The sequence below is a fragment of the Burkholderia sp. NFPP32 genome (genome assembly GCF_900119325.1).
GTDB lineage: Bacteria > Pseudomonadota > Gammaproteobacteria > Burkholderiales > Burkholderiaceae > Burkholderia > Burkholderia pyrrocinia_C.
Window position 1 is genome coordinate 1 of sequence record NZ_FPJP01000029.1, and the last position, 56627, is coordinate 56627.

53 protein-coding genes and 2 pseudogenes (1 of these 55 running past the window's edge) are annotated in these 56627 nt (G+C 67.2%); 25 read left to right on the plus strand and 30 right to left on the minus strand.

Annotated elements, in window-relative coordinates:
• The coding region (locus tag BT264_RS32655; protein WP_143155793.1) for an integrase catalytic domain-containing protein at positions 1–893 on the plus strand (893 nt) is incomplete at its 5' end.
• 228 nt (positions 894–1121) lie between these two features.
• Complete coding sequence (locus tag BT264_RS32660) at positions 1122–2333, plus strand: winged helix-turn-helix domain-containing protein (protein ID WP_072444172.1); 1212 nt, start codon at positions 1122–1124, stop codon at positions 2331–2333.
• A 20-nt stretch (positions 2334–2353) separates the two neighbouring features.
• Here BT264_RS32660 and fabI read toward each other — a convergent pair whose 3' ends face one another.
• The 4 genes from fabI to BT264_RS32680 are packed head-to-tail and all read right to left on the minus strand — an operon-like array spanning position 2354 to position 6510.
• Entirely contained in the window at positions 2354–3115 is a 762-nt protein-coding gene (fabI, locus tag BT264_RS32665) for an enoyl-ACP reductase FabI (RefSeq protein ID WP_072444174.1), read from the minus strand.
• Positions 3116–3141: 26 nt separating this feature from the next.
• Positions 3142–4263, minus strand: a complete 1122-nt coding sequence (locus tag BT264_RS32670; protein WP_072444176.1) for an alpha/beta fold hydrolase — start codon at positions 4261–4263, stop codon at positions 3142–3144.
• Positions 4264–4271: 8 nt separating this feature from the next.
• Positions 4272–5480, minus strand: a complete 1209-nt coding sequence (locus BT264_RS32675; RefSeq protein ID WP_072444179.1) for an acetate/propionate family kinase — start codon at positions 5478–5480, stop codon at positions 4272–4274.
• 10 nt (positions 5481–5490) lie between these two features.
• The gene (locus BT264_RS32680; RefSeq protein WP_256260752.1) at positions 5491–6510 is read right to left on the minus strand and encodes a phosphate acetyltransferase; all 1020 of its coding nucleotides are present in this window, start codon (positions 6508–6510) and stop codon (positions 5491–5493) included.
• 87 nt (positions 6511–6597) lie between these two features.
• Between BT264_RS32680 and atpG the strand changes: the two genes are divergently transcribed.
• Entirely contained in the window at positions 6598–7467 is an 870-nt protein-coding gene (atpG, locus tag BT264_RS32685) for an ATP synthase F1 subunit gamma (protein ID WP_072444186.1), read from the plus strand.
• A gap of 11 nt (positions 7468–7478) precedes the next feature.
• A complete protein-coding gene (atpC, locus tag BT264_RS32690) occupies positions 7479–7937 on the plus strand; it encodes an ATP synthase F1 subunit epsilon (protein ID WP_072444191.1) in 459 nt (152 codons plus the stop codon).
• Positions 7938–7960: 23 nt separating this feature from the next.
• On the opposite strand, the gene BT264_RS32695 is transcribed toward atpC, so the two are convergent.
• Both BT264_RS32695 and BT264_RS32700 read right to left on the minus strand, forming a co-directional pair.
• Positions 7961–8179, minus strand: a complete 219-nt coding sequence (locus BT264_RS32695; protein ID WP_006480837.1) for a DUF1653 domain-containing protein — start codon at positions 8177–8179, stop codon at positions 7961–7963.
• Positions 8180–8236: 57 nt separating this feature from the next.
• On the minus strand, positions 8237–8680 hold the full coding sequence (locus BT264_RS32700; RefSeq protein WP_072444193.1) for a GNAT family N-acetyltransferase: 444 nt from the start codon (positions 8678–8680) through the stop codon (positions 8237–8239).
• A gap of 261 nt (positions 8681–8941) precedes the next feature.
• On the opposite strand from BT264_RS32700, the gene BT264_RS32705 reads away from it, so the two are divergent.
• Complete coding sequence (locus tag BT264_RS32705; RefSeq protein ID WP_072444195.1) at positions 8942–9565, plus strand: HAD hydrolase-like protein; 624 nt, start codon at positions 8942–8944, stop codon at positions 9563–9565.
• Positions 9566–9955: 390 nt separating this feature from the next.
• Positions 9956–10534 carry a DUF4142 domain-containing protein gene (locus BT264_RS32710; RefSeq protein ID WP_072444196.1) on the plus strand — a complete coding sequence of 193 codons (579 nt, stop codon included), beginning with the start codon at positions 9956–9958 and terminating at the stop codon, positions 10532–10534.
• A gap of 141 nt (positions 10535–10675) precedes the next feature.
• Here the strand turns inward: BT264_RS32710 and BT264_RS32715 are convergent, their stop codons facing one another.
• Entirely contained in the window at positions 10676–11275 is a 600-nt protein-coding gene (locus BT264_RS32715) for a GNAT family N-acetyltransferase (protein WP_072444198.1), read from the minus strand.
• 57 nt (positions 11276–11332) lie between these two features.
• Entirely contained in the window at positions 11333–12247 is a 915-nt protein-coding gene (locus BT264_RS32720; protein WP_072444200.1) for a LysR family transcriptional regulator, read from the minus strand.
• Between the two features lie 109 nt (positions 12248–12356).
• On the opposite strand from BT264_RS32720, the gene lysA reads away from it, so the two are divergent.
• Positions 12357–13595, plus strand: a complete 1239-nt coding sequence (gene lysA, locus BT264_RS32725; protein ID WP_072444202.1) for a diaminopimelate decarboxylase — start codon at positions 12357–12359, stop codon at positions 13593–13595.
• A 132-nt stretch (positions 13596–13727) separates the two neighbouring features.
• On the opposite strand, the gene BT264_RS32730 is transcribed toward lysA, so the two are convergent.
• Complete coding sequence (locus tag BT264_RS32730) at positions 13728–14615, minus strand: DMT family transporter (RefSeq protein WP_072444204.1); 888 nt, start codon at positions 14613–14615, stop codon at positions 13728–13730.
• A gap of 127 nt (positions 14616–14742) precedes the next feature.
• Between BT264_RS32730 and BT264_RS32735 the strand changes: the two genes are divergently transcribed.
• From BT264_RS32735 to BT264_RS32745, 3 genes are all read left to right on the plus strand, one after another.
• Complete coding sequence (locus BT264_RS32735) at positions 14743–16221, plus strand: aminotransferase-like domain-containing protein (protein WP_072444206.1); 1479 nt, start codon at positions 14743–14745, stop codon at positions 16219–16221.
• Between the two features lie 178 nt (positions 16222–16399).
• Positions 16400–17095, plus strand: a complete 696-nt coding sequence (locus tag BT264_RS32740; RefSeq protein ID WP_072444208.1) for a M35 family metalloendopeptidase — start codon at positions 16400–16402, stop codon at positions 17093–17095.
• Entirely contained in the window at positions 17089–17568 is a 480-nt protein-coding gene (locus BT264_RS32745) for an OmpA family protein (protein ID WP_110281436.1), read from the plus strand. The genes BT264_RS32740 and BT264_RS32745 overlap by 7 nt, the downstream gene beginning before the upstream one ends.
• Before the next feature lie 85 nt (positions 17569–17653).
• Here BT264_RS32745 and BT264_RS32750 read toward each other — a convergent pair whose 3' ends face one another.
• Positions 17654–19087, minus strand: coding sequence for a nicotinate phosphoribosyltransferase (locus tag BT264_RS32750; protein WP_072444212.1), 1434 nt, complete (start codon positions 19085–19087; stop codon positions 17654–17656).
• 74 nt (positions 19088–19161) lie between these two features.
• The gene (locus BT264_RS32755) at positions 19162–20202 is read right to left on the minus strand and encodes a bifunctional nicotinamide-nucleotide adenylyltransferase/Nudix hydroxylase (RefSeq protein ID WP_072444214.1); all 1041 of its coding nucleotides are present in this window, start codon (positions 20200–20202) and stop codon (positions 19162–19164) included.
• A 181-nt stretch (positions 20203–20383) separates the two neighbouring features.
• Here BT264_RS32755 and BT264_RS32760 point away from each other — a divergent pair, with 181 nt between their 5' ends.
• From BT264_RS32760 to BT264_RS32775, 4 genes are all read left to right on the plus strand, one after another.
• A complete protein-coding gene (locus BT264_RS32760; protein ID WP_072444216.1) occupies positions 20384–20836 on the plus strand; it encodes a type II toxin-antitoxin system RatA family toxin in 453 nt (150 codons plus the stop codon).
• A 266-nt stretch (positions 20837–21102) separates the two neighbouring features.
• Positions 21103–21858 (plus strand): N-acetylmuramoyl-L-alanine amidase family protein, encoded by a 756-nt coding sequence (locus BT264_RS32765; protein WP_072444218.1) that lies wholly within the window; start codon positions 21103–21105, stop codon positions 21856–21858.
• A gap of 50 nt (positions 21859–21908) precedes the next feature.
• Positions 21909–22298 (plus strand): lysozyme inhibitor LprI family protein, encoded by a 390-nt coding sequence (locus BT264_RS32770; RefSeq protein ID WP_072444220.1) that lies wholly within the window; start codon positions 21909–21911, stop codon positions 22296–22298.
• Between the two features lie 85 nt (positions 22299–22383).
• The gene (locus BT264_RS32775; RefSeq protein ID WP_072444222.1) at positions 22384–22911 is read left to right on the plus strand and encodes a GNAT family N-acetyltransferase; all 528 of its coding nucleotides are present in this window, start codon (positions 22384–22386) and stop codon (positions 22909–22911) included.
• A gap of 25 nt (positions 22912–22936) precedes the next feature.
• On the opposite strand, the gene BT264_RS32780 is transcribed toward BT264_RS32775, so the two are convergent.
• The 5 genes from BT264_RS32780 to BT264_RS32800 all read right to left on the minus strand — a co-directional run bounded on the left by BT264_RS32780 (position 22937) and on the right by BT264_RS32800 (position 31212).
• Positions 22937–24283 (minus strand): glutamine synthetase family protein, encoded by a 1347-nt coding sequence (locus BT264_RS32780; protein ID WP_072444224.1) that lies wholly within the window; start codon positions 24281–24283, stop codon positions 22937–22939.
• A gap of 152 nt (positions 24284–24435) precedes the next feature.
• Positions 24436–24993 carry a helix-turn-helix domain-containing protein gene (locus BT264_RS32785; protein WP_072444226.1) on the minus strand — a complete coding sequence of 186 codons (558 nt, stop codon included), beginning with the start codon at positions 24991–24993 and terminating at the stop codon, positions 24436–24438.
• 17 nt (positions 24994–25010) lie between these two features.
• The gene (locus BT264_RS32790; RefSeq protein ID WP_072444228.1) at positions 25011–26300 is read right to left on the minus strand and encodes an NAD(P)/FAD-dependent oxidoreductase; all 1290 of its coding nucleotides are present in this window, start codon (positions 26298–26300) and stop codon (positions 25011–25013) included.
• Between the two features lie 275 nt (positions 26301–26575).
• Positions 26576–28807, minus strand: a complete 2232-nt coding sequence (locus tag BT264_RS32795; protein WP_256260751.1) for a WD40/YVTN/BNR-like repeat-containing protein — start codon at positions 28805–28807, stop codon at positions 26576–26578.
• A gap of 182 nt (positions 28808–28989) precedes the next feature.
• Positions 28990–31212: a LamG-like jellyroll fold domain-containing protein gene (locus BT264_RS32800; RefSeq protein WP_177318434.1), complete on the minus strand. Its 2223-nt coding sequence runs from the start codon at positions 31210–31212 to the stop codon at positions 28990–28992.
• Between the two features lie 501 nt (positions 31213–31713).
• On the opposite strand from BT264_RS32800, the pseudogene BT264_RS40225 reads away from it, so the two are divergent.
• A pseudogene (locus BT264_RS40225) lies at positions 31714–31962 on the plus strand (hypothetical protein); the annotation flags it as partial.
• 220 nt (positions 31963–32182) lie between these two features.
• Here BT264_RS40225 and BT264_RS32815 read toward each other — a convergent pair.
• Positions 32183–33529 carry an MFS transporter gene (locus tag BT264_RS32815; RefSeq protein WP_072444234.1) on the minus strand — a complete coding sequence of 449 codons (1347 nt, stop codon included), beginning with the start codon at positions 33527–33529 and terminating at the stop codon, positions 32183–32185.
• Between the two features lie 273 nt (positions 33530–33802).
• Between BT264_RS32815 and BT264_RS32820 the strand changes: the two genes are divergently transcribed.
• The 7 genes and pseudogenes from BT264_RS32820 to BT264_RS32850 all read left to right on the plus strand — a co-directional run bounded on the left by BT264_RS32820 (position 33803) and on the right by BT264_RS32850 (position 42018).
• Positions 33803–34840, plus strand: coding sequence for a LacI family DNA-binding transcriptional regulator (locus tag BT264_RS32820; RefSeq protein ID WP_177318433.1), 1038 nt, complete (start codon positions 33803–33805; stop codon positions 34838–34840).
• 217 nt (positions 34841–35057) lie between these two features.
• A complete protein-coding gene (locus BT264_RS32825) occupies positions 35058–36839 on the plus strand; it encodes an IlvD/Edd family dehydratase (RefSeq protein ID WP_072444237.1) in 1782 nt (593 codons plus the stop codon).
• Between the two features lie 32 nt (positions 36840–36871).
• Positions 36872–38053 (plus strand): fumarylacetoacetate hydrolase family protein, encoded by a 1182-nt coding sequence (locus tag BT264_RS32830; protein ID WP_072444239.1) that lies wholly within the window; start codon positions 36872–36874, stop codon positions 38051–38053.
• A gap of 64 nt (positions 38054–38117) precedes the next feature.
• A pseudogene (locus BT264_RS40230) lies at positions 38118–38311 on the plus strand (LysR family transcriptional regulator); the annotation flags it as partial.
• Positions 38312–38703: 392 nt separating this feature from the next.
• Positions 38704–39999: a cytosine permease gene (gene codB, locus BT264_RS32840; RefSeq protein ID WP_072444241.1), complete on the plus strand. Its 1296-nt coding sequence runs from the start codon at positions 38704–38706 to the stop codon at positions 39997–39999.
• A gap of 44 nt (positions 40000–40043) precedes the next feature.
• The gene (codA, locus tag BT264_RS32845; RefSeq protein WP_072444243.1) at positions 40044–41297 is read left to right on the plus strand and encodes a cytosine deaminase; all 1254 of its coding nucleotides are present in this window, start codon (positions 40044–40046) and stop codon (positions 41295–41297) included.
• A gap of 46 nt (positions 41298–41343) precedes the next feature.
• Positions 41344–42018: a TetR/AcrR family transcriptional regulator gene (locus BT264_RS32850; RefSeq protein ID WP_072444245.1), complete on the plus strand. Its 675-nt coding sequence runs from the start codon at positions 41344–41346 to the stop codon at positions 42016–42018.
• A 151-nt stretch (positions 42019–42169) separates the two neighbouring features.
• On the opposite strand, the gene BT264_RS32855 is transcribed toward BT264_RS32850, so the two are convergent.
• A complete protein-coding gene (locus BT264_RS32855; protein ID WP_072444247.1) occupies positions 42170–42607 on the minus strand; it encodes a hypothetical protein in 438 nt (145 codons plus the stop codon).
• A 291-nt stretch (positions 42608–42898) separates the two neighbouring features.
• Between BT264_RS32855 and BT264_RS32860 the strand changes: the two genes are divergently transcribed.
• Entirely contained in the window at positions 42899–43636 is a 738-nt protein-coding gene (locus tag BT264_RS32860; protein ID WP_072444249.1) for a sulfite exporter TauE/SafE family protein, read from the plus strand.
• A gap of 132 nt (positions 43637–43768) precedes the next feature.
• Here BT264_RS32860 and BT264_RS32865 read toward each other — a convergent pair whose 3' ends face one another.
• The 6 genes from BT264_RS32865 to ftrA form a co-directional block, all read right to left on the minus strand.
• Complete coding sequence (locus BT264_RS32865; protein WP_072444251.1) at positions 43769–44347, minus strand: NnrU family protein; 579 nt, start codon at positions 44345–44347, stop codon at positions 43769–43771.
• Positions 44348–44539: 192 nt separating this feature from the next.
• Positions 44540–45055: a TfoX/Sxy family protein gene (locus tag BT264_RS32870; RefSeq protein ID WP_072444253.1), complete on the minus strand. Its 516-nt coding sequence runs from the start codon at positions 45053–45055 to the stop codon at positions 44540–44542.
• A 16-nt stretch (positions 45056–45071) separates the two neighbouring features.
• A complete protein-coding gene (locus tag BT264_RS32875; protein ID WP_072444255.1) occupies positions 45072–46181 on the minus strand; it encodes a malate/lactate/ureidoglycolate dehydrogenase in 1110 nt (369 codons plus the stop codon).
• 61 nt (positions 46182–46242) lie between these two features.
• Complete coding sequence (locus tag BT264_RS32880) at positions 46243–47697, minus strand: M20 family metallopeptidase (protein WP_072444257.1); 1455 nt, start codon at positions 47695–47697, stop codon at positions 46243–46245.
• A 78-nt stretch (positions 47698–47775) separates the two neighbouring features.
• Complete coding sequence (locus BT264_RS32885; protein ID WP_072444259.1) at positions 47776–48846, minus strand: NAD(P)H-dependent flavin oxidoreductase; 1071 nt, start codon at positions 48844–48846, stop codon at positions 47776–47778.
• 200 nt (positions 48847–49046) lie between these two features.
• Positions 49047–50009, minus strand: coding sequence for a transcriptional regulator FtrA (gene ftrA / locus BT264_RS32890; RefSeq protein WP_072444261.1), 963 nt, complete (start codon positions 50007–50009; stop codon positions 49047–49049).
• Between the two features lie 114 nt (positions 50010–50123).
• On the opposite strand from ftrA, the gene BT264_RS32895 reads away from it, so the two are divergent.
• Positions 50124–50543, plus strand: a complete 420-nt coding sequence (locus tag BT264_RS32895; protein WP_072444263.1) for a rhodanese-like domain-containing protein — start codon at positions 50124–50126, stop codon at positions 50541–50543.
• A gap of 90 nt (positions 50544–50633) precedes the next feature.
• A complete protein-coding gene (locus tag BT264_RS32900; RefSeq protein WP_034180582.1) occupies positions 50634–50960 on the plus strand; it encodes a superinfection immunity protein in 327 nt (108 codons plus the stop codon).
• A gap of 15 nt (positions 50961–50975) precedes the next feature.
• On the opposite strand, the gene BT264_RS32905 is transcribed toward BT264_RS32900, so the two are convergent.
• The 6 genes from BT264_RS32905 to BT264_RS32930 all read right to left on the minus strand — a co-directional run.
• The gene (locus tag BT264_RS32905) at positions 50976–52151 is read right to left on the minus strand and encodes a cytochrome P450 (RefSeq protein WP_072444265.1); all 1176 of its coding nucleotides are present in this window, start codon (positions 52149–52151) and stop codon (positions 50976–50978) included.
• A 110-nt stretch (positions 52152–52261) separates the two neighbouring features.
• Positions 52262–52528 (minus strand): YodC family protein, encoded by a 267-nt coding sequence (locus BT264_RS32910; protein WP_072444266.1) that lies wholly within the window; start codon positions 52526–52528, stop codon positions 52262–52264.
• A 346-nt stretch (positions 52529–52874) separates the two neighbouring features.
• Positions 52875–53735 carry an isocitrate lyase/PEP mutase family protein gene (locus tag BT264_RS32915; protein WP_072444267.1) on the minus strand — a complete coding sequence of 287 codons (861 nt, stop codon included), beginning with the start codon at positions 53733–53735 and terminating at the stop codon, positions 52875–52877.
• Between the two features lie 156 nt (positions 53736–53891).
• Positions 53892–55559, minus strand: coding sequence for an ankyrin repeat domain-containing protein (locus BT264_RS32920; protein ID WP_072444268.1), 1668 nt, complete (start codon positions 55557–55559; stop codon positions 53892–53894).
• Positions 55560–55758: 199 nt separating this feature from the next.
• The gene (locus BT264_RS32925) at positions 55759–56184 is read right to left on the minus strand and encodes a GNAT family N-acetyltransferase (protein ID WP_072444269.1); all 426 of its coding nucleotides are present in this window, start codon (positions 56182–56184) and stop codon (positions 55759–55761) included.
• A gap of 66 nt (positions 56185–56250) precedes the next feature.
• A protein-coding gene (locus BT264_RS32930; protein ID WP_072444271.1) for a MurR/RpiR family transcriptional regulator crosses the window boundary here: on the minus strand, positions 56251–56627 show its final stretch. 484 nt of this gene lie beyond the right edge of the window; only the last 377 of its 861 coding nucleotides appear in the window; its start codon lies off the right edge, out of view; it ends in the stop codon at positions 56251–56253.

Sequence of the window (56627 nt, forward strand, 5' to 3'; positions counted from 1 at the left end):
ACGATGAGCGCTACGTGCGCCTGCAGCACCTTTCAGCCTCTCACCTGTACAACCTGCGACGTTCGCAGGCTTATCGTCTGCATCACACGGTCTACACGAAGACTCAGGCCAATCCCAGAGGCGCGGCAATCGCCGTGCGCCGGGCTCCCGCGCCAGAGAACCGCCCCGGCTTCATCCGCATCGACAGCGTTCATCAGGGCAACATCGACGAACAGCGCGGCGTGTATCACATCAACGCCGTCGACTGCGTAACCCAGTGGGAAGTCGTCGCGACCGTGCCATCGTTGGAGCGGGAACACATGCTGCCGGTACTGCGCGACATGATTGACCAGTTTCCATTCCGTATTCTTGGCTTTCACAGCGATGGCGGTTCGGAGTACATCAATCACGAGGTCGCGAAGATGCTCAAGGAACAACTCATCGAGTTCACCCGCTCACGTCCACGACGCTGTAACGACAACGCCCTGGCCGAATCCAAGAACGGCAATGTCGTGCGCAAGCAATTCGGCTACGCGCATATACCGGCCGAGTGGGCGAAGCAGTTCAACGCCTTTTGCGTAGATATGCTTAATCCGTTTTTGAACATGCACCGACCCTGCCTTTTCGGCACCGAAATCCCTGATCCCAGGAAGCCGGGCCGCATGCGACGCGTTCACCGAGCCGAAGATGTGATGACGCCGCTTGAGAAGCTAGCCAGCCTGCCGGACGTGGATGATTTCCTGCGCAAGGACATCACGATCGATCAACTGAAGCAGCACGCGCGCAGCCAGACAGATGTCGAAGTCGCCCGCCAGGTTCGCCAGGCGCGGGAACGTCTGATGGGCAAGGTTGCCGACCAAACCCGGCCTCGGTACCCCGATGTATGGAGCCTGGCTCGGGCACGCCGCGCATAGCCCGCAAGGATGCAAGCCGCTATGGGCTATGCCCGTCACAGCTTCCCCTCGCAACCGAGACTCCCCATATCCTAAAATGCAGTTCCCTTTAACACGACCATCCAACCCCAAGTACTCCGCTCCCTCCAGGCTCCTTTCGGTTTTGGAAAGTACTCATCGGCGCGTCGCACACGCGCGCCGCTTTCGCGCTAAAGTGATCGCCGACCGCCACCCTCATCCGCCATTCCGATGCTTACGCTCTCGCCCGCCGCCGCCCGCGCGCTGCATCTCGCCGCACAAGGTCTGCTGACGCCGCCCCGCCGCAAGGCGACCAAGGCCGACGTGCTCGACACGATCCGCCGGATGGCGCAGTTGCAGATCGACACCATTCACGTCGTCGCGCGCAGCCCGTATCTCGTGCTGTTCAGCCGTCTCGGCGATTTCTCGCCGCAGTGGCTCGACGAACATCTCGCCGAGGCGCGCCTGTTCGAATACTGGTCGCACGAAGCGTGTTTCCTTCCGATCGAGCAGTTCGGCCTGATGCGGTACAAGATGCTCGATCCGTCGGGGATGGGCTGGAAATACGCGGCCGAGTGGCACGCGCAGAATCGCGACGAGATCGAGCGGCTGCTCGCGCGGATTCGCGACGACGGCCCGGTGCGATCGGCCGATTTCGTCCGCGAAGATGGCGTGAAGGGCAACGGCTGGTGGGACCGCAAGCCCGAGAAGCGCCACCTGGAAGTGCTGTTCACGACGGGCGACCTGATGGTGTCGGAACGCCGCAATTTCCAGCGCGTGTACGACGTGCGCGAACGCGTGCTGCCCGGCTGGGACGACACGCGCGACCTGCCGCCGCGCGAAGCCGTGCTGCCCGCGCTGCTCGACTACACGTGCCGCGCGCTCGGCGTCGTGCGCGCGGACTGGGTGGCCGACTACTATCGGCTGCCGCGCCGTTCGTATCGCGAGGAGCTGGAACGGCTCGCGGATGCGGGCGACCTGATTCCGGTGCAGATCGACGACTGGAAGGAGCCGGCCTATGTGCATCGCTCGCTCGACGCATTGCTGCCGGCCGCCGCGGCCGATACGCTGCGCTCGACGGTCACGACGCTGCTGTCGCCATTCGACCCCGTCGTATGGGACCGGCGGCGAGCGTCGACGCTGTTCGGTTTCGACTACACGATCGAGTGCTATACGCCCGGGCACAAGCGGCGCTACGGCTATTTCTGCCTGCCCGTGCTGCATCGCGGCCGGCTGGTCGGCCGCGTCGACGCGAAAGCGCACCGCACGCTCGGCACGTTCGAACTGAAGGCCGTGCATGTCGAGCCGGGCGTGCGGTTCGGCACGGGGCTCGCGGCCGACGTCGCGAAGGCCGTGAAGAAGCTCGCGGCGTGGCACGGCACGCCGGAGGTCAAGGTCGCACACGGGCCGCAGGCCCTCGTGCAGGCATTCGCGCAAACCTGACGCCGCATGCCACCGGAGCGTCAGCCCAGCATGTGCATGCCGCCGTCGATATAGTGCGTGCCGCCCGTGATCGCCCGTGCGCCGTCGCTCGCCAGGAACGCGCAGAACGCGCCGACGTCGTCGATGTCCAGCGCGTGATGCAGCGGCGCCCGGCGCGCGGTGTCGTCGAGCAGCCGGTCGAAGTCCGGCAGGCCCGATGCCGCGCGCGTCGGCAGCGCGCCCGGTGAAATCGCGTTGACGCGAATGCCCGTGCCGCCGAGTTCGGCCGCCAGGTACCGCACGCTCGATTCGAGCGCGGCCTTGACCGGCCCCATCATCCCGTAGTTCGCGACGACCTGCTCCGCGCCGAGATAGCTCATCGCCATCAGGCTCCCGCCCTGCGTCATCAGCGGCTCGGCAAGCCTCGCGATCCGGATGAACGAATGGCACGAGGTATCCATCGCCACCGAGAAGCCTTCCGGCGAGCTGTCGACGACGCGGCCGTGCAGATCGGCCTTCGGTGCATACGCAACCGAATGCAGCACGAAATCGATCGCGCCCCATTGCACCGCGATCGCGTCGAACACCGCCGCCATCTGGTCGGGCCGCCCGACGTCGAGCGGCATCCGGATCGGCGCGTCGAGTTGCTCGAACAGCGGCTCGACGTGCGGCAAGGTCTTCTCCGACTGCCAGGTCACCGCGAGCGTGGCACCCGCCCGGCAAAACGCACGCGCGCATCCCCACGCGATGCTCTGCTCGTTCGCAATGCCGACGACGAGCCCCCGCTTGTGTCGCAACGTCATGCCGCCCCCTGTCGATCCGCGCCGGCCTAGCGCTGCGCCGCGATCCATCGCGCGATGTCCGGCCACACCGCCTTCAGCGTGCGCGACCCCATGAACAGGCCGATATGGCCGCCCGGCACGAGCCGGCTCTCGATCCGCGACGCGGGCGTCCCGAGACGGTCGCGCGCCCCGAACACCTGCTCCGGCGTCGTGATGTCGTCGGCCTCGCCCGCGAGCAGATAGGCCGGGCACGCGACATCCTTCAGGTCGAGCGTGCGCCCGAGCGCAACGAACGTGCCTTTCGCGAGCCGGTTCTCCTTGAAGATCTGCACGATCGCCTGCAGGTACCAGCGTCCCGGCAGGTCGATCGGGCTTTCGTACCAGTTCGCGAACACCTCGCGCTTGCGCAGGTATTCGGGATCGTCGAGATGCTCGTACAGGTCGACGTGCTCGGCAAGATAGTGCTGGTCGGGATGCATGTTCTTCCAGCCGCGCAGCATGAAGCGCCCGCGCATCAGCCCGCCGCCCATCGCCACGAGCTCCTCGTAGAACGACGTCGGATACGTGTGCACCATCCGCTTGATCGGGCCGTCGCCCGCGTCGGTGTCGATCGGCGAGCCCGCCAGCACGAGGCTCGCAACCTTGTGCGGGAAACGCGCCGCATACATCGCGGACATCCAGCCGCCCTGGCACAGCCCGACGAGATTCACGCGGCCGCCGAGCTCGTCGACGCACACGTTCAGCTCGGCCAGATACTGGTCGATTTCGAGGTCCTTCATGTCCTCGGTGGCCGAGCGCCAGTCGGTCAGGTACAGACGCGTCACGCCGTGCTCGCGCAGCGTCTGCATCAGGCTCTGCCCCGGCTGGTAGTCGGCGATCATCGCGCTGTGCCCCGCGTACGGCGCATCGACGATCGTCGGCAGCCCGTGCGCCGGCGCGACCGAATAATCGCGAAACGTCATCGTCCGCAGTTCCAGCAACGGCCGGTTCGTCGATGCCAGTGCAGGATGCACTTCGAAATGCAGCTTCTCCTCTTCCGCGAGGAAGCGGAGATTGCGCGCGGCGATCTCGGAACCGGCCGCGAACATCGCCGTGGCGGCGGCCATCGGCCAGAACATCGGCAGCGCGGGGGCGCTGACGGCAGGGGAAGAAGTGTCTCGTGCTGTCATCGAAGGTTTCACCGGGTCGGATACGGCGTGGAAGGGATCGCGTCGTCCAGCACGCGGCGCGTGTGCCGCGCGATCATCAGGTTCTCGTCGGTCGGGATCACGCGCACCGTCACGCGCGACGCGTCACTCGAAATCACCGGCAGGCCGGCGGCGTTCGCCGCGTCGTCGAGCGCGATGCCGAGCCACGCCGCGCGGCTGCAGATCCGTTCACGCACGCGCGGCGCGTGCTCGCCGATGCCGGCGGTGAACACGAGCGTGTCGAGACCGCCGAGCACGCCGGCCAGCGCGGCGAGCTCGCGAGCCGCGCGGTACGCGAACAGCTCGACCGCATGCGCGGCCGACGGCGCGTCGCTCGCGAGCAGCGTGCGCATGTCGCTCGACACGCCGGACACGCCGAGCAAGCCCGATTCCGTATAGATCAGATGCTCGACCTCGTCGAGCGACCGGCCCTCGTGACGCTGCAGGTACAGGATCACGCCCGGGTCCAGCGCGCCCGTGCGCGTGCCCATCGGCAGCCCGTCCACGGCCGTGAACCCCATCGTCGTCGCCACGCTGCGGCCGTTCGCGAGCGCGCACAGGCTCGCGCCGTTGCCGAGGTGCGCGACGACGGTCCGGCGCTGCGCCCACGACGGATCGAGCCCCGCGAGTGCCGTCGTAATGTATTCGTACGACAGCCCGTGGAAACCGTAGCGCACGATCCCCTGCTCGGTCAGCGCGCGCGGCAACGCGAACTCCCGTTCGAGCGCCGGCATCGTCGAATGGAACGCCGTGTCGAAACACGCGACCTGCGGCAGGCTCGGCGCGACCGCGGCGACCGCGCGGATCGCGTCGACGTGATGCGGCTGGTGCAGCGGCGCGAGCGGCGAAAGCGACGCTATTGCATCGAGCACGCGCGTGTCGATCCGCACCGGCGCGGTGAAATACGGGCCTCCGTGCACGACCCGGTGCCCGACGCCGTCGAACGCGGCCTCCCGCCCGACGTGAGCCGCGAACCACGCGTGCAGCGCTTCGATCGCGCCTTGGTGCCCTGGTCGCGCGACGGGGCTGTCGGCGAGCGTCGCGCCGTGCGCGTCGGCCACGCACAGACGCGGGGCGCCATGCAGGTTCTCGACCTGCCCGTGCAGGCCCGCATCGAGCGAGCGATCCTCGCGCGTGTCGTAGACCGAGAACTTGAGGCTCGACGAGCCGGCATTGAGTACCAGTACGGGATGTCGCATCGCGCCCCCGTCAGCGTGCGTCGGCCGCAGCGGCCGCGAGCGCCGCGGTCGTGCGCGCCGCCTCCGCGACGAGCGCCGCGATCGCGCAGCTCGCCAGGCGCGTGCGTTCGCTGTCGGCGCGACTCGTCAGGATCACCGGCACGCGCGCGCCGAGCACGATGCCGGCCGCATCGGCGTTCGCCAGGAACGTCAGCTCCTTCGCGAGCATGTTGCCCGCCTCGAGGTCGGGCGCGAGAAGGATGTCCGCATCGCCCGCGACCGCCGAACCGAGATGCTTGAGCCGCGCGGCTTCGGGGCTGATCGCGTTGTCGAGCGCGAGCGGCCCGTCGAGCAGCGCGCCGGTGATCTGGCCGCGCTCGGCCATCTTGCACAGCGCGGCCGCGTCGAGCGTCGACGGCAGCTTCGAGCTGACCGTCTCGATCGCCGACAGGATCGCGACCTTCGGCTGACCGATGCCGAGCGCGTGGGCGAGATCGATCGCGTTTTGCACGATGTCGGCCTTCTGCTCGAGCGTCGGACGGATGTTGACCGCCGCGTCGGTGATGAACAACGGCTTGTGGTAAGTCGGCACGTCCATGATGAACACGTGGCTCAAGCGCCGCCCGGTGCGCAGCCCCGTATCGACGCGCACCACTTCCTCCAGCAATTCGTCGGTATGCAGGCTGCCCTTCATCAGCGCCTGCGCGTCGCCCGAGCGCACCAGCTCGACGGCACGCGCGGCCGACGCGTGGCTGTGCTGCGCATCGACGAGCCGGTAGCCGGACAGGTCGACGCCGAGCGTCGCGGCAAGCGCCGTGATGCGCGCCGTCGGTCCAACCAGGATGGGCACGACGATACCGGCCCGCGCGGCGGCGACGGCCGCGCGCAGCGATACCTCGTCGCAAGGATGCGCGACCGCGACCGTCACCGGGCGTAGCGAGCGGCAACGCGCAATCAGCGCGTCGTACTTCTGGTGCTGGCGGAAATCGGTCATCGAATACCCCTTCGCGAGGATCACGTAAACGGATTCTGGTGCGAGACCGGGCGAAATCGTTTGACCCTCGTCAATCGTTTCAGGTGAAGTCCCGATAGCATGAAACCACACGATGACATCCGGATGGCCGCGGCGCCCCCTGACATGCACATACGCGAAATCCGCTCGAAGATAGCCAGTACGTCGTCCACGCGCACGATCACCAAGGCGATGGAAATGATGGCGCGCACCAAGATGGCGAACGCGCAGCGACGCGCCCGCGAGTTCCGCCCGTATGCGGCGCGCATCGGGGCGATGGCCGCACGCGTGCTGCGCGACCGGCCCGACCACGTGTCGGCACTGATGGCGCGACGCAACCCCGTACGCCGCGTCGGCCTGATCGTCGTCAGCACCGATCGCGGGCTGTGCGGCCCGCTCAATGCGCGGTTGCTCGTTGCATGCGTGGATGCGCTCGAACGCTGGGACCGGGCCGGCGTCGCGTGCGAACTGAGCGTGATCGGTGCGCGCGGCATCGCGCCGCTGATGCGCCACGGCGCGACCATCACGGCGCGCGCGAGCGGCCTGGCCGCCGAGCCGCACTTCGACCAGTTGCTCGGCGCGCTGCTCGTGCCGCTGACCGCGTTCGTCAACGGCGAGCTCGACGAAGTGCACGTCGCCTACAACCGGCTGACGAGCCCGCTCGCGTACGAGCCGCGTATCGACGCGATGCTGCCGATCGCCGGACTCGACACCGGCGCGCCGACCGACGGCGCGGCGGCATCCGACTATCTTTACGAGCCCGCGCCCAAACCGGTCGTGGACACGTTGCTGCTGCGCTACGTCGAGGCAACGCTCTATCAGGCGGTCGTCGAGAACTATGCGTGCGAACAATGCGCGCGGATGTTCAGCATGCAGACCGCGACGGACAACGCCGACCGCGTGCTGCGCGAACTGCGGCACCTGTACCAGAAGACGCGACAGGCGCAGATCACCACCGAGCTGTGCGAAATCGTCGCCGGCGCGGCGGCGGTCTGAAGGGGGTGCGCATGACGACGTCGATGAGGCTCGACATCCTGAGCGTGGAAGCGGTGCTGTATGCCGGCGACGCGCATTTCGTCGTCGTCCCGGGCGAAAGCGGGGAACTAGGGATCTATCCGCACCACGCGCCGCTGCTCACGCGGATCCGGCCCGGCGTCGTGACGCTCGTCGACGCGCCGACCGGCGAGCATCGCCGCCTCCTCGTCGCGGGCGGCGTGCTGGAGGTCGGCCGCGACGGCGTGACGCTGATCGCCGATCACGCGCTGCGTACGCCCGAACTCGACGATCTGCGCGCACGCGAAGCACGGCATGCGGCCGACGACTGGCGCCGGCGCTACGCGCACGAAAACCGGCGCGCGTTCGATTTCGCGTCGGCCCGCGCGGAACTGATGGATGAAATCCGGCGCTTCTTCACGATGGCGCTGCGGCAACAGGCGCCGCACGACAAGCCGGGCGGAGCCGGCTAGACGCCGGCTCCGGTGCCGCCCGCTCAGTCGCGCAGCTTGCGAAAACGCGGCGTGCCGTCTTCGAGGTTGCCGTTGAACATCGCTTCCGGCCGCACCCAAAGGCCGCGCGCGTGCGGCCAAAGATGCTCGTACACAACCACCGATTCCTCGGTTTCGGAATGGCGGGCGACGCCGATGTAGCGGTACAGCCCGCCCTTGTAGTGGCGATGCGTCGCGAGCTGTTCGGCTTCCTGTTCGGTCATGATGGGCTTCTCTTCGGCAAAAACGGAAAGCGCGTATTGTATGCGCTGCGCCGCGCGTCAGCGTTTCGTATAGATGTCGGGACGGCGGATCTCCATCAGCCGCTCGGGATTCGCGGACGGCCCGAAGCCGACCGGCCGGTACAGCTCGTGCGCGTCGGTCGTCACGAGCATGATGCGGCGCAGGCGCTGCACCATCTCCTGCGCGAATACGTGATCGATCAGCGCGCGGCCGTAGCCGTTGCCGCGTTCGGCCGGCAGCACGAACACGTCGCACAGGTACGCGAACGTCGCGTGATCGGTGACGAGCCGCGCGAACCCGACGAGCCGGTCGCCGACATACGCACCGAAACACAGCGAACCCTCGATCGCACGCTCGACCACGTCGCGCGGAATGCCCTGCGACCAGTACGCATCGCGATGCAGGAAGTCGAAGATCGCGTCGACGTCGAGTTCGCGCTTGTCGGTGGAAAATCTCAGCGTGGCGGGGGTGGCTGCGGGCACGTCTGTTCTCCGGTGGGGGGCGGAAGGCGGAGTATCGACGATACCGCGCTGTGCGGCGGGCTACAAGCGGGCACTACCACGCCGCTGCTGCACGACAGGTGAGTCCTCTTGCCGGACGGCAACGCGCGCGTATCAGGCGAAATGCCCGTGCTCGCCGCCGGATATCGGCCCACCGCGACAGCTCGCCGCATTCGCCCGCTTACCCGCGCACGCATTTCGGCGGATGATGTAGCCCGCTCGATCAATCCGCCACCTCGCCACATGCCCTACCGCCTCATCGCCTTCGACTTCGACGGCACGCTCGCCGATTCGCTCGACAGTTTTCTCGCCGCGCTGTCGGAAGCGTCGCGCCTGCACGGCTTTCGCGATGCCACCCCCGAGCTGCGCCCGGCACTGCGCGGCATGTCGGCGCGCGACATCATCCGTGCGCTCGACGTGCCGATGTGGAAAGTGCCGCGCGTGACGATCGACATGCGCCGCCTGATGAAGCCGCGCATCGCGCAAGTGATGCTGTTCCCCGGCGTCGACGACACGTTCGACGCGCTCGCCGCGCGCGGCATCCGCATTGCGATCGCCACGTCGAATACCGAGGACATCGTGCGTGACCGGCTCGGCCCGCGTGCCAGCGGCCGCGTCGACACCTTCGCGTGCGGCATTCCGCTGTTCGGCAAGGCACGTCGCCTGCGCGCGCTCGTTCGCGAGGCCGGCGTGCGCGCCGACGAAGTGCTGTACGTCGGCGACGAAATCCGCGATGCCGACGCGGCACGACGCGCGCACATCGCATTCCAGGGTGTCGCGTGGGGCTACACCGCACCCGACGCGTTGCAGGCGCATTGCGCGACGCCGTTGCTGCCGCGCCTCGATGCACTGCTCGATCGCGTGTGACGCATTCAAGCGCATCGCACGCGCAAGTCGTCACGTCGCTCGGCGCGCACGACACGGCAACCGCAGCACGACGATGAAATGCAGATGACACGCACGTGCATCCCGCACGCCGCACACGCGCAAAAATTGCCGCCGCCGCGCGTGCACCAGGTACGCAATACCGGCACGCACACCTGCTCATCGATGCGTCTTACCAACCGTTACACAAACCACAGCGCGGTTGCACCTGCTACCCGACCGCTCTCCTAGAATCATTCGGGCCGGGACACACTTCGACCGGCGCCGCGGCAGAGCGGCGGTCGAATCCGGCCCGGGCGCGCCCGGTCTCTCGCACAGCTACGGATCACGTCATCCGTTTTTTAACCAGAGCCCCGATCGAAAGGAGGTCCCATGAACCGCTTTCCCCACATCTCGCGCCTTGCCTTGTCTGCCGCTGGCCTGCTTCTCGTCGCCGTGACGGCGACCGCGCAAACCGCGCAACCGGCACCCGCAGCGCCCGCCGCGCCGGCCGCTGCCGCGACGCGCATTCACGAAGCCGACCAGGCCTTCATCACGGACGGCACGAAGACCGTGTCGACGCAGCACGACGCGGCACGCATCGCCGATGCGCGCACGTCGGACAGCCAGGTCAAGGCCTTCGCGCAACGCGTGTCGGCCGACGATGAAAAAATCATCCAGGCGATGCGCGCCGCAAGCCCGCGCGGCGTCGACGTGCCGGCCAACGACCCCGACACGACCGTGCTGAACAGCATCAAGAGCCTGCGCGGCGCCGAGTTCGACAAGGCGTATATCGAGCAGGTCGCGCTCGCCGGCCAGCAGAAGACGATCTCGGCTTTCCAGGCCGAAATCGCATCGGGCCGCGACACGAAGCTGAAGGAAGTCGCACGCCAGTCGCTGCCGATTCTGCAGAAGCACTACGCGGACGCGCAGAAACTCGCGGAGCGTCACCACCTCGCATCGGCGCAGTAACGATGCAGCGCCGCGCGTCGTGTGCGGCGCACCGCTTCCCCTGTCGTCGCGCAGCCGCGTCCCCTGCCGGCTGCGCGATGCACGTCTGACCAGCCGACCCGCGAATACGCGCGCCGCACGTCACGCGTTATGCGTTATGCGTTACGTCGCGAGCTTCGCCATCAACCGCCCACGCACGTCCGGCCATTCTTCGTCGATGATGCTGAAGCGCACCGAATTGCGCTTGCGGCCGTCCGGCATGATCCGTTCGTGACGCACGATCCCTTCCTGCTTCGCGCCGAGCCGCAGAATCGCCGCGCGTGATTTCTCGTTCAGCTCGTCGGTCGTGAACTGCACGCGCACGCAGTGCAGCGTGTCGAACGCATAGGTCAGCAGCAACCACTTCGCTTCGGTATTCGCACGCGTGCGCTGCGCCGACTCGCCCAGCCACGTATGACCGATCTCGAGCTTGCGATTCTTGCGATCGATCTTCCAGAAGCGCGTGCTGCCGATCACACGGCCCGATGCGCGATCGACGATCGCAAACGGCATCACGGTGCCGGCCGCGCGCCCCTGCAATGCCGTGTCGATATACGCGTCGATCGTCTCCGCGCCCGGCACGACCGTGACCTTCAGGTTCCACAACTGGCCGTCCGCGGCGGCATCGAGCAGCGCCTGCCGGTCGGATGCTTCGAGCGGCCGCAGTTCGACGCGCTCGCCGATGAGGATCGGTTGTTCGACGGAAGATGAAGCGTCGGTCATGACGGGTTTCCGGAAAGTGAGGCCGATGGCGGCGAAACGCCCATCATACGGCGCTGTTTAACCGAGGTGCGCGGCCAGCCGGCGACGGATCGCTTTCGCCTCGCCGCGCAACGCATCGGCAAACGCATCGACGAGCAGGTTCTTCGGCCGGTGCTCGGGCACGATCATGCTGACCCGATACGGGAACGACCGCGTGAGCGGCCGCACGTGCAGGTCGCGGCCGACGAAATCGAGCGCGGTCAGCGGATTGACGATCGCGGCGCCGAGCCCCTGCCGCACGAACGCGCACACCGACACGGCCGACGGCGTGTCGACCACCGAGCGCGGCGCGACGCCCAGCTGAGCAAACGCCTCGTCGATCAGAATGCGATACGGGTCGTTCAGCGACAGGCTCACGAACGGCCGATCGGCGAGATCCAGCAGATCGATCGCGTCCTGCGCGAGCAGCGGATGGCCATCGGGCAGCACGCATACTTCGTCGACTTCGAGCAGCGGCGTAAGCACGGTGCCGGCCGGCGCGACGTCGTGCTCGGTCAGCCCGAGGTCGTACCGCTGCGCGGTCAGCCACTCCTCGAGCACCGGCGATTCCTGCGTCGCGACCGACACGCTGACGCCCGCGTGGGCCGCGTGAAAGCGCCGGCACGCGCCGGGCAGGATCGCGTGCGAGAACGCCGGCAGCGCGATCACCGAAAGCTGCCCGTCGCGAAACTCGCGCAGGCGCGCAGCCGTCGCCGCGACGCGCTCGAGCCCCACATACGCAAGCCGCACGTCGTCGAACAGCGTGAGCGCGGCCATCGTCGGCCGCAACCGGCCGTGCGCGCGCTCGAACAGCGCGAAGCCGACGACCTGCTCCATCCGCGCGAGCTCGCGGCTGATCGTCGGTTGCGACGTATAGAGCATCTCGGCCGCGCGCGTCGTGCTGCCGGTGACCATCAGCGCGCGAAAGACCTCGATATGGCGGTGCGTGAGCATGGTCTTCTATATCAAAAATGAATCAAATGTCGAATAACAAGCATTTTACTGTATAGATGAACAGGCGCATCATTCACGCTATCCGTTCATTCGACACGATTCATCCGCCATGTCCCTCGATTCCCGCCAGCTCGCGACGCTCGCGCAGCAATACGGCACCCCGCTGTGGGTGTACGACGCCGACGTCATCCGCGACCGCATCGCCCAACTGCGCCAGTTCGACGTGATCCGCTACGCGCAGAAGGCGAATTCGAACGTCCATATCCTGAAGCTGATGCGCGACGAAGGCGCGTGCGTCGATGCCGTGTCGCTCGGCGAGATCGAGCGCAGCCTCGCGGCCGGGTTCAGTCCGGCCGGCGAGCCGGAAGGCGTCGTGTTCACGGCCGACCTGATCGACCGTCCGACGCTCGCGGCCGTGCTGAAGCACGGCGTGACCGTGAACGCGGGTTCGCTCGACATGCTCGCGCGCATCGGCGAGCACGCGCCGGGCCACCGCGTGTGGCTGCGCGTCAACCCCGGTTTCGGGCACGGCCACAGCAACAAGACCAACACCGGCGGCCCGCAGAGCAAGCACGGCATCTGGATCGACGACGTGCCGCGCGCGATCGAAATCGTGCGCCAGTACGGGCTCAAGCTCGTCGGCATCCACATGCACATCGGCTCGGGCGTCGACTACGGCCACCTGTCGCAGGTGTGCGATGCGATGGTCGACCTCGTCACGTCGCTCGGCCATGACATCGACGCGATCTCGGCCGGCGGCGGCCTGTCGATTCCGTATCGCGACGGCGAGCCGCGCGTCGACGTCGGTCACTACTTCAGCCAGTGGGACGCCGCGCGCAAGCGGATCGAACGGCACCTCGGCCACCCGGTACGCATCGAGATCGAACCGGGCCGCTTCCTCGTCGCCGAAGCCGGCACGCTCGTCACCGAAGTGCAGGCCGTCAACCGCCGGCCGAAGCACGATTTCGTGCTGATCGATGCGGGCTTCAACGACCTGATGCGCCCGTCGATGTACGGCAGCTACCACGCGGTGTCCGTGCACACGCACGACGGCGCGCTGCCGGCCGGCCGGCCGCTCGTCGACCTCGCGATCGCGGGGCCGCTGTGCGAATCGGGCGACGTGTTCACGCAGGATGCGGGCGGCGTGGTCACGCACCGCAAGCTGGCGCAGCCGCAGATCGGCGACCTGCTGTTCCTGCACGACGCGGGCGCGTACGGCGCGTCGATGTCCTCGAACTACAACAGCCGGCCGCTCGCGCCGGAAGTGCTCGTCGATCGCGGCGCGCCGCGGCTGATCCGCCGCCGGCAGACGATCGACGAATTGCTCGCGCTCGAGACGTTCGAGTAACGCGCTTTCGGCGTGACGAAGGCCAACGGCCAGGCTTGCCGCTACCGGCAGCCTGGCCGTTTTGCTTTTCGGCATGCCGCCGGTTCGCGTGGTCGCGGCCCGGAGCAACCGCTCGGCCGCACCGCCGCAGCGTCACCCCGCGCGCTGCACGGGCGCCATTTTCGAGAAGTACTTCGCACCGGCCACGCAGCCGACCACGACGACCGTCACGACGACCATCGACGGCGGCACCGTCTCGTGCAGCAGCCCGGCGGCCAGCAGGAAGCCGAAGAACGGCTGCAGCAGCTGCAACTGGCCGACGCCCGCGATCCCGCCGAGCGCGAGCCCGCGATACCAGAACACGAAGCCGATCAGCATGCTGAACAGCGACACGTACGCGAGCCCCCACAGTGCGGCGGCATCGACACCGTCGAACGACGCGGGCCACGTAAGCCACATGAGCGGCAACATCAGCGGCAGCGACAGCACGAGCGCCCACGAGATCACCTGCCAGCCGCCGAGATCGCGCGACAGGCGCGCGCCTTCCGCGTAGCCGAGCCCGCACGCGACGATCGCGGCCAGCATCAGCGCATCGCCGACCACCGACGCCTGGCCGCCGTTGCGCAGCGCAAACGCAGCCACCGCGCCGCTGCCGACGATCGAGAAGATCCAGAACGGCAGCCGCGGCCGTTCGCCGCCGCGCCACACGCCGAACAGCGCGGTCGCGAGCGGCAGCAGCCCGACGAACACGATCGCGTGCGCGGACGTCACGTGCTTCAGCGCAAGCGCCGTCAGCAACGGGAAACCAACCACGACCCCGAGCGCGACGATCGCCAGCGACACGGTCTCGGCCCGCGTCGGCCGCTTCTGCTTCAGCACGACGAGCAGCAGCAGGCCGAGCGCGCCGGCGATCGTCGCGCGCGCGAACGTGAGGAACAGCGGGTCGAGCCCCTGCACCGCGACACGCGTCGCAGGCAGCGAGCCACTGAAGATGATCACGCCCAGCAGGCCGCTGAGCCATCCGTCGGTCGTCTTTTGCACGGCAAATCCTGAACGGGGAAAGGTGGATGACCGATGATCCGCCGCCCGCGGAAAACGCGTAAGCTACACCCCAATACAATCCGGACAAACTGTACTGAACAACTGGCCGTACAGTTCATTCTTCGCCATGAGCCATACCGCCCCGATTCCCGTTCCGCCCGCGCCGTCGCGCACGCGCGTCGAAACCGTGATGGATACGTTGCGCGCGCGGATCGCGAGCCGCGCGCTGATGCCCGGTGCGCGCGTGCCGTCGATCCGGATGATGGCCGACGCGCTCGGCGTGTCGAAATCGACGGTCGTCGATGCATACGAGCGGCTCGCGAGCGAAGGCGTGCTCGTCGCGCGGCGCGGCTCGGGCTTTTACGTGTCGGGCCACGCGCCGCCGCTCGCGCTCGCCGATCTCGGCCCGCGCCTCGACCGCGAACTCGATCCGCTGTGGCTGTCGCGCCAGTCGCTCGAGGCGGCGCCGACGACCGTGAAACCCGGCTGCGGCTGGCTGCCGTCGTCGTGGCTGCCCGACGAGAGCCTGCGCCGAGCGCTGCGCGCCGTGTCGCGCGACGAATCCGACGCGCTGACCGACTACGCGACGCCGCTCGGCCTGCCCGCGCTGCGCCAGCAGCTCGCGTGGCGGCTCGCGCAGCACGGCGTCCACGCGGAACCCGCGCAGATCATGCTGACCGACGGCGGCACGCATGCGCTCGACCTCGTATGTCGCCTGCTGCTGGAGCCGGGCGACACGGTCGTGCTCGACGATCCGTGCTACTTCAACTTCCAGGCGCTGCTGCGCGCGCATCGCGCGCGGATCGTCAGCGTCCCGTACACGCCGAACGGGCCCGATCTCGCGCGCTTCGAACAGGTGCTCGCCGAGCACCGGCCGCGCCTGTACATCACCAACGCGGCGCTGCACAACCCGACCGGCGCGACGCTCGCGCCGCCCGTCGCGCACCGGCTGCTCACGCTCGCGGCCGAGCACGACCTGCTGATCGTCGAGGACGACATCTTCGCGGATTTCGAGAGCACGCCCGCGCCGCGCCTCGCGGCGTTCGACGGGCTGTCGCGCGTCGTGTCGATCGGCAGCTTCTCGAAGACGTTGTCGGCCGCGATCCGCTGCGGCTACGTTGCCGCGCGCCCGGAATGGATCGAGGCGCTCGTCGACCTGAAGCTCGCGACGTCGTTCGGCAACGCGCAGATCGGCGCGAACGTCGTGCACCGGCTGCTCGTCGACGGCACGTACCGGCGCCATCTCGACAGCCTGCGCGCGCGTCTCGCGGACGCGATGGGCGAGACGATCCGGCGCCTCGCGCGCGCGGGGCTCGGGATCTGGACGGAACCGCGCGGCGGCCTGTTCGTATGGGCGCAACTGCCCGACGGGCTCGATGCCGCACGCGTCGCGCGCCACGCGCTGGACCGCGACGTCGTGCTGGCGCCCGGCAACGTGTTCAGCGCATCGCGCAGCGCGACGTCGTACCTGCGCTTCAACGTGTCGCGCTGCAAGGGGCCGGCGGTGTTCGATGCGCTGGCGCGGGCGATGGAGGCGGCAAGCGCGGCGGAGCGCACGGGTGCGCGGGACGATGCGGACGGGCGCGTGCTGGCCGGTGAGCCGTGAGAACGGGCGGAGGTGCAAACGGTAATCGAATGGTTCCGTAATCAGCTGTTTCCTTCACCCGCGGCGTCATCTTTCGCGCTCGTGGTCGATGGGTCGCAAAATCGTACTCATCCCATAGACGAGCGCGCTCCCGACAACCGATAGTTTCCCAACTTTTTTACCGGGATCTATCGAGCCAATGAACGGGATTTTGAATTCACACGACGCTGCCGAAGACGACGAATGGGTTTTCGTTGGCACCGCCTACACGAACACGACGCCAAGATCCGTTCATGTTATCGACCTCGACCTGACACCGATCTGCGAGAATATGTCGAACAAGGCATTCCGGAAACTGATCGTGCAGTTGCGTGACGCGGCGATTTCGTTGATTCAGGATCGGATTCACGGTATTGCACATTGGGAGCAAGGAGAACAGAAACGCGTTCAGACCTGGTTCGGACGATCCGATGACGCAATTCGACACCACCTGCAAACCGGGTTGCCGAAGCTTCTGCGCGTCATGCAGGAATTGAAACCGGAAAATGTCATCCGATGGGACGCGCAGAAACAGCGAAACATCACGTGTACCGTATTTCCCGACAACGGAATCACCGATGCCGCTGTATGCAAACCCGATTCGGACAAGAGAGTCATTGCAATCTATCCACACTTCTGCACGCTTCCCGACGCTCGACTCTCTTCCAATTGCAAGTTGAAGGTCCTGATTCACGAGTGTACGCACTACGTCGATACCTTCGACTCGAATGACGAGATCTACGGATTCGGGACCGGCCTCAAATACTGGGCGCGAGATCATCGGGATCTGGCGATCAATAACGCCGACAGCCTCGCTTGTTATATTTCATTCTTTGACGACAGGGTCCTGTGGTGAGATCTCTCGCGCATCTGACGAGCATCGCGCTCGGGTTATGCCTGGCGTTTTCGCCGCCGCTCTCGGCATGTACCGTTTCCGAAGACATGCTGGACAGTGTCCCGCTCAACTCTTCCGACATCCCGAATGAGGATCGAGTCAAGATCGCGGACATGGTTATCCGTGCCCGTCAGTGGCCTGATGCGGACATTCGCGGCATCATCTCTGCCGGTGCGTATATCGGTGAAAAGGACCCACAAGTGCTTGCGCTGCGTCGAGCGGCCAGTCTGAGGGAATACCTCGTCCAGCTCGGCATCAAGGACGAGAACATATGGTCGGACACGCACATGATCTCGAAACCGTATCCGAAAGACAGCGCCGGCTACGAGGGTTATCTTCAGATCGGACTGACCCTGGTTCCGCTGTGCACGGACGGATGCCGGCATCTTTGCGACGATCCTCGCATCACACCGACATCCAGAGCCATCCGTTGACAGCGATCTCCTTTCGACGAAGCCGCCATCGAACATCGCTGGCGGCGGGGTGACGCGAACGTCGCGCGTCACTCCGCGCCTCCCCTCACACCTCCCCCGCGTGCGCCCTCGCCCGCACCTCCGCAAACGTCGTATCGACCAGCAACCGCCCCGTATCGAACACCGTCTCGAGCGCCTCGTCCCATTCGCCTTCCAGCGCACGATCGTCCCACGCAACGGGCAGCGTCGTCGTCCGATACGCTCCGGTGCGGCGATTGCGCAGCAGCGTGAGCCGCCCCTTCTTCGAGCGCTTGCCCTGATCGGTGACCGGATCCTTGCGGACGTCGTGCCACACGCCATCGCGCCGGATCGCCGAGCACTTCATCGCAAAGCGCTGCGTATCGCGGTTCACCTGCTGCAGCAACGCGCCGCCCATGCCGAACACGACATTGCCGGCCGCATAACCCGCGTCGTCGAGCGCGGAAAGAATCGCGTCGATCGACAGCTCGTCGACACCGTCGCCCTGGATCACGCGCACGCGGTTCAGCACGCGCCGCCCCTTGCCGTTCAAGGTCGAGCCGAACGACACGTCGAGCGCGCGCACGGTCTGCATCACGATCTTCACGGGGTCGCCCGAATCGGGACGCACGACGAGCGTCGCGCCGGAATCGATCACGGCCTGCCTCAGTTCGCCGCCCCACAGATCGAGCGCGGCGAACAGATCGTAGGAGTCCGACACGACCGACACGATCGCGCCGGGCAGCCCGAAGCGGCGGATCATGTTCCGGTACGCATCGGCCTCGCCTTCTCTCCCCCACGACGTGATCGTGCTGTGCTCGGCCGCCGGCACCGAGTATGCAGCCATCGGCTCGCGATAAAAACGGTTCGCGGCCAGCACGCCAAGCACCGTGTCCGAGCCCATGAAGTTCACGAGGTGCGCCGCGCCGCCGATCGCGGCCGACTCCGCGCTCGACACGCCGCGCGCGCCGAAGTCGTGCAGCTTGAACGGCAGTTGCGCGAGATCGTCGTCGGTCCTTTCGAGGAAACGGCGGATCGTCTGCCGCAGGTGCCAGCTTCGCGTCGCGACCGTCACCGGATACCAGACGCGCAACAGCATCGTCTCGAGATACGATGCGAGCCAGAACACCTGCGGATCGTCGCATTCGACGGTCATCAGCACGTTGTGCACCGGCACGACCGAACCCTCCGGCACCGCGCGGATCTTCACGGGCAGATAGCCGTCGTAGCGTTCGACGATGTAGCGCCACCCTGCTTCGTTGAACGGCACGCCGTGCACCGTGAAGAAATCGCGCGCGTCGTCGATCATCGCGTGCGTGACCGGCTTGCACAGATATTCCTTCAACAGCATCTGCAGGCCGAAGAACAGCGTGCGGTCGTAGCGGCCGCCGCGCGATTCGACGTACGAGAACATCGCCGACGCGTCGGGCGGATATTGCAGGAAGTGGGAAGCCTTGTACGAATCCGTGTCGAGGATCGGATTGGCGAGAACCGCGGCAAAGCCGCCGGGATCGTTTTGCATGGCTAGAGCTCCTCTAGGCCGTTGAAGTGCCGCCGCGTCTGTCGCGGCGGACCGGAATGCGGGGACTCAGCGGGTCACAGCTTCCCCAGGAAGTGATACGCGATGTCGAAGTGATCCTCGAACATCACGTTGCGCATCTGCGCGAATTCGTTGAGCGGCACCCAGCGCGCCTTGTCGGCGTCGTCGCTGCCCTTCACGCGCGGCAGCTCGCCGGTCGGGAAGTTGAACAGGCACGCGTGCGTGATCGTGCGGCCGCGCAGCGAGCGGGACGGGTGATCGAACACCTGCCGATCCTTGATCGAGCCGCGCAGCACGGGCTCCGGCAGCTTCAGGCCGGTTTCCTCGCGCAGCTCGCGAATGCACGCCGCATCGAGCCGCTCGTCCTGGTTCACGAACCCGCCCGGCAGCGCCCACAGGCCGCGGCCCGGTTCGCTGCGGCGGCGCACGAGCAGGATATGGCCCGAGTGCACGACCACCGCGTCGACCGTCACGAACGTGACGGGATACGGCGCGGCCGCCCATGCCTTGCGATACGCGGCGATGAATTCGGCTTCCGACTTCAGTTGCGCGAATTCCGGCTGCGTGCGAAAACGCTCGAGCCAGCCGAACACGGGTTCCGGCACGGCCCACTGCACGAAGCTGTTGGTGCGTTCTGCGAAATACTGATCGCGGATCTCGGTGGCGGAAATGTCTTCGGTCGCATCGACGTCGACGAGCTCCCATTGCGGGAACATCCGCAGGTAATACGACGTGGCGTCCTTCTCGTGGCCAATCAGCCCGACCTTGCGCTGCGCGACTTCACCGAGCGCGGACGCGACGGCGTCCTGCACCCAGCGCACCCAGTCGCCATCGTTGTACGTCGAATCCTGCAACGGCGCGATCGTCACGCGGTCGCGCTCGGACGCGTCGAACAGCGAAGCCAGCATCTGGCGGCGCTCGTCGAACGAGAACGGATCCTTGATGGTGCGGGGCTTGTCGGTCGACCCGATCAGCACGCACACGCGCTCGGCCCGGCTCAGTGCCGACTTCAGCACGTTCAGGTGACCACGATGCGGAGGCTGGAAACGACCAATGAAAACGAGCGCGTCGAAGCGCCGGTTCTGTTGCGTACTCATGAGGCTCCCTCAAGAGATTGAAACGCTTCGGGTCTTTCCCGAAGGGTTGGAATGAATCCTAGGTGAAATCCCGGAATGCGTCAATCGAGCGCACGCTCGACTTGACCATGTCTGACGAAATGCGCGGTATTGGCGGGGTACACTCGATTTCATCCTAATCTGCACCATTGCGCCCGCCATCATGAGGATCTCAGTCAGCCGGACCGTCGGTGTCGATCGCAGACGCCTCTTCACGTGGTCGCAGGACTATGCGCGGCGGCTCGTGTGGGACAGCTTCCTCACCGACGCCTATCTGCTCGACGAAACGACGGCCGACGTCGGCGTCGACGCGTTCTGCCGCAGCCAGTCGGGCGCCACGATGGTGTCGCGCTACATCTCGTACCGCCCGCCTCAGGTCGCTGCCGTTGAAATGGTCGACGGGCCGAAGGTGCTCGAACGCTTCAGCGGAAGCTGGAACTTCACCGAACACACGCCGGGTTCGACCGAAGTGAAGTTCACTTACAATTTCCGCGTCCAGCCGTCCTGGCTGCGCTGGCTGCTCGAACCGCTGATCGGCGCGTTCTATCTCGTGCAGACGCGCCGGCGTCTCGATTCGTTCAAGCGCTGGGCCGAAGCCGAAGCGCTGCCGCGCTGATACGCACTGCCGCGCACCCGCGCGCGGTCCGGCGTGTTTGCGCCACCGCCCTGCCGATGCGTACGAGCGCGCTGCGGCCGCCCCATCGGGCATTGGCGGGATTCGCCGAACACGGGAAAGCGACGGGCGGCCGTCACCCTGACGGTCGCCATTCGTCATTGCGGCGCCGCCGTCTCCCGCTATAATCGCGCGACATTCCGACTGCATTGAGCAGGCCGACGGTGCCGCGCCGTGCGACGCGCCGCATGCCCTCCTCGACAACAACAATGACGAACCGAACCATCCGACGCCTTCGCCCGTTCGTGCGCGCCGCCGTGCGCGTGCTCGCGTGCGCCCCGCTGCTCGGCGCGCCGCCGGCGCTGCATGCGGCCGACACCGCAGGCACCGAGCCCGCATCCGCGCGCTACGTCGTCGTCGACACCGGCCATACGCCGGCTCACCCGGGGTCCACCGGCGCGAGCGGCCGTGTCGAATACCTGTACAACCTCGATCTGTCCGCCGCGGTTGCGGAAAAGCTCGCCGCGCACGGCGACCGCGTGCGGCGCACGTCGGCCGACGGCCGCGAGATCGCGCTCGACCAGCGTTCGACGCAGGCGCCCGACGCGAACCTGTTCGTGTCGATCCATCACGACTCGATGCAGCAGCAATTCATCGACGCGGGCCGGCAGCGCGAATTCCGCGGCTTCTCGGTGTTCGTGTCTGAGCGCAATCCGCACTACGCGGAAAGCCTGCGCTGTGCGAAGGCGATCGCAGAACGGCTGGTCGCGGCCGGCGAACGGCCGTCGCTGTATCACGCGCAGCCGATCCGCGGCGAGAATCGCCCGCTGATCGACCCGCAACTCGGCATCCACCGCTTCGACGATCTCGTCGTGCTGCGCACCGCGCCGATTCCGGCCGTGCTCGTCGAGGCCGGCGTGATCGTCAATCCCGACGAAGAAGCACGGCTCGCGCAACGCGGGACGATCCAGCGCCTGTCCGCCGCGATCGCGGGCGGGATCGACGCATGCACGGCGCCGAAGTGACGGCATTGTCCATCGGGCCCAACGGTTTTCACCCAGTCAGGAGCATCAAAATGAAAAAGAAGAATCTGTTCGCATCCTGCGCGTTGTTCGCGCTTGCCGTTCCGTTCGCCGCGCACGCGGCCGGCTGTGCGAAGCCGCACAGCGCGTTCGACCAGGTGTACTGCAGCAGCACGCAGTTCTCGCAGACCGACCGCGAACTCAACGACGAATACGGCCGCCTGCGCAAGCAACTGAGCGGCGACCAGCAGGCGACGCTGAAGGCCGGCCAGCTCGCATGGATGAAGCAGCGCGACGCGCAGTGCAGCGAAACCCGCAACAACGGTTACCTCGTGGATCTTCAATGCGCGACCGACATGACGGCGTCGCGGCTGTCGTTCCTGCGCGAGCGCGAGCGTGAATGCACGAGCACGGGGTGCGTGGCGTCGAAGCTCGGCGAGTAAGCGCTTCGCAGGTGCCGTGTCGCGAAGCGGTTCGCGGCACGGCATGCGCTGCAAATCGAGAATCGTTCGATCAGGCAGAACACGCATGACACCGAATACGACAACGATCGACATCCGCGCTGCCACGTCCGCCGATGCCGCGGTCATTGCCGACATCCACGTCGCGTCGTGGCAGGCAACCTACACGGACATCATGCCGGCCCCGTTCCTCGCCGGCCTCTCTGTCGAAAAGCGCACGACCTTCTGGCGCTGTGCGCTCGACGCCGGCCGCCCGCGCGTCGCGCTCGCATTCATGGGCAATGACGCGGCGGGCTGGATCGCCTATGGTCCGACGCGCGACACCGACAAGGATCGCGCGTGGGGCGAGATCGAAGCGATCTATCTGCATCCGTCGCATTGCGGGCAAGGCATCGGCGCGGCGCTGGTCGATCACGCGTGCCGATCGCTGCATGACGCGAGCCACGCATGGGTATCGCTCTGGGTACTCGTCGAAAACCGTCGCGCAAGGGCATTCTATGAACGCGAGGGCTTCGTCGCCGAAGACGACATCAAGACGTTCGAGATCGACGGTACGCCGATCGAGGAAGTGCGCTATTGGCGCGCACTTCCCTAATTTGCTTCTTCGACGCGCGCGGCAATCACAAAAACCACCGATACTCCCGCGCGCCGATTTCATTACGAAAATCCAGCTCTTCCTGCCGCTTGTTCTCGCAGTACACCATCACGAACTCGCTGCCGAGCCGTTCGCGCACGGCCGGATGATCCTGCATCGCCGCGACGGCTGACAGCATCTCCTTCGGAAAATCGATCCCGCTGCCGCGATCCTCGTTGAGCGGCGCGATCGGTTCGATCCGCGCATCGAGCCCATGCTCCATCCCGGCGAGGATCGCCGCGAGCACCAGATACGGATTCGCATCCGCGCTCGCGAGCCGGTGTTCGATCCGCAGGTTGCGCGCATCCGACTCCGGAATCCGGATGCAGGCATCGCGATCCTCGAAACCCCAGCTTGCGCGGCTCGCCGCGTTCACCATCGACCCGTAGCGCCGGAACGCGTTGTGATTCGGCGCGAACACGGGCATGCAATGCGGCAGCAGCGCGAGGCATCCGGCCACCGCGTGCCGCAGCGGGCGCTGCCCGTCCGCCGCGAGCAGGTTGCGCCCCGCGTCGTCGTACAGGCTCACGTGCACGTGCATCCCGCTGCCCGGCGCATGCAGGTAAGGCTTGCCCATGAAGCTCGCGCGATAGCCGTGCTGCAACGCGACGCCGCGTGTGCTGCGGCAGAACAGCGCCGACCAGTCGGCCGCGCGCAGCCCGTCGTCGGTATGGCCGAAATTGATCTCGAACTGGCCGGGCCCGAGCTCGGCCGTGATTACCGTCGCATCGACGCCCTGTTCGCACGAGGCCTCGACCATCTCGTGCAGCACGTCGGAGAAGCGCGAAAGCCGCTCGATATGCATGTTCGGCTGATCGTCGCGGTCGTCGCTCAGGCGATCGCGCGGATACTGCGGCATCCCTTCCGCGAGCTGCGCGGCGAACAGGTAGAACTCGAGCTCGAACGCGACGACCGGCCGGATGCCGCGCGCCGCAAAACGCCGCAGCACGCGCGCGAGCACCTCGCGCGGCTCGAACTCGATCGGCACATCCGTGCCGTCCGAGCTGATCAGCATCTGCGCGAGCGGCTGCCGCTCCCAGCGCACACGCTTCAGCGTGCCGGGAATCAGGCGGCGCTGCGCGTCGGGGTCGCCGTCGTTGAAGCAGTAGTCGCCGATCTTGTAGAGGCCGCCCTGTGTGCCGAGCAGCACGCAGTTCTGCGGCAGCTTCAGCAGCGAGCCCGACGCGATCTTCTCGAGCGCATCGATCGGGTAGCGCTTGCCGTAGAAGTGCCCGGGCAGGTCGAGGCAGATCAGGTCGACATAACGAATCTCGGGGTGCGCCTGCCGGAATGCGCGGACTTCACCGACCAGCGCGGGAACGACGTCAGCCATGTCTCATCCTTTCCATGTCTTCTATGGCGGTGCCGCAGCGCGGCGGACCGGATTCACGCGGCACACATGACAACGCACGCCGCATTCAAATCAGTACTGCAAACATGCTGCATGGCGCGGCGGCCTGCGACACCGCCCGCCCCGCCGACGACTCAGGTGAACACCCAGATCACGCGCGTCGGCGCGTCTGTCAGGTTGGCATAACGGAACCGCTTGTGCGCAGGCAGCTGGAACGCATCGTTCGGGCCGAGTGTGACGGGCGTTTCATCGCCGTCGATCCAGATCGTCAGTTCTCCTTCGAGCACGAAGCCGCCCTGCTCGTCGCTGTCGTCGACGGGCCGCTCGCCGCTGCTCGCGCCTGGCGCGAGATGGCTTTCGAGAACCGAAAAGCGTGAGCGCATGTTCGGCGATACGAGGATGTCGGTAATGCCGGCCGCGTAATACACGGTGCGCCGCTCGTCGGGCCGCGTGACCCACGGCACGCTGCGCGGCTTGCTCAGGCTGTAGAAATACGTGGTCGGCACGCCGAGCGCCTCGCCGATCGCGGTGAGATCCGCGACCGTCGGGCGCGACAGCCCGCGCTCGACCTGCGACAGAAAGCCGACCGAGCGGCCGATCCGCTCGGCGAGGTCGTTCAGCGTGACCTTGCGATGCTTGCGCAGGTCGCGGATCAGGATCGCCAGACTTTCTATCTCTTCCTGTTCGTTCATGATGGGTTCCGAAACGGTCAGACGGTATCGCGCAGACGGTACCAGGCCTTGCCGATCGCCTCCAGCGGCGCGGCGAGCCGGTCGCCGCCGGGAAAGCGCGGGTTGCGGATGCGCTGGTACTGCGCGAGCAGGCGCTCGTCGCCGAGCACGGCGTCGGCGACCGCGCGCGCACCGGCGAGCGTCGGCAGCACGCCATGCCCCGAGAAGCCCTGCAGCCAGAAACGCTGCCCGTGGCGACCGATGTCCGGCGTGCGGCGCATGCTGATGTCGATATGGCCGCCCCACGCGTAATCGAGCGGCACGCCAGCCAGTTGCGGGAACACGCGTTCGAGGTGCGGGCGCGTCGCCGCCGCGATATCGGCCGGGATGCCGCCGAGATACGTGCAGCCGCCGCCGAACAGCAGCCGGTTGTCGGGGCTCAGGCGGAAGTAGTCGGGCACGAACTGGTTGTCGATCACGCAACTGTTCTGCGGCAGCAGCGAACGCGCGACGTCGGGCGCGAGCGGCGCGGTCGCGACCTGGTACGTGCCGACCGGCAGCAGCCGGCGCGCCAGGTCGCGATCGAGCCGGTCGACGTACGCGTTGCACGCGAGCACGAGCACGTCCGCGCGCACTTCACCGCGCGCCGTGCGGGCGATGTGGCCGCCGGCCGTCTCGCGGCAGTCGAGCACGCGGCTCTGCTCGAAGATGCGACCGCCTGCGCGCTCGATCGTCTGCGCGAGGCCGAGCGCGAGTTTCAGCGGATTCAGGTGGCCGGCTTCCGGATCGTGGAGTGCGGCGAGATAGCGCGTGCCGCCGATCCATTCGGGCATCTCGTCACGCCCGATCACGCGCAGCCGGTCGTAGCCCCAGCGCTCGGCCGCCTCGTCGCGGGCCTGCGCGAGCATCGCGACGCGGCGCGGCCGCACCGCGGCCCACAGGCTGCCGGGCCGGTAGTCGATGTCGAAGCCGTGCCGTCCGGGCAACTCGCGCACCTCGGCCGCGGCCCAGCGCATGCTGTCCCACAGCAGGCGCGCGCCGTCGCGGCCGAGCGAATCCTCGAGCGGCTGCATGTCGCACGACCAGCCGAGCAGCGCCTGCCCGCCGTTGCGGCCCGACGCGGCCCACGCGACACGGCTCGCCTCCAGCACGACGACGCGCTTGCCGGCGAGCGCAAGGCGCAACGCCGTATGCAGCCCGCTGAAGCCCGCGCCGACGACGAGCACGTCGGCGTCGATGCGCTCGTCCAGTTCCGGACGATGCGGGATCGGCGCCGGGTAGGTGCCGGCGTAGTAGCTTGCGACGTGACGGTCGGACTGCACGAACATGCGGACTCTCGTGAAATTTTCGCATCGAAATTTCATGAAAAACTAGCACGACAATTTCACGCAGGCAAGCGTGCGGGAAAAGCGGCGCATCAGTCCGAGGAACTAAACATGATCATGCGATGGGAGATGTTCTCGCACGCTGTTGCAGTTGCGTGCTCAAGCAGCGTGAGGACTGCGACGATCGCAAGCTGCCCGAGCAGCCCGTAGCGCCCCGTTCGTCCACGCTCTCCGTCCGGTTGCAAACCGCAACCGGACGGTCGACAGGTCGATCAACCTCAATTGCTGAAGATCAGACCGCGAGCGGCACCATTGACGTAAATCCGGCCATATGTGTTCCAGTCGCCGGCCATCACGCCGGAGTCGCCGAATTGGTGCATGTCATCGTTGAAGCGCGCCCACGTGGCACCACCGTCGTCGGAATGGTAAATGCCCCAGACGCCGTTCAGCGTGCCTTCCACGTAGACCGCGGCCGAGTACGGCGAACCGGTCCGTGCCTTGCCCAAGGCGATCACGGTGGCGCCCAGCGTGCCGTTGGCCGACGCAAAGGCGCCGAGCTTCGTCCAGGTCGCCCCCGAGTCCACCGAGTGGTACACGGCCGTGCCGTCGGCCAGCCAGAGGTCGCCCTCGGCGTTCGGGTTCACCGCGAGCGACGTATCCCGCCAGGAATTCCAGGCAAGGTTCGCATTCACGGAGCCCGTGCTCAGCGCGAACGTATGGCCGCCATCGGTCGACACGTAAACCTTGCCGCCCTGCCAACTCCACGACGCGCCGCCCGAATCGTACGCATAGACTTTATTGGGGTTCTTGCGGTCAGCGGCCAGGCGATAGGCCCGAGGGAAGCCGCTCCAGGTGGCGGTGAACGCAGGAAGGTTGGTTGAGGTCCAGCTCGTACCGTTGTTTGTGGTGTACGACGGCACCGAGTCGGGCGGTGCCCAGGTCACGTTGTTGCGGGACGGGACCACCAGGTTCCCCACGTTGCTCTGGCTCGCCGCTGCGCCGGCAGGCAGGGACGCGAACGTCCCCCAGCTATTGCCGCTGTCGCCCGACCAGAAGCCCTTGGTGGCATGGCCGTTGGCGTTGTCGACGCCAGCGGCGGCGATGTACGTCGGATCGGACCACGACATGTCGGCCGAATTGCCGCTGCTCCATGTGCTCAAGGGGCCTTTCGTCGGCCTCGTCGAGAGGTCCGTATCGACCCACGTGCCGATGTCGCCCGCGCTGTTGATGAAGTTGTACGACGCACCGGGCGGCGCCGTGACGAGAGCCAGGGTGACGGTCTCCTCGAGGTTGTTGACTTTCGGACTCCAGATCGGCGTGGCCGACGAGGCGTTCATGGTTTCACAGATGCCGCCGCCGTGGATGTGCATGATGTGGTCGCGATTGGCTGGGTCGATCGTGACGCCCTCGACCCAGCCGGCACAGCCACCCGCGGCAATGCCCGTATGCAGCATGCCGGCCTCGATCTCGTGCCACGTATTGCCACCGTCGTCGGATAGCTGCACGGTCTTGCTGGTGTCGTTCCAGCCGGTCATGCCGAGTGCGATGCGGGCGGTCGAGCCGAGACCGGAGACGGACAGGCCGCCAAAGCCGTTGCCGGTGGAACTGTTGAGCAGCGTCCAGGTGCTGTTGTTACTGGCTCCGTACTTGTAGAGGTAGCTGGGACCGCCGATGCCCTGGCCGACACCCGAGTTGAACACCACGTAGAAATTACCGTCGGGCGTGCGCACGACGTGCGGGATGTAGTAGCCGGACACCGTGGACGGGACCTGCACCGGCGTCCACGAGGCACCGCCGTTGGTGGACTTGTACAAGGGCGACGTCAGGCCCGTCGCGTTGGCGTAGTCCGGGGCGACGGTAGCCCACATGATCCAGGTCGGCTGGCCGCTACCTTTGCCCGACGTATCGAAGATGACCTGCTCGACGCCGATCGGGGAATTGCCGCCGCTGACCGTGGTGGCGGACAGCCCCGTGACCTGGGCCCAGGTGCGGCCCGAATCGACACTCTTCCACAGGCCGGCCGTACGCGATCCGTAGAACAGCGTCGAGGGATTGTTGGGGTCGACCTGCAGGCGCTCGCCGGTGGCCCGGCCGTTGTCGTTGCCGCCCACCGGGAACGGCAGGTCATAGTGTGTCCAGGTGTTGCCGCGGTCGCTCGAGATGTAGATGCGGCCATTGTGACCCTGCGTCACGGTAATGCCGGTCGTCATGTACACGAGTTGATCGTTGTTCGGGTCGAGCGCGAGGCTTTCGACACCATGGAAATCGCCCTCGCCTCCGCCGAAACCGATGCCGTCGGTGATGGGCGTCCATGTCGAGTTGGTCGCGTTCCAGCGGTACGCGCCGCCGACGTCGGTGCGTGCGTACAGCAGGCCCGCGTTGGTCGGATGGTAGATCAGGCCGGTGACATAGCCGCCGCCGCCCCACGTGACGCTGGTCCAGCTGGCCGCCGGCCCGTCGATCTGGCCGCGCTTGGTGCCTACATAGGCGCCCACATTGGTCGCGCCCATGGCGCCGCCTTGTGTCCCGGTGCCGCTGCCTGCGCCTGTCGTGCCCTCGGATCCGCCGCCACAACCCCATAGCGCACACGCCATCGCCGTAGCGGCCATCCATCGTTGAGAAAACATGGTCATCAGAGAATCCCTTAAAGGAAGAGGTCCATCGCCGGGCCAGCCATCGGGCCCGGCGACAATCAAATCGCCATGAGCGATGCAATCTGCGCAGCGCTGAGCGCACCGCGATAGATGCGGAAATCGTCGATCAGGCCGTTGAACGTGGCGTCGTGGTATTGCGATTTGCCCAGCCAGTTCTGCGTGGTACTGCCAAGGCGGAACGGCGCCTGGAACATCGCCGTGTTGGTACTGACGGGCGTGCCGTCCACGTACATCGTGCCGGTCGAACCCGATAGCGTGACGGCCACATGCACCCATCGCTTGCTCGGCAGCTCGGTGGGGGCGTCGATGATCTGTTCCGGAGGGCCATCGCCGGGGCCGTTGGCCGTCATGGCAAAGCGCGCCCCCGCCCAGCCGTTGCGCATCTGCCCGCGCGGCGTGAACATCATGTAACGGTGAAAGCCCGTTCCGAAATCGAACAGGCGTGCCCACGTTTGCGAGCCGTTCCAGAACACCCAGGCCGCGATGGTGAAGTCCGACACTTCGGTCAGCAGATCGTCGGGCAACGCCACGTAGGCGCCCGAGCCGTTGAGCGAGACCGCGTTGCCGCTGCGCCCCGCTGCCCACGTTGCGCCGTTGAGCGTGCCATTGCGCCCGTTGCCCGAGCTATCGGCGGCCGTGATGCCGCCACCTTCATCAAACGCGAGGTGCGCGAGCAGCTGCTGCGCCGTGATCACTTTCACTTCGTTGGAGAGCGCCGATTCGCCCGCAATCGTTTGCGCTGTCACGACATAAAAATACGTGCCGGCACCGGCTGGCATATCGGTATAGGTCAGCAGATCGGTGATACCGCTCCGGATGGTGCTGTACGGTCCGCCGGCAATGGTGGCGCGCTTGACGTCGTAGCTGGTGGCATTGCTCGCGCCCCACCACGACAGCACCACCTTGCCCGCGCTTGCATAGCCGGTCAGGCCGGTCGGCGTTGCGGCGGGGGTGCCGGGGTCCAGCGTGCAGGTGAGCGTGCCATAGCCAAGCTGGTCGAACCCGCCACTGTTGGGCCCGTAGTTGCCGCCCCCACCCTCCGGTGCCACCGAGTCCGCCGCGCGCTTGGTGTACGGCGCCGCCAGGCCTTTGCGGTTGATGTAATGATTGGCCACCAGCGCCCAGCAGGGCCGCCCCAGGGCGCCGCCTTGCCCACCGGTGGAGAACTGCGTCTGGATGACGCCTGCGCTGTTCTCGTACGTGACAAAAGGCACCGGGTAGAACGTGCCGTCCGCCTGCGTCAGGTTGGCCTTGGCCACGTATTCCGCGCCTGCGAGGAAGCGGTTGTTGTCATGGCCGTACAGGTCGATGCCCTGATTCCAGGCCATCTCGCAAATGGCGCCGGTCAATGCAATGCCGAGCACACTGTGGCCCTGATCGCGGCCGGCTTCCTGCCATTGTCCGAGGTTGCCGGGGTGCATGTAGTACACGGCTTGCCGGATGCAGCCGTTGCTGCCGCCAGTCTTGAAATGGGTAACGGCCTCGTTGACGAGTTCGGCATCGTCGCACAGCACGCCGATGGCCAGGACGCACGCGATGTTGGCCAGGCCCCAGTTGGCCCAGTAGTGCGTGTCCATGGCGGTGTCCACGCGGGTCAGGAAAGCATGGCTGACCGGGTAGAAGACATTGCGCATCATCGCCTGAAACGCGGCGAGGCCGGCCGGGTTCCAGCCGCTGTAGCTGCGCATGATTTCAGCTGCGTTGGCGAACTCGTAGCCGTAGATGCCGGCGGCGAGCGCCACGTCGCTGCCGCCAAGCGTCGTCAGCGTCGCGGCCCATTGGTCCAGATACTCCACGGCCTTGTCGGCGTAGCGCTTGTCGTCCGACACCTTCCAGCGCAGCGCGTCGCCATAGGCGGCGGCGATGTCGTTGTAGAGGGCGCCGTAATTCTGACCATGCGTGGGGTCGTTGCCACGATAGATGCCGACCTGCGGGTTCGGCTCGTTCGTCAGGCGCGTGTGACCGTTGGCGACGAGTACGTTCCAGCTATCGATCCAGGGTGAGGCCTTGGCACCCACCTTGGCGCGCATGCGCGCGAAATCCGCCTCGGTATGCAACAGACCCGGATGCGTGAAGCCCTGGATCTGCACGGTGCTCTCCCGCAGCGCGACAGGCGTCTTCTCCGGTGAAGGTGCGTCGAGCAATGTTGGCGTGGTCGCGCTCGGCTGACCGCCACTGCGCGTCGTTGCTTGCGCGACATTCACGGCGCTGTCGCCGTCGCCCCCGCAACCGGCCAGCAAAGACGCCCCCAGCCCCACCATGAAGTGCCGGCGCGAAGTACTCCTGATATCGTCCGCTTCGCACGCATTGTCCGACAGCGCTGCCCCCTTTACCTGATTGCTGTTCATATATCCATTCACTCCATGTTGTCGCTAATGATGAAAGCGCCCGGGTTCAATGTGCGCCGGAGGCGATCTGGCGCGCCAGACCTTCGACAACTGCAGCCTTGCCGACACCGGCCTGCCCGCCCGGTCACCCGCTGCGATCCAGATTCGCGTGTTCGGCGGGAGGTTTGTCGATGGCAACTCTTTCAGCTCCCGCTGCCGCCATTCGCAAACCATATCGACGTTCAGGCCGTTCTCACGAGCAATCCGCGAGGTCGATGCATTCGGTCGTTTCGGTTCCGCTGCAAGGACTTTGTCAGGTCTGTTAACTATCGTGCCAGCGATATATTTCGCGGGCGTTATCCTTGCCGTTTTTCGTCATGGATTCAAGACCGCGTGCAACTGACCTGCGAATAAACTTTCGGCCCGGTCGCCGCGCTGTTTCGGCTCGATCACGAGGACGAAGCCGTCGACGACCCGAACGACCCGCCGCCCGGCATCAGTGCGGTGACGCTGTGGGCCGCGCGAAGCGAAGTCGTCGAGCATGCGCACGAGACGTCCCGCAACGTCGCCGCCGTCCTGGTCAGCGAGATCGCGCGGACCGTCGAAACGCCCAACAATGCGCTCGTTGCACTCGCCGCCGATCTCGTCAACCCCGAGGTCGCGCGCATGGACGCCGGCCGCCGGTGCGCATGCGCGTTGCGGCGCCCATGGCCGACGCGACTGCTGCGGCAACCGGCATCGACGTCCAGGACCTGCCGTGCGGGCCGCTCGACGAAGCGCAGGCGAAGGCGCTGTTCGCGCGCTTCGGCGTGACACCGGTGCGCGAGTGCGTCGTGCGCAACGCAGCGGACGCCGGGCGGGCCGCACGATGCGAAAGCCCGCGACGCGACGGAGTGCGAACGGCCTACCGCCCGGCCGGCGGCTGCAGGATGCCGCGCGGAATCAACGCGATCAGCACGCAACTGACCAGCAGGCAGGCGCCCAGTGCGTAAGTTCCGTTGTTGATGTTGCCGGTCATTTCCTTCGCGATGCCGGTGATCATCGAACCCGTGAAGCCGGACAGGTTCCCCACCGAGTTGATCAGCGCAATGCCGGCGGCCGCGGCCGTGCCGGACAGGATCTGCCCGGGAAAGGTCCAGTAGATCGGCATCAGCGCAAGGATCCCGCACGTCGCGATGGTCAGGAACAGGATCGACAGCGCCACGTTATGTGCGCACGCCGCGCTCGAGACCAGGCCGATACCGCCGATCAGCGCGGGAATCGCCGCATGCAGGCGACGTTCGCCGGTCTTGCGCGAGTGCGAGGCGTTCCACACCATCGCGAAGATTGCCGTCAGGTACGGAATGGCGGTCAGCAGGCCGATGTGCAGCGGGCTGCGCACGCCCGAAGCACGGATGATCGACGGCAGCCAGAAGGCGAGCCCGTAGAAGCCGGTATTGAACGTGAGAAGGATGAAGGTGAGCAGCCAGACACGCGGGCTGCGCAGCGCGGCGCCGATGCTGTGCGACTTGTGCGCTGCCTCGGATTCGAGGTTGCGCGACAGCACCGCCTTTTCGTCGGCGGACAGCCACTTCGCCGACTGCGGCCCGTCGCCGAGGCAGGCCAGCACGATGAACGCCACCACGATCGACGGCAGCCCTTCGAGCAGCAGCATCCATTGCCAGCCGCTCATGCCCGACAAACCGTGCGTCTGCTCCATCAGCCACCCGGAAACCACGCTGCCCAGCGTCAGGCTCAACGGGATCGCGACCAGGAAACCCGACATGGCCACGCTCTGGCGACGCGCCGGGAACCAGTAGTTCATGTACAGGATGACGCCCGGGAAAAAACCGGCTTCGCACAGGCCCAGCAGGAAGCGCAGCGTGTAGAACATGGTGGACGTCTGCACGTGGAAGAACTGTGCGAGCGGCACGATGAAGGCCATCGACGACGACACGATGCCCCACGTGATCATGATCCGCGCGATCCAGAAGCGCGCGCCGTAGCGGTGCAGCAACAGGTTGCTGGGCATCTCGAACAGGAAATAACCCCAGAAGAAAACGCTGGCGCCGAGCGCATAGACGCTGTCGCTCAGGCCCAGGTCGTCGAGCATCTGCAGCTTCGCGAAGCCCACGTTGACGCGGTCCAGGTAGGCCACGACATAGCAGAGCAGCAGCAACGGAAGGATGTGCCGCATGACCTTGCGATAGAGGGCGTCCTCGGACGAATCGGCCGCGGCCGGTGCGGCAGCGGTCTGCGTGATGGATGGCATCGGTTTGTCTCCTGATCGTGTAGGTCTTCTTCGTACCGGCGTGTTCCGGATGCACGGATGTTACCGATAACATCCCGTCGCAAAAAAAACGCCTGCGAGGCGACGGGAGCGGCCGGCGATCTGATACCGGTAACAAAACAAAGGTAGCATGCTGCGACAGGCGCGTTCAAGCCCCGACGAACGAGTGGTTACCCTAGTGCGCCGCAGGCGGCCGGCGCGGTATGCCGCACCGGTATGATGTAGCCTTTACAGGCTTTCCCGATCGCGATTCCGATGCCCAGCCCCACCGCCGTCCGGCCTGCCGGACCGCCCCGCATGTCCGATGTAGCGCGCCTCGCCGGCGTATCGAAGATGACCGTGTCGCGCGTGCTTGCCGGCCACGGCGTGGCCGCCGAGACGCGCGAACGGGTCTGCCGCGCGATCGATCAGCTCGGCTACGTGGCCGATGCTGCCGCCGGGGCGCTGTCGTCGGGGCGGTCGGAATTCGTCGCGGTGCTGGTGCCGTCGCTGTCGAGCTCCAACTTTTCGGACACCGTGCGCGGCCTGACCGACGCACTCGAACCGCACGGCCTGCAACTGCTGCTCGGCGACACCGACTACGACCTGGAGCGCGAGGAACGGCTGGTGCGTTCGATGCTGCGTCACCAGCCGCGCTGCATCGCGCTGACCGGCGCACAGCACACCGATGCGACGCACAAGGTGCTCGAGCGCTCGGACATTCCCGTGGTCGAGATGTGGGACCTGCCCACGCGCCCCATCGACACCGCCGTGGGCTTCTCCAACGTACGCGCCGCGCGTGCGATGGTGCGGCATCTGGCCGATCGCGGTTACCGGCGCATCGGCTTTCTCGGCGGCGCGAGCGAACTGGATCGGCGCGGCCTCGATCGCCTCAAGGGCTACCAGGCGGAAATCAAGGCATCGCGGCTGGGCGAGCCGCGCATCGTCCGGCTCGGTGAATCGCCGATCACCATGAGCCACGGCGGGCCCGCAATGGCCGCGCTGCTGGCGCAGTGGCCGGACACCGATGCCGTGATGTGCGTGAGCGACATGTCGGCGTTCGGCGCGATCATGGAATGCCATCGGCGCGGCCTGTCCGTGCCCGCAGACATCGCAGTGGCCGGCTTCGGGAACTTCGAAGTGGCGACGTGCTGCCACCCGACCATCACCACCGTGTCGGTCGACGCATACGGCATCGGGCTGCGCACCGGCCAGGCGTTGCTGGAGGCGCTGCAGGCGCGCGACGACGGCGAACGCGCCGAGCCTCACAGCATCCGCATCGACTACACGATCGTCGCGCGGCAAAGCGCGTGACACACTGACCGGGCGCATCGCACCGTCGCACGCATCGGCGTGCGCCGATGCCGGACGGACGCGCCGCCGCGGCAGCACGCGCCCCCGCCCCTTCCGCTGCTCGCACGCAAAATTCCCTTCCGCCACGCAAAACCCCCGTGCTAACATCCATTGAAATGTTACCGGTAACTATCCGGCACGCATAACCGAAAACGGCCCCCTTCGGAGACAGCCCGCCATGTCACAAATCCCTCGCCGCCTGCGCAGCCAGGAGTGGTTCGACGATCCTGCGCACGCAGACATGACCGCGCTCTACGTCGAGCGCTTCATGAACTACGGGCTGACGCGCGAGGAACTGCAGTCGGGCCGCCCCGTCATCGGCATTGCGCAGACGGGCAGCGACCTGGCGCCGTGCAACCGCCACCACATCGAACTGGCCGAGCGCACCAAGGCAGGCATTCGCGACGCGGGCGGCATTCCGATGGAATTCCCCGTGCATCCGCTGGCCGAGCAAAGCCGCCGGCCCACGGCCGCGCTCGACCGCAACCTGGCCTACCTCGGGCTCGTGGAAGTGCTGCATGGCTTTCCGCTGGACGGTGTGGTGCTGACGACCGGCTGCGACAAGACCACCCCCGCCTGCCTGATGGCCGCAGCCACCGTCGACATGCCCGCCATCGTGCTGTCGGGCGGACCGATGCTCGACGGCTGGCACGCGGGCAAGCGCGTCGGCTCGGGCACCGTGATCTGGCATGCCCGCAACCTGCTCGCTGCCGGCGAGATCGACTACGAAGGGTTCATGCAGCTGACCACGGCATCGTCGCCGTCGATCGGCCACTGCAATACCATGGGCACGGCACTGTCGATGAACAGTCTGGCCGAGGCGCTGGGCATGTCGCTGCCGGGCTGCGCGAGCATTCCCGCCGCCTATCGCGAGCGTGGGCAAATGGCTTACGCCACCGGCAAGCGCGCGGTCGAACTCGTTCGCGACGATCTGCGCCCGTCGAGGATCATGACGCGCGCGGCGTTCGAGAATGCCGTCGTCGTCGCCTCCGCGCTCGGCGCATCGACCAACTGCCCGCCGCACCTGATCGCCATTGCCCGCCACATGGGCGTGGAACTGAACCTGAACGACTGGCAGCGCCTGGGTGAATCCGTGCCGCTACTCGTCAACTGCATGCCGGCCGGCGAATATCTCGGGGAGAGCTTTCACCGCGCCGGCGGCGTACCCGCCGTGTTGCGCCAGCTCGATGCGGCCGGCCTGCTGCGGCGCGACTGCCTGACCGTGTCCGGCCGCGCGATCGGCGAGATCGCCGACACCGCGCAGGACGCCGACCGCGACGTGATCCGTACGCCCGACGCGCCGCTCAAGCATGGCGCGGGCTTCATGGTGCTGTCGGGCAACTTCTTCGACAGCGCCATCATGAAGATGTCGGTGGTGGGCGACGCCTTCCGCCAGACCTATCTTGCCGAGCCGGGCGCGGAGAACACGTTCGAGGCGCGCGCGATCGTGTTCGACGGCCCCGAGGACTACCACGCCCGCATCAACGACCCTGCGCTGAACATCGACGAGCGCTGCATCCTGGTGATCCGCGGCTGCGGCACGGTCGGCTACCCGGGCAGTTCGGAAGTCGTCAACATGGCGCCACCTGCCGACCTGGTGAAGCGCGGCGTGACGTCGCTGCCCTGCATGGGCGACGGACGCCAGAGCGGCACGTCGGCCAGCCCGTCGATCCTGAACATGTCGCCCGAAGCTGCGGTCGGCGGCGGCCTGGCCCTGCTGCGCACGAACGACCGCATTCGCGTGGACCTGAATCGCCGCAGCGTCGACGTGCTCGTCGACGAAGGCGAACTCGCGCGCCGCCGCGAGACGGCAAGCTTCACGGTGCCGCAGGCGCAAACGCCCTGGCAGGAACTCTACCGCCGGTTCGTGGGCCAGTTGTCCACCGGCGGCTGCCTCGAACCGGCCACGCTGTACCTGAAGGTGATCGAGCAACGCGGCAACCCGCGCCATTCGCACTGATCCAACCGACCACGACTCCTGCCGAGCTGACCATGCGTACTCCTTCCGTTTCCGACTGCCTGCCGCACGACCTTGCGCAGGCCCTGCTGATCGGCCGTGTATGGCGGCACGATGGTACCCATGCGGGGCCGAGCGTCGTCGCCGTGCGCGGCGGCGAGATGTTCGACATCACGCGCACCGTGCCGACCACCGCGGACCTGTTCGACCGCCCCGACGCGATCGCCATCGCGGGCACCGCCCCCGGCGAGTCGCTCGGCCGCGTCGAACCGCTGCTGCAGGCGGCGCTCGACGGCGCGTCCGGCGCCACGCATCTGCTCGCCCCTTGCGACGTGCAGGCCATCAAGGCTTGCGGCGTCACCTTCGCCGTCAGCCTGATCGAACGCGTGATCGAGGAACAGGCCGGCGGCGATCCTGCCAAAGCGCGGATCGTGCGCGAAACCATCGCCGCGACCATCGGTACCGACCTGTCCACGATCGTGCCCGGTTCGAAAGCCGCCATGCGCCTGAAGGCCGAACTCGAGCGCCGCGGCGCGTGGTCGCAATACATGGAAGTCGGAATCGGCCCGGATGCCGAGGTGTTTTCCAAATCCCAGCCGATGTCCGCAGTGGGCTTCGGCGCGGACGTGGGTCTGTTGCCCGTGTCGGTCTGGAACAACCCGGAGCCGGAAATCGTGCTGGCGGTGGACAGCAACGGCAGGCCGGTGGGCGCCACGCTCGGCAACGACGTGAACCTGCGCGACATCGAAGGCCGCTCGGCACTGTTGCTCGGCAAATGCAAGGACAACAACGGCTCGTGCGCGATCGGCCCGTTCGTGCGGCTGTTCGACGACGGCTTCACGCTGGACAGCGTACGGCAGGCCAGCGTGTCGCTACGCGTCGAAGGCGCGGACGACGGCTTCGTCCTCGACGGCATCAGCCACATGCGCGAGATCAGCCGCGATCCGGCCGACCTCGTCGCGCAGACCAGCGGCGCGCATCACCAGTATCCGGACGGCTTCATGCTGTTTCTCGGCACGATGTTCTCGCCGATCCAGGATCGCGACGCGCCCGGCGGCGGATTCACGCATCACCTGGGCGACCGCGTGACCATCTCCACGCCCGTGCTCGGCGCGCTCGTCAATACCGTGCGGCTTTGCACGGAGATCGCGCCGTGGACCTTCGGCGTGCGCGCGCTGTATGCGAATCTGGCCGCGCGCGGGCTGCTTGCTGCTTGAGGCCGGGCGCTCGACAACCTGAAGGCGTACGCGTACTGCATCGACGGACTACAGGCCGGCGGCAAGCTTCGTCGATATCCTCGCGGCCGGCTGCGATGCCGGCATTCGCTACGACGAACGCCTCGAACAGGATATGATCGCCGTGCCGATCGGCCCGCGCCCGCAACGCCGCGCAACCGCCGCGGCACCGGCCTATCTCGACCGGCGCGGCCGGCCCATCCGCGCGAACTGCCCGATCATGCGTGCCTGCGCGGCCGCTTGCCAAGGCACGCCCAGCGTGCCCATCGATCATGAAACGCTATCTAACCGGGACGATACTGTTCACGGAAGTACGCCACAGGCGCGGCTTTCCGCGAGTGCCGAACGGCATCCTCAGGAAATTGAAAAGCCCCCCACTTTGTTTCGCTCTCCGTGTTGATTTGCACGTAAGCACTTCGCACCCCAAGGGGTGAGCCAACGTAACGTACAATTTTTTCCGGATTCTGAAGCAACAGTCATGTTTCCTGTTTTCGTCTGTCGCCGACCCAAATTTTTACCCTCGTCAAAATTTTGGCCGGAGAGAATGACACGCTGAAACAGCGCATCACCCATCCAGGCACGGCCCCCGCAAACCCTTTCAGGCCCAGCCAATCGCTGACCGGGAGACAAAGATGCCCACGAACCAGGATTCACGCCCGACGGACGAATCGGATCACGGAGAATTCTCGCTAAGCGAAGTCCCGCTCGAGAAACGCACGGGATTCCTGTCCATCACGATGGTGTTGTTGAGTTTCACGTTCTTCACCGGAACGATGTTTGCCGGCGGCAAGATCGGCGTCGCCTTCGACGTCGTCGGCATGATCCAGATCGCCGTGATCGGAAACCTGTTGCTCGCCGCCTATGCGGCGTCGCTTGCGCTGATTGCCGCGCGCAGCGGCCTGAATGCCGTGCTGATGGGGCGATTCTGCTTCGGGGAAATCGGTAGCAAGCTGTCCGATTTTCTGCTCGGCTTCGCCGAACTCGGCTGGTACGCATGGGGAACCGCGACGGTGGCCATCGTATTGGTCAAGCTGCTCGGGTGGCCGGCCTCCGTTACCACGCCGCTGATGATCCTCTTCGGCTTCGGATTTTCCATCACGGCCATCATCGGATATCGCGGCATGGACGTGCTGTCGCGCGTCTCCGTGCCGTTGATGTTCGTGCTTCTGATGACGTCGATGTGGATCGCCACCCGCGATATCGGCGGCTGGGCCGGCCTCACGCACGTCGTGCCGTCTCATCCGATGCAGTTCTCGGCGGCCGTGACGATGGTTATCGGCACCTTTGCCAGCGGCGCCACCCAGGCAACCAACTGGACTCGCCTCGCACGCAGCGCGCGCAGCGCCGTGTGGGCAAGCATGATCGGATTCTTCGCGGGCAACGGCCTGATGATCGTCGCGGGCGCATACTGTGCAATCGTCTATCAGCAAGCCGACATCGTCGAGGTGATGATGCTGCAAGGCCTGTCGATCGCAGCGGTCGTGATGCTGTGCCTCAATCTCTGGACCATCCAGGGGCCGACGATGTACAACGTGGCGGCCGCCGGATGCCATCTGCTGCGCACCGAACGGCGCCGCACGCTCGTACTGGTGGGCGCGGCGATCGGCATCGTGCTCGCGGTCGGCGGGATGTACGAGTTGCTGATCCCGTTCCTGGTGCTGCTCGGCTCGATCATTCCTCCCGTCGGCGGCGTGATCATGGCGGACTACTGGTACCGCCATCGCGGGACATACCCGTCGCTTGCCACCGCCCGCCTGCCGCGCTTCAATCCGGTCGGTCTGGCCGCGTATGCGATCGGCGCCATACTCGCCTATACATCGCAGTGGATCGCACCGATCGTCGGCATCGCGGCGTCCGCCGCCGCCTACATCGCGCTGCTGCAGATTTCCCGAGCGTTCTCCCGCGAACCGTCCGTCCAGGGTGAATGATTTCGCTTCACGCCCGCCCGGCCCCCACGAACAAAGGAATCCTCATGAAAATCGTCAACGCCAGATTGCGCGGCCATAGCGGCCTCTTCACGATAGACATCGATACGGACACGATTCGCGGCATCGACCTCCAGCCGTCGCAGCTGACGCCGCCAGGAGACGACGTCATCGATGCAGGCAGCAATCTCGTCATCCCGCCGCTGGTCGAGCCGCATATCCATCTGGATGCGACGCTGACCGCCGGCGAGCCCGAGTGGAACATGAGCGGCACGCTGTTCGAAGGCATCGAGCGGTGGGGCCAGCGCAAGGCCACCATTACGCATGACGATACGAAAGCCCGCGCCCACACCACGATCGGGATGCTGCGCGACAACGGCATCCAGCACGTGCGCACGCATGTGGACGTCACCGATCACACGCTTGCCGCATTGAAGGCGATGCTCGAGGTCAGGGACGAGGCGCGCGATCTGATCGACCTGCAGATCGCCGCCTTCCCTCAGGAAGGCATCGAATCGTTCGAGAACGGACGTGCGCTGATGGAGCGCGCGATCGAAATGGGCGCCGACGTCGTCGGCGGTATTCCGCATTTCGAGAACACCCGCGATCAGGGTGTGAGTTCCATCAAGTTCCTGATGGATCTCGCGGAACGCAAAGGCTGTCTGGTCGATGTCCATTGCGACGAGACCGACGATCCGCATTCGCGCTTCCTGGAGGTGCTCGCCGAGGAAGCGCGGGTTCGCGGGATGGGCGCGCGCGTCACCGCCAGCCACACGACCGCCATGGGTTCCTACGACAACGCTTATTGCTCGAAGCTGTTCCGCTTGCTGAAACGGTCGGGAATCCATTTTGTATCGTGTCCGACCGAAAGCATCCACCTGCAGGGACGTTTCGACACCTTCCCGAAACGACGCGGCATTACGCGGGTGGCGGAACTCGATCGCGCCGGCATCAACGTGTGCTTCGGACAGGATTCGATCAAGGATCCGTGGTATCCGGTCGGCAACGGCAACATCCTGCGCATCCTCGACGTCGGCCTGCACGTGTGTCACATGCTCGGTTATGACGACCTGCAGCGATGCCTCGACTTCGTCACGGAGCACAGCGCACATGCGATGTCGCTGGGCGACCGTTATGGCATCGCCGTCGGGCGGCCGGCCAATCTGCTGATCCTCGACGCCGATTGCGACTATGAAGTGATACGCAAGCAGGCAAAGGTGCGAATGTCGCTCCGCGCCGGGAAGGTCATCATGCAGCGCGCGCCTGAACGCATCACCTATCCTGAAGCGGGCACGCGTTGAGCGGGCAACGACGACGCCGGTCCGACATGCTGGCGGAAGAAAAGCGATGAACCCGTCCGGGCCGACTGCAGGAACGCCCGCCCGGCCCCACGGCCGGCGGGAAGCGCTGCGCGACACGCTCGAGGCGGCCATTCTCGCCGCTGCCGAAGAATCGTTTTCCACGTACGGCTTCGAGGGGAGTTCCGTTGCGAAGATCGCGGCGGCCGCCGGCTTGTCGAAGCAGAACCTGATGTACTACTTCCCCACGAAACTGGCGCTCTACAAACGCGTGCTGGACGACGTATTGCGCGACTGGCTGGGCAGGATGCGGGAGTTTGCGGCGCCCGATCGCGAGCCCGCGGAAGCGATGTCGGCCTATATCCGGGCCAAGCTCGAATTCTCCAGAAATCGCCCGCATGGATCGCGGGTTTTTGCGCTGGAAATCATCGGCGGGGCAAAGACCTACGGAAAGGAAATCCGCAAGCAACTGATTCCGGTGTTGCGCGACGACATCCGGGTGCTCGAACGCTGGATCGACGAAGGCAAGGTCAGGCAGGTCGAAACGGAGCACCTGTTCTTCCTGATCTGGGCAGCCACGCAAGCGTATGCGGATTTCGCTCCCCAAATGCTGCTGGTGCTCGGCAAGCGCACGCTGGGAAGCGACGATTTCGACGCGGCTTACCGCACCATCTCGAGCCTGGTGCTCAACGCGCTGATCACCGAAGACGGAATGACCGCTTGACCGCCTCCGTCGCCACATGCGTGGCGATCACGGAGGCATGCCCTGCCCCGGCACCATCAGCGCTCGCCGGGGAAGTGCGGGACGACGTCGCGACGCCGTGCGCTTCGCCGTCGTGCGCTCGCCCCACTGCGGCTTGCCGGCGAACCACCGATCAGTCGTCGTGCTTGTAGCGCTTCTTGTTCTTGTGCTTGTTGCCGCGGTAGTAATCGTTGGAGCGCGAGTTATTGCGCGACACGTGGCCGCCCAGCGCCGCACCCGCGCCGCCGCCCACCGCGGCGCCGACGAGGCTGCCGGCCGTGCCGCCCATCGCGTTGCCCGCGGCGGCACCCGCGCCACCGCCCAGTGCGCCGCCGACGACGGCACCCGTGCGTTCGCGTTTGTTCGACGTCACCGCACCGCCCGCGCCACCGCCGACGGCCCCGCCGATGATCGCGCCCGTGCTTCCGCCGACCGCGTTGCCGACCGCCGCGCCCGCGACGCCACCCAGCGCGCCGCCCAGGGCATTGTTCGTGTCGCTTGCCACGGCAGGCAGCGACGCCACCGCCGTCACACCGACCACCACTGCCATCCCGGCCAATTTCTTCAGCATCTGTCTACCCTTTCCGCTTTATGAGATATCGACGGGCGAATTTAGCATCTTTCCGTTAAGCCCACCGTAATGAAGCGTTAAATCGAAGATTTTCCCGGCCGGAACCGCCGCCCTGCCGAATCCGGTCAGCACGTTCGCCCCCGCCACGCGCGACGGACGTTCCGCATCGGCTCCCCGGATGCCCCCCGGCGTTCTTCCTTCCCGCGCCCGCGATCCTGCATTACCATCGTGCGTCCGCCGCGCCTGCCCCCTCCGGCAAGCGAGCCCAGCCACCTCCTCGCTCCCGCACCGATGCTCGCCCTCGTCATACTCGCCGGTCTCTGGGCCGGCCTGCAGAACACCCTCGCGGGCGGCGGCTCGTTCATCACGCTGCCCGCGCTGATCGTGTCGGGCATGTCGCCGCTCGCGGCAAACATCACGTCGACGGTCGCGCTGTTTCCCGCGCAGGTCACGACGGGCTGGGCGAGCCGAAACATGGTTCGCGGCGCGGGCAAGCTGTCGTTTCGCGCGCTGTTCGCGATCAGTGTCGTCGGCGGCGCGCTCGGCGGGCTGCTGTTGCTGAAGACGCCTTCGTCGATCTTCTCGCGCCTCGTGCCTTGGCTCGTGCTGTTCGCGACGATCGTGTTCGCGTGGGGCAGCTTTTTCCGCAAGCCGAGCGAAGGCACCGCACACCTCGGCACGATTCCCGCCGCGATCTCGCAGTTCATGATCGCGATCTACGGCGGCTACTTCGGCGGCGGGCTCGGCTTCCTGATGATGGCCACGCTGACGATGGCCGGCCTGTCGCCGCGTCACGCGATGTCGACGAAGAACGCGCTCGCGGGCGTGATGAACGCATCGGCCGTCGTGCTGTTCCTGACGTCGCCGCAGTTGCATTGGGGCGCGGCACTCGCGCTCGGCGGCGGCGCGATCGTCGGCGGGCTGCTCGGCACGTGGGCGCTGCATCGCGTGAACGAACGCGTACTGCGGATCGGGATCGTCTGCATCGGCGCGTTGCTCACCGTCGGGTTGTTCGTCAAGCCGATCTGATACACGCACACCGTTGCCGCCGCAACGGCAGTCATTCCGGTTCAACGCCCGCGGCCCGGCACAAAGCGACCTGCTCGGCGCGATGCTCGACGATTTCCTGCCGTGGCTGCCGGTCCGGGCCGGCGCGAGCGTTCAGCCGAACGGGCGCACGCCGATCAGCGGGCCATGCAGGAACAGCGCGAACACGGCCCACACGACGAGCCCGGCCACGATCGTCACCGCGTCGCCCGACAGCTTGCCGGCCGGATAACGAACGCCGTCGCGGCGATCGCGCGTACGCGACACGACGAAATCGACGAGCGCCCACACGAAGAACGCGCCGAACAGCACGACCGCGTGCACCGTGCCGTTCATGAGCAGGTGCGCAACCGCCCAGACCATCACGCCGGCCAGCATCGGATGCCCGACGAGCGTCTTGACGCGGTTCGCAGGCACATACGACGCGGCGATCAGCACGAACGCGACTGCGGTCAGCATGCCGGTGAGGTGGCGCACGCCGACGGGCGACACCCACAAGAGCGCCGCGCCCTCGCGCGCGATGCCGTAACCGCGGACGATCAGCACGAAGCCGACGATCGACGCGACCGCATAGCCGGCCTTCCAGCCTTTCTCGCCGATTCGCGCGATCATCGCGGAGCGCCAGCCGTCGGCGACGATCCGGATCGAGTGCACACCGAGGAAGATCGCTAAACCGAGAATCAGGACGAGCATCGGCTGTCTCCGTCTGGAATGATGAGTGGGGGAGCGTGCCGCGCGGCGTACGATGCGCCGTTCGCGGAGCCGGCGGCGAGGCCGGCGCGGGTCGCGCGCGGGCACGAGCGCGATCCGCGCCGATCATAAACGCCGGGGCCGCCGTTGTGAAGCATGCAGAAATCGCGAAGCCGTTGCTTCACGCGATCGGCACTAGGATTTCTTACGTGTCGGTGACGATTTCGAAGCCGGTTTGGGTGCCGTTTCCGGTGACGGCTTTGCAGTCCGTGGCGATGCCGACTTCGATTTCCGCGCCGTCGTCGGTTTCGACACGGGTTTCGGCGCTGTCTTCGATACCGTCTTCGTCACCGCCCTCGCCTTGCGCTTCGGCGGCCCCGCCAGCAGTGCCGCGCGATACGCGCCGCGACACCAGTCGAACAGCGCGCCCGCATCCTCGAGCACGTCGGCCGGCGTCTCGTAGTAGCCCTCGAGCGCGACGGTACGCGTGCGTCCCGAATACGAGAACGGCCCCATCCCCGCCGCGACGAACGCCGGACGGTTCACGTCGTCCACACGCAGGAACAGCGACCCGCGCGCCAGGAAGCCGAACATCACGCCGTCGAGCCGCAGCGCAGCACCGCTGAAAAAACGCGTGACTTCGATATGGCCGAGGCTCGCGATCTGGTACGCGATCTCCTCGCCATGCGCCTTGTCCGCCTGCCAGCTCATCGGCCGCCCTTGTCCATCAAGCGGCGCCGATACAGCGCTGCGTCCACGCATCGAGCGCCGCGTCGTCGAAGCCGACCGCCGCCGCACTGCTACGAATCTGCCGCCACGTCGCGCGATCGACCGGAATGCCGCCGGCGCCGCGCGCGGCGCGGCTCGCCTCTTCCGGCTCGCCGGGCACCTGCACCGGCGCATCGCCCGCCTGCGGCGACGCCTTCGCCCATGCGACGAACGCATCGGCTTCGCGCTCGGCATCGGCCGCGTCGAACGCTTTCGGGTCGATCAGCACCGACAGCATCCCGTTCACGATCGCGCTCGTCTTCTGCAGCGTGCCGCCGTACGTCGTATGCCCGCCGACGAGCGCACCGCCAAAGATCTCGCACATCGCCGCGAGCGCATAGCCCTTGTGCAGCCCGAACGGCAGCAGCGCGCCGAACGGCTGCTCGTGCATCACGGCCGGATCGTCGGTCGGCTGGCCGCGATGGTCGATCAGCGACCCGGCCGGCACGCGCTTGCCCTGGTTGTGCGCGACGCGCGTCTTGCCGTACGCGATCGCGCTCGTCGCGAAATCGAGCAGCAGCGGCGGCCGGCCCGCACGCGGATACGCGGCGCAGAACGGGTTCGTGCCGAAGCGCGGATCGGTGCCGTGCAGCGGCGCGACCAGCAGGTCGCCCGGCACGTTGACGAAATGGAACGACACGAGCCCCGAGCGCGCGCACTGCTCGGCCCAGTGCCCGATGCGGCCGAGGTGATGCACGTCGCGCAGCCCGATCGCGCAGATGCCCATGCGCCGCGCGCGCTCGATTCCCTCGACCATCGCCTCGAACGCGATCACCTGGCCGAAACCGCGCCCGCCGTCGATCGTCAGCACCGCGCCGCCGTCGCGGACGATCGACGCGTGCCCGTTCAGCTGCAACTGCCCTTCCCGCCACGACGCGACGTAGTTCGGGATCATCCCGATCCCGTGCGAATCGTGGCCCGCGAGATTCGCGCCGACCAGATGATCGGCGACGAGCCGCGCTTCGCGCTCGCTGCTGCCGGCCCGTTCCCAGAGTGCCGCGACGAATGCATGCAGCGGTTCGGCGCGCATGCGCAGCGGTTCGGTATCGGGCGTCGGCAGTGCGGTCATCGGCAGGGTTCCGTCAGGTCGGATCGGGTTGGGCAATCGGGACATCGAACGGCCGCGACGATCAACGCGCGGTCGCGATCACGTCGGCGACCGCCGCGGTCAGCTTCTTCGCGTACGGCACGTGCAGGAACTCGTTCGGCCCGTGCGCGTTCGACTTCGGCCCGAGCACGCCGCACACCATGAACTGCGCGGACGGGAAGCCTTCCTGCAGCACGTTCATCAGCGGGATCGTGCCGCCGAGGCCCATGTACGCGCAGTCCGCGCCGAAATGGCGGCGCGACGCGGCGTCGAGCGACGACGCGAGCCACGGCGCGAGATCCGGCGCGCTCCAGCCCGTCGCGGCGCCCGCGTCCGGCTTGAACGTGACCTTCGCGTTGTACGGCGGATCGAGTTCGAGCAGTTCCTTCAGCTGCTGCACGGCCTGCGCGGCGTCGACGAGCGGCGGCAGGCGCAGCGACAGCTTGAACGCGGTGCGCGGACGCAGCACGTTGCCCGCATCGGCGAGCGCCGGCATGCCGGCCGCGCCCGTCACCGACAGCGACGGACGCCACGTCGAATTCAGCAGCGCCTCGCGCGGATCGGTCGTGGTCGGCAGCACCGGCTTGCCGTCCGCGCCGCACGCCCACGGCAGCCCCTTCCATACTGCATCGCCGAGGATCGCGGCGGCCGCGTCGGCTTCGCGCACGCGGCTCGACGGGATCTCGCAATGGAACACGCCCGGCAGCAGGTTGCCGTTCTTCGCGTCCTCGAGGCGCTCGAACAACTGGCGCATCACGCGGAAGCTCGACGGCGCGATGCCGCCGTAGACGCCCGAGTGGATGCCTTCTTCCAGCACCTCGACCTGCAGGTCGCCGGACACGAGCCCGCGCAGCGACGTGGTGAGCCACATCTGGTCGTAGTTGCCGGCGCCCGAATCGAGACACACGACGAGCGACACCTGGCCGAGCCGGTCGCGCAGCGCGTCGACATACGGCAGCAGGTCATAGCTGCCCGATTCCTCGCAGGTCTCGATCAGGCCGACGCAGCGCGGCCGTTCGATGCCCTGCTCGTCGAGCGCGCCGAGCGCCGCGAGGCTCGCGTAGATCGCATAACCGTCGTCCGCGCCGCCGCGGCCGTAAAGCTTGCCGTTCTCGAACTTCGGCGTCCACGGGCCGAGGTCCGCGCGCCAGCCGTCGAATTCGGGCTGCTTGTCGAGGTGGCCGTACAGCAGGATCGTGTCGGTACTGCCCGAGCGCGTGGCCGGCGATTCGAAGAAGATCACCGGCGTGCGGCCCGGCAAGCGCACGATCTCGAGCTTCAGGCCCTTCACGGGCTGGCGTTCGGCCCACTGCGCGGCATCGGTGACGACGCGCTCGAGATAACCGCGCTTCTCCCAGTCGGGATCGAACGCGGGGCTCTTCGCGGGGATCGCGATGTAGTCGGTCAGTGCGTGGAGGATTTCATCGTTCCACTTGCGCTCGATGAAGGTAACGAGCTTGTCATGGTCGAGGACGGGGGTAGTGTCGACGGAGGTCATGGTGGGGGCCTGGATCGGGCTGACGAAAATCCAGATCATACGCCGTTGATCCGCCGTCCGCGCCCCTTCCGCGTGCGTTCAGATGGCTTGCGGGAACGCGTCGCGCAGCCCCGCCGCGCATGCGAGCGCGTCGTCCCACAGGCGCCGCGTCAGTTCGCCGGCATCCTCTTCGCGCGCGAGCGCCGCGGCCTCGCCCGACCACAGCAGCGAGAAATCGTCGCGGCCCTGCCGCTCGAACGCACCGCGCAGCGGATCGACCGCGGCCGTCGCGAGCGGGAACGCGGGTGCGAGCGCGCTCATCGGCCCCTGCTCGCGCATGAAGCGCGTCAGCAGCCCGCGCGCGGGGCGGCCCGTGTACAGGTTGGTCATGCGCGTGCCGTCGTCGCGCGCGGCACGTATCGCCGCGCGATGCTGCGCCGAGCGGCCGGCCTGCGGTGTCAGCAGGAAGCCGGTGCCGATCTGCACCGCACGCGCGCCGAGCGCGAACGCGGCCGCGATGCACCGCCCGTCGGCGATCGCGCCGGCCGCGATCACCGGCGCGCGCACCGCGTCGACGATCTGCGGCAGCAACGCGAACAGGCCCGGTTGCGCGTGGATGTCGTCGGTCAGGAACATCCCGCGATGGCCGCCAGCCTCCGCGCCCTGCGCGACGATCGCGTCGACGCCGCGCGCATCGAGCCAGCGCGCTTCCTCGACGGTCGTTGCGGACGAAACGACCAACGCGCCGGTGCGCCGCACGCGGTCGAGCAGCATGTCGTCCGGCAGCCCGAAATGGAAGCTCACGACGGCCGGCCGCAACTCCTCGACGACCGCGCACATCGCATCGTCGAACGGCGCGCGGCCTGGGCCGCTCTTCACGTCGGCCGGATCGAGCCCGGCTTCCGCGTAGTAGCCGGCGAGCGATGCGCGCCAGCGCGCGTCGACCTCCGCGTCGGGCATCGGCGGCGTGTGGCAGAAGAAGTTCACGTTGAACGGCGCGGGCGTACGCGCCCGGATCGCCGCGATCTCGTCGCGCAGTTGCTGCGGGCCGAGTGCCGCGCACGCGAGCGAACCGAGCCCGCCGGCTTCGCACACCGCGATCGCGAGCGGACTCAGCGAACCAACCATCGGGGCCTGGATCAGCGGCAAACGGGAAGGCAGCATCGTCATTGAAATCCCCCTTCGGAAAAAATTGTTGTCGCGCGCGCCGGCGGCGCACTTCCAATGCACCCCAGTATGACTTGTGCTTCTCCGGCTTCGCGCACGACACGCACGGCGACGAAGTCGAGGACGGTGTTTACCTGATCGCGTGGATCCGGCAAGCCAGGCGCGATACGAACACGCGCCGAGCGTGCTCGGTCGGGCGCCCGCTATCTTCCGCCGCGATCCATCCCGCGCCGGTACGCGGCCGGGCTCGTCGCCGCGACGCGCCGGAAATGCCGGCGCAATGATTCCTCGGAGCCGAACCCCGCGCGCGCCGCGACCTGCGCGAGCGGCAGCGCGGGTTGCGCTTCGAGCATGTCCTTCGCGACGTTCACGCGTTCGCGGATCAGCCACGCGAGCGGCGACATTCCCGTCGCATCCGCGAACTGCCGCTGCAGCGTACGCGTGCTCATCGCGGCCTGCGCGGCGAGCGACGCGAGCGTGTGCGGCTCGGCCGCGTGCGCGCGCATCCAGTCGATCAGCTTCGCGAGCCGGTCGCTGCCGCCCGGCGCGACCGGACGCGGCACGAACTGCGCCTGGCCGCCGTCGCGATGCGGCGGCAGCACGAGGCGTTGCGCGACACGGTTCGCGATGGCGCCGCCGTGATCGCGGCGCACCAGATGCAGCAGCATGTCGAGCCCCGCCGCCGAACCGGCCGACGTAACGATCTGCCCTTCGTCGACGTACAGCGCATCGGGATTCACGCGCAGCGCCGGGTAACGCGCCTGCAGGCGCTGCGCGTAACGCCAGTGCGTCGTCACGGTGAGCCCGTCGAGCACGCCGGCCGCCGCCAGCACGAACACGCCCGAACAGATCGAACAGAGCCGCGCGCCGCGCCGATGCGCGGCCCGCAGCTTCTTCAGCAGCGGCTCCGGCGGCAGTTCGTCCGGATCGCGCCAGCCGGGAATCACGATGGTGTCCGCGCGATCGAGCGTCGCGAGCCGGTACGGCGCGGCGACCGTGATGCCGCCCGCCGCGCGCACGGGCCCCGGCTCGCTCGCGCACACCGCGAAGCGATACCAGTCGACCCCGAGTTCGGGGCGTTCGAGTGCGAACAGTTCGACCACGCATCCGAATTCGAACGTGCAAAGGCGATCGTAGGCGAGCGCGACGACGAGATGATTGTGCATGGCGCGATGTTACCGGAACTTGTCGATCGCGCCACTGCCGCGAACCGCGCCGAACCGCGATACTGCCCTCCATCCCGGCGCATTCCGCGCCCGTTCATCCAGGAGAGCCTGCCCATGTCCTTCGTCACCGACGTGCCCGCCGCCGACAGCCCCGCCGCCCTCGCGCATTTCGAGGCATCGCTGCGATTCGAGACCGATTGCTGGGACGTGCACGACGCGCTCGGGTCCGGTTCGCCCGATTTCGTGCTGCTCGACGTACGCGGCCCCGACCAGTTCGCCGCCGGCCACGTGCCCGGCGCACGCAACCTGCCGCGTCGCAAGATCGTCGCGGGCAAGCTCGCCAGTTATCCGGCCGGCACGCTGTTCGTCGTCTACTGCGCGGGCCCGCACTGCAACGGCGCCGCGCGCGCGGCGATCGAACTCGCGCGCCTCGGCCGCCCCGTCAAGCTGATGATCGGCGGCGTGACGGGCTGGCTCGACGAAGGTTTCGCGTTGAGCAACGAACTGCAGCCAGCGGACGCCGAAGCCCGCTGATCGTTATTAAAAACGCAACAATCAATTGCCGGCACACAAACGGAAAAAGCGCGACAATCGGCCACATTGCAGTTCGGACGGAGCAGCACAATGAATGATGCAGTCCTGATTCAAGTGGCCGGTTCGGTCGTCGCGATCGCGCTCTATTTCCTGCCGGCCGTCATTGCCGACCGGCGCGGCCGGCACGACAAGCTGACGATCGCGATGTTCAACGCGCTGTTCGGGTGGACCGGCATCGGCTGGCTGATGACGCTGTACTGGGCGTGCCAGCCGAACCCGCGCACCGATGTCGCGCAAACGATCCTCGCGAAGCGCCGCGGCATCAGCATGCGGACCTTCTCGACCGGCCTCGTCGAACGCGTGCAGCGCCGCGTCGCCGCCCAGGAGCAATGGGCGGAGAAGCAAGGCTGCCGCTAGGTCCCTCTTTCCCCTTCACCGTGCCACGTCGAACTTCGGCATTCTGACGTTGGTCGACGCGCGGTAATTCCACGTCAGCCCGTCGCGCGGCGGCCAGCCGCCCGCGCGCAACCACGCCGCGAACGCCCCCGCCGTCACCGCCCGCGCGATCCGCTCGCCCGGGCACCCATGCGGCCCCGTGCCGAAGCCGAAATTCGGCCCGGCGGCACGGCCGGGCATCAACCGGTGCGGATCGCGATGCACGACCGGGTCGCGGTTCGCCGCAGCGAGCACGACGAGGATCGCGTCGCCGGCTTCGACGGTCACGCCCTCGATCGTCGTGCGCGACGCGACGAAGCGGCGCGTATTCTGCACCGGCGCATCGAAGCGCCCGACTTCGGCGACGAACGCGTCGAGCGCGACGTCGTCCGGTGCGTCGCGCACGGTTTCCGCTTCCCCGTTCCATGCCGCCAGCGTGTTGCCGAGCCACGCGGCCGTCGCCTCGCAGGTCTGCGACAACAACCCGACGAGATTCGCGACCAGCGCGCCGCTCGCCTGCCAGCCCGACGCGCGGGCCGCTTGCTGCACCGCAGCGACGAGCGTGCCGTCGTGCGCGTGCGTCTGCGCGACGCGCTCGGTCATCCGCTCGAGCAGTTGCCGCGCGCCGTCGCTCGCGCGGGCCAGCGCGGCCGCGTCCGACAGCGGCGACAGCGCGGCGACGAAGTCGACGACCCGCGCCGCGATGTCGTCGAGCTGCGTCTCGTCGAAGCCGAGCAGATCGGCGACCGCGCAGACGGGCACCGTCATGCACCACGCATTCAGCGCGTCGGCATCGCCCGGCGCCGGCAGCCGCCGCGCGGCAAGCTGCGCGGCACGGTCACGCAGCGCACCGGTGTCGATCGGCGCGAATGCCGTGCGCAGCGCCTGCTTCGGCACGTCGTGCCGCAACGCGCCGTCGTTCATGCGCACCAGTTCGCCGAACAGCGCGCCGGCCGTCGTGCCGCGCAGCGCGGGCGGCACGGGCGCGTCCAGCGGACGCACGCGGCAGGCCGGATGGCCGAGCACGGCCGTCACGGCCGCCGCGCGGCTCGCGACCCACAGGCCGAGCACGGCGTCGAATGCGAGCGGCGGCCCGTCGACGAGCGCCGCATAGTAGGGATAGGGATCGCGGTGCGTCACCGCGGCAATGGGATCGGTCGGGTTCGGGTTCATGCGAGCAGTATCGGCGCAGTGCGCTGCCGCATGTTTCGGGCTCGCGTGAAATGTCGTCGCGCCGGCGCTGCGTATCGCATGCATTGCAGCATCGCAACGGCAGGCCGGCTTCAGGCAGCCGACCGGTAGCGTTGCGACTGCATGCGCATCCGGACGCGCCCGGCCGAAATCGCGCGCGGCTCGAGCACCACCGTGTCGTGATGGAACATTTCCTGCCGGAACTCGCCGTTTTCGTCGAACCACTGGCAGATGAGCCAGTCGGCGTCGTCGAACACGACCGGCCCGGCATAGGTGACGGTCATGCGCGGCCCGCCCGTTTTCAGCGTCACGACATCGCCGACGCGAAACCTGACGCGCTGATTTTCTCGGATCGTCATCGCTCTCTCGATTTTTTATATATTGAATATATTGATATTCCCGGCGGCCCGCACAACCGGTCGTTTGAATTTGCCGCAGATTAACAATCAAAAAAATAAACGGCAACTCCCGCGTACGAAAATTCGCTGATTGTAAAAATGCAACAATGCGCGGTATCGGCGCACGCCGCGGAAGGCTGACCGCCAGATTCGGCGCGGCTTGCGCGCTAAATCCGGTCGAACGGGCGGAATGCGGAGAATAAATGATGATTTTCGCGTCGTCATCGGCCTTTAAACCCGACGCGAAATCGGTTGATTATTGTCAATCAATGCTTCGACTGGAAACGATCCCACGTTTTACTTGTGATCATTCCCCGAATGAAACCGGCGAATTATCGGGCGCCGCAAACCAGCGATTGATATCGCGCCCCGGCACGGCCGCCTGGGTGAACGTGAACGTGCCGTCGCGCGCCATCTCCGTCGCGGCGCGCAGGAACGCGCCGAGCGCGGCCCGCGCCAGCGCGCCGCCGACGCTGACGCGCTTCACGCCGAGCGCCGCCAGCTCGGCGAGGCTCAGCAACCCGCCCTGCAGCCCCATCACGACGTTGACTGGCGCGCCGACCGCCTGCGTCACCGCCGCGATCTCGGCGGCGTCGGTGATGCCCGGCGCATACAGCACGTCGGCGCCCGCGTCGCGATAGGCGACGAGCCGCGCGATCGTGTCGGCGAGGTCGCGACGGCCGTGCAGGTAGTTTTCGCAACGCGCGGTCAGCGTGAACGGAAACGGCAGCGCGCGCGCCGCGTCGACGGCCGCCGCGATGCGCTCGACTGCCGCGTCGCGCGCGTAGATCGGCGCATCGGCGCGGCCCGTCGCATCCTCGATCGAACCGCCGACCGCGCCGGCCTCGGCCGCCAGCCGGATCGTTTCGGCCACCGTGTCGGGCGCGTCGCCGAAACCGTTCTCGAGATCGGCGCTCACCGGCAGGCCGCCCGCGGCGACGAGATCGGCGATGTGATCGAGCATTGCGTCGCGGTCGATCGCATTGTCGGGCCGCCCTTTCGAAAATGCGTAGCCGGCACTCGTGGTGGCGAGCGCCTCGAAACCAGCCATCGCGAGCAAGCGGGCGGTGCCGGCGTCCCACGGGTTCGGGATGATGAAGGCGCCGGGGCGCGTGTGCAGCGTGCGGAAAATTTCTGCTTGGCGGGCCTGAAGGTCGGAACGGGTCATCGCGGACTCCCGGAAGGTGTTGACGGGTGAGCTTACGCCGGCCGCGCGCTCGACGTTTCAGCGATGGCCGAAATGTCGCCGTGCGACAGGAAAAAGTCGGCGACGCGCCGGCAGCCGGCAGCGAGCGGGTAGGCACCGCGGCCCTCCCGCCTTCGTTCATGTCGATGCGAACTGCCCGCCGTCGATGCCGAGCAACGCGTCGGTGACGGCCTCGGAGAACCGCATCGCGCGACCGTCGATCAGCACGCGGTCCGGATTCGACGGGTCGCGCACCGCTTGCGGCACGCCGTGCGCGATCAGCACGCGCGCGCAGGCTTCCCAGTCGGGATGGCCGACGCCCTCCGGTTCGTTGACGGACGCCCACGACAACACGCCGAGCGCGTCGCTCCCGAACCCGTGCGTCTCGCGCCAGCTTGCGCCGTGCGTGAGCAGGAACGTTAGCAGATCGGCATCGCCGCGGAACACCGCGTGGTTCAGCGCGCTCGCGTCCCAGTCGCCGCCGCGCGCGGCCACCGGCCAGCCCAGTTCGACCATGACCTTCACCGCGTCGCCCGAGCCCCATGCGGCGGCGTCCGGCAACAGCCGCAGCCGGTCCTCGGGCAGCGCACCGGGCAAGTCGGGATGCCGCGCCTGGATGCGCCGTGCGTCGTCGGCGTCGGCACGCGCACAGGCCGCCACGAACGCGTCTGCCGCGCCGAGCGCCTCTTCCGCGCCGGCCGCGCGCAACAACGCTGCGACATCGGACAACCCGGTCTGCATGGCCAGCCGGTACGCACTGACGCCCGCTACCGTCCGCGCGCCGGGATCGGCGCCGGCCGCCAGCAGCGCGGCGACATGGCTCGCCGGGCAGCGCACGGCAATCGCCCGCAACAACGGCGCGCCCCACCTATTCGTCGGCCCCTCTCCAGCCGGTTCGTTCGGGTCGCCGCCATGCGCGAGCAGCAATTCGAGCGCGGCAGCGTCGCGCATGTCGAGCGCCCGCCGCAACGCATTCGTCCCGCTCACCCGCGCGCCGTGTTCGAGCAGCAGGCGCGTGCACGCCGGGTTCTCCAGCGAGTGATACAGCGATTCGCCGTCGTTCGGGTCGGCGCCGGCTTCCAGCAGCATCGCCGTGAGAACCGGATCGCGATTGACGCCCGCGGCACCGTACAGCGCCGACAGCGGGCCCGACTCGTCAGGCGCGGCGAGCGAGGCCGGCGGAAACCGGTTGCCGATCCGCTGGTTGGGGTCGGCGCCGGCATCGAGCAGATGACGCATGCAGGCGCGCAGCCTCGCGGCAAACTCGGGCATCTGCGCGAGCCGCGAATGCGTGACGGCGACGAGCGGCGGCAGGTTCAGCGCGCCGCCGGCGCGCGCGATCCATCCGGGATCGGCAGCCAGGGCAGCCTTCACGGTGTCGAGATCGCCCGCCGCGCACGCGATGGTCAGATCTTCCGAAACAAGATCGGGCTGGTCGCGCAGCAGTTGCGCGGCGACACGCGGCCGGGCCGTGTCGAAACTGCCGGTCACGTCGCCGCCGTATGCGAGGCCGAGCCAGCGCCGGATCAGCAGCGATCGCTGTTGCCGCGCGAGCGCCTGCGTTTCAACGAACACGCCGAGATCGGCCCACGACGCGAAGCCGTACTCGCGGGCAATGCACGACTGCGCGTCGTGCAGGCGCAACCCGAGCGCGATCGCTTCGTCGTGCGTGCGGTTTGCGGCGGCGGGAAGAAACCGGACAAAGCGTGCGATGGCCTGCGCGTCGCCCTGCCGGTACAGGCGCAACAATGCCTTGGCCTGCTTTTTCAGATGATCGGGATTGGCCTTGGGAGGCAGCTTGTTCATGCGGATCCTCGTGCAGAAATGGCCGAAGGTCCGCAATACCGCCAGCACAAAGGACAGGGGAAGACTGGATTTGCTGCGACAGGTGGGTTCAACCCTTTCCGCGGACCCGGAAGCGACCTGCATCACTGACCGGTATGCTAGGCGACAGCCGGCGGCATCGTCAACCGTGCCGCGCGTCGCCTGCATGCGGCACCGCCGCTCAACCCGCGAGCTTCTTCGTCAGGAAAACCCGCGTGTGCCCCACCGGATAATCCGGCAGCTCGCCGAAGCGGACATAGCCGCGCTTCTCGTAGAAAGGCCGCGCCTGGAAGTCGAACGTATCGAGCCATGCACTGTGACATCCGCGTGCGACGGCCTCCGCTTCGGCCAGATCCATGATGCGCGTGCCTGCGCCCTGACCGCGCGCTTCCTCGGGCACCACGAGCAGGTCGACGTGCAGCCAGCCGAACGCCGTGCCGCCCCACAGGCCGCCGACCACCGCGCCTTGCGCATCGGTCACGAGCACGGCCAGCGGACGGAAGTCGGCCGGGCCGGCCTGGCTTTCGTTGAAGCGGACGAGCGGCGCGACGATCTGCTTGCGCGCGTTCGCATCGCCCGCGTCGGTCACTTCGTATGTGAACGTCATCGGTTGCGTCGGGTTGAAGTCGGGTTGAACCGTGAATGACGGACGGCCGAAGCCACACGTGCCGCGTCAGACGACGTAAGCGCCCTTCGCGTGCAATTCGGCTTCGGTGCGCTCGAGCGCCGCGATCGCATCGCTGCCTTCGAGCGCGAGCAACTGCGCGACCAGCGCCTCGGCCATCGCGTGCGCGGCCACCAGCGACGGGAAGAACGACGGGCTGTCGTGCGTGAAGATCAGTTGCGCGTCCGCGTGCAGCGCGATCGGCGACACCGCGCTGTCGGTGATCGCGACGATCCGGCTGCCCTGCGCCTTCGCGGCCTGCGCGACGCGCGTCGCTTCCGCCGAATACGGCGCGAAGCTGACGACCACGGTCACGCTCTGTTTCGCGATCGTCCGCAGCTCCATTTCGAGCGAACCGGCGACGCCGTTGAGCAGCGACACGGTCG

Excerpts from the sequence above, each read along its gene's own strand:
- BT264_RS32695 (WP_006480837.1), bottom strand. The coding sequence starts at position 8,179 with ATGACCGAACAGGAAGCCGAACAGCTCGCGACGCATCGCCACTACAAG.
- BT264_RS32755 (WP_072444214.1), bottom strand. The coding sequence starts at position 20,202 with ATGAGTACGCAACAGAACCGGCGCTTCGACGCGCTCGTTTTCATTGGT.
- ftrA (WP_072444261.1), bottom strand. The coding sequence starts at position 50,009 with ATGCACAATCATCTCGTCGTCGCGCTCGCCTACGATCGCCTTTGCACG.
- BT264_RS32865 (WP_072444251.1), bottom strand. The coding sequence starts at position 44,347 with ATGCTCGTCCTGATTCTCGGTTTAGCGATCTTCCTCGGTGTGCACTCG.
- BT264_RS32830 (WP_072444239.1), top strand. The coding sequence starts at position 36,872 with ATGCGTACTCCTTCCGTTTCCGACTGCCTGCCGCACGACCTTGCGCAG.
- BT264_RS32790 (WP_072444228.1), bottom strand. The coding sequence starts at position 26,300 with ATGTTCGTGCAGTCCGACCGTCACGTCGCAAGCTACTACGCCGGCACC.
- BT264_RS32895 (WP_072444263.1), top strand. The coding sequence starts at position 50,124 with ATGTCCTTCGTCACCGACGTGCCCGCCGCCGACAGCCCCGCCGCCCTC.
- BT264_RS32670 (WP_072444176.1), bottom strand. The coding sequence starts at position 4,263 with ATGACAGCACGAGACACTTCTTCCCCTGCCGTCAGCGCCCCCGCGCTG.
- BT264_RS32785 (WP_072444226.1), bottom strand. The coding sequence starts at position 24,993 with ATGAACGAACAGGAAGAGATAGAAAGTCTGGCGATCCTGATCCGCGAC.
- lysA (WP_072444202.1), top strand. The coding sequence starts at position 12,357 with ATGTCCCTCGATTCCCGCCAGCTCGCGACGCTCGCGCAGCAATACGGC.
- BT264_RS32885 (WP_072444259.1), bottom strand. The coding sequence starts at position 48,846 with ATGACGATGCTGCCTTCCCGTTTGCCGCTGATCCAGGCCCCGATGGTT.
- BT264_RS32800 (WP_177318434.1), bottom strand. The coding sequence starts at position 31,212 with ATGGTGGGGCTGGGGGCGTCTTTGCTGGCCGGTTGCGGGGGCGACGGC.
- BT264_RS32750 (WP_072444212.1), bottom strand. The coding sequence starts at position 19,087 with ATGCAAAACGATCCCGGCGGCTTTGCCGCGGTTCTCGCCAATCCGATC.
- BT264_RS32880 (WP_072444257.1), bottom strand. The coding sequence starts at position 47,697 with ATGACCTCCGTCGACACTACCCCCGTCCTCGACCATGACAAGCTCGTT.
- BT264_RS32660 (WP_072444172.1), top strand. The coding sequence starts at position 1,122 with ATGCTTACGCTCTCGCCCGCCGCCGCCCGCGCGCTGCATCTCGCCGCA.
- BT264_RS32815 (WP_072444234.1), bottom strand. The coding sequence starts at position 33,529 with ATGCCATCCATCACGCAGACCGCTGCCGCACCGGCCGCGGCCGATTCG.
- atpC (WP_072444191.1), top strand. The coding sequence starts at position 7,479 with ATGACGACGTCGATGAGGCTCGACATCCTGAGCGTGGAAGCGGTGCTG.
- BT264_RS32900 (WP_034180582.1), top strand. The coding sequence starts at position 50,634 with ATGAATGATGCAGTCCTGATTCAAGTGGCCGGTTCGGTCGTCGCGATC.
- BT264_RS32905 (WP_072444265.1), bottom strand. The coding sequence starts at position 52,151 with ATGAACCCGAACCCGACCGATCCCATTGCCGCGGTGACGCACCGCGAT.
- BT264_RS32920 (WP_072444268.1), bottom strand. The coding sequence starts at position 55,559 with ATGAACAAGCTGCCTCCCAAGGCCAATCCCGATCATCTGAAAAAGCAG.
- BT264_RS32740 (WP_072444208.1), top strand. The coding sequence starts at position 16,400 with ATGAACGGGATTTTGAATTCACACGACGCTGCCGAAGACGACGAATGG.
- BT264_RS32820 (WP_177318433.1), top strand. The coding sequence starts at position 33,803 with ATGCCCAGCCCCACCGCCGTCCGGCCTGCCGGACCGCCCCGCATGTCC.
- atpG (WP_072444186.1), top strand. The coding sequence starts at position 6,598 with ATGCACATACGCGAAATCCGCTCGAAGATAGCCAGTACGTCGTCCACG.
- BT264_RS32705 (WP_072444195.1), top strand. The coding sequence starts at position 8,942 with ATGCCCTACCGCCTCATCGCCTTCGACTTCGACGGCACGCTCGCCGAT.
- codB (WP_072444241.1), top strand. The coding sequence starts at position 38,704 with ATGCCCACGAACCAGGATTCACGCCCGACGGACGAATCGGATCACGGA.
- BT264_RS32850 (WP_072444245.1), top strand. The coding sequence starts at position 41,344 with ATGAACCCGTCCGGGCCGACTGCAGGAACGCCCGCCCGGCCCCACGGC.
- BT264_RS32795 (WP_256260751.1), bottom strand. The coding sequence starts at position 28,807 with ATGGGCGCGACCAATGTGGGCGCCTATGTAGGCACCAAGCGCGGCCAG.
- BT264_RS32735 (WP_072444206.1), top strand. The coding sequence starts at position 14,743 with ATGAGCCATACCGCCCCGATTCCCGTTCCGCCCGCGCCGTCGCGCACG.
- BT264_RS32710 (WP_072444196.1), top strand. The coding sequence starts at position 9,956 with ATGAACCGCTTTCCCCACATCTCGCGCCTTGCCTTGTCTGCCGCTGGC.
- BT264_RS32765 (WP_072444218.1), top strand. The coding sequence starts at position 21,103 with ATGACGAACCGAACCATCCGACGCCTTCGCCCGTTCGTGCGCGCCGCC.
- BT264_RS32720 (WP_072444200.1), bottom strand. The coding sequence starts at position 12,247 with ATGCTCACGCACCGCCATATCGAGGTCTTTCGCGCGCTGATGGTCACC.
- BT264_RS32875 (WP_072444255.1), bottom strand. The coding sequence starts at position 46,181 with ATGACCGCACTGCCGACGCCCGATACCGAACCGCTGCGCATGCGCGCC.
- fabI (WP_072444174.1), bottom strand. The coding sequence starts at position 3,115 with ATGACGTTGCGACACAAGCGGGGGCTCGTCGTCGGCATTGCGAACGAG.
- BT264_RS32870 (WP_072444253.1), bottom strand. The coding sequence starts at position 45,055 with ATGAGCTGGCAGGCGGACAAGGCGCATGGCGAGGAGATCGCGTACCAG.
- BT264_RS32925 (WP_072444269.1), bottom strand. The coding sequence starts at position 56,184 with ATGACGTTCACATACGAAGTGACCGACGCGGGCGATGCGAACGCGCGC.
- BT264_RS32760 (WP_072444216.1), top strand. The coding sequence starts at position 20,384 with ATGAGGATCTCAGTCAGCCGGACCGTCGGTGTCGATCGCAGACGCCTC.
- BT264_RS32780 (WP_072444224.1), bottom strand. The coding sequence starts at position 24,283 with ATGGCTGACGTCGTTCCCGCGCTGGTCGGTGAAGTCCGCGCATTCCGG.
- codA (WP_072444243.1), top strand. The coding sequence starts at position 40,044 with ATGAAAATCGTCAACGCCAGATTGCGCGGCCATAGCGGCCTCTTCACG.
- BT264_RS32775 (WP_072444222.1), top strand. The coding sequence starts at position 22,384 with ATGACACCGAATACGACAACGATCGACATCCGCGCTGCCACGTCCGCC.
- BT264_RS32715 (WP_072444198.1), bottom strand. The coding sequence starts at position 11,275 with ATGACCGACGCTTCATCTTCCGTCGAACAACCGATCCTCATCGGCGAG.
- BT264_RS32915 (WP_072444267.1), bottom strand. The coding sequence starts at position 53,735 with ATGACCCGTTCCGACCTTCAGGCCCGCCAAGCAGAAATTTTCCGCACG.
- BT264_RS32860 (WP_072444249.1), top strand. The coding sequence starts at position 42,899 with ATGCTCGCCCTCGTCATACTCGCCGGTCTCTGGGCCGGCCTGCAGAAC.
- BT264_RS32825 (WP_072444237.1), top strand. The coding sequence starts at position 35,058 with ATGTCACAAATCCCTCGCCGCCTGCGCAGCCAGGAGTGGTTCGACGAT.
- BT264_RS32855 (WP_072444247.1), bottom strand. The coding sequence starts at position 42,607 with ATGCTGAAGAAATTGGCCGGGATGGCAGTGGTGGTCGGTGTGACGGCG.
- BT264_RS32770 (WP_072444220.1), top strand. The coding sequence starts at position 21,909 with ATGAAAAAGAAGAATCTGTTCGCATCCTGCGCGTTGTTCGCGCTTGCC.
- BT264_RS32675 (WP_072444179.1), bottom strand. The coding sequence starts at position 5,480 with ATGCGACATCCCGTACTGGTACTCAATGCCGGCTCGTCGAGCCTCAAG.
- BT264_RS32910 (WP_072444266.1), bottom strand. The coding sequence starts at position 52,528 with ATGACGATCCGAGAAAATCAGCGCGTCAGGTTTCGCGTCGGCGATGTC.